General features: G+C 75.7%; 49 protein-coding genes (1 of these 49 only partly in view). 25 read left to right on the forward strand and 24 right to left on the reverse strand.

The features are described from left to right. The 6 genes from ACWDRR_RS05615 to ACWDRR_RS05640 form a co-directional block, all read left to right on the forward strand. Positions 1-59, forward strand: partial view of an acyl-CoA carboxylase subunit beta gene (locus ACWDRR_RS05615; protein WP_449770891.1) — the 3' end only. 1,540 nt of this gene lie to the left of the window's left edge; only the last 59 of its 1,599 coding nucleotides appear in the window; its start codon lies beyond the left edge, outside the window; its stop codon occupies positions 57-59. A gap of 22 nt (positions 60-81) precedes the next feature. Continuing rightward, positions 82-2,019, forward strand: a complete 1,938-nt coding sequence (locus tag ACWDRR_RS05620; RefSeq protein ID WP_449770892.1) for an acetyl/propionyl/methylcrotonyl-CoA carboxylase subunit alpha — start codon at positions 82-84, stop codon at positions 2,017-2,019. 143 nt (positions 2,020-2,162) lie between these two features. Then, positions 2,163-3,350, forward strand: coding sequence for an acyl-CoA dehydrogenase family protein (locus tag ACWDRR_RS05625; protein ID WP_449770893.1), 1,188 nt, complete (start codon positions 2,163-2,165; stop codon positions 3,348-3,350). 355 nt (positions 3,351-3,705) lie between these two features. After that, positions 3,706-5,292: a 4-coumarate--CoA ligase family protein gene (locus ACWDRR_RS05630; protein ID WP_449770894.1), complete on the forward strand. Its 1,587-nt coding sequence runs from the start codon at positions 3,706-3,708 to the stop codon at positions 5,290-5,292. Between the two features lie 67 nt (positions 5,293-5,359). After that, positions 5,360-5,980, forward strand: a complete 621-nt coding sequence (locus ACWDRR_RS05635; RefSeq protein WP_449770895.1) for a TetR/AcrR family transcriptional regulator — start codon at positions 5,360-5,362, stop codon at positions 5,978-5,980. Between the two features lie 150 nt (positions 5,981-6,130). Continuing rightward, entirely contained in the window at positions 6,131-8,596 is a 2,466-nt protein-coding gene (locus ACWDRR_RS05640; protein WP_449770896.1) for a SpoIIE family protein phosphatase, read from the forward strand. A gap of 119 nt (positions 8,597-8,715) precedes the next feature. Here ACWDRR_RS05640 and ACWDRR_RS05645 read toward each other — a convergent pair whose 3' ends face one another. The 10 genes from ACWDRR_RS05645 to ACWDRR_RS05690 all read right to left on the reverse strand — a co-directional run bounded on the left by ACWDRR_RS05645 (position 8,716) and on the right by ACWDRR_RS05690 (position 17,380). Continuing rightward, positions 8,716-10,290, reverse strand: a complete 1,575-nt coding sequence (locus ACWDRR_RS05645; protein ID WP_449770897.1) for an MFS transporter — start codon at positions 10,288-10,290, stop codon at positions 8,716-8,718. Between the two features lie 62 nt (positions 10,291-10,352). Continuing rightward, positions 10,353-10,907: a TetR/AcrR family transcriptional regulator gene (locus tag ACWDRR_RS05650; protein WP_449770898.1), complete on the reverse strand. Its 555-nt coding sequence runs from the start codon at positions 10,905-10,907 to the stop codon at positions 10,353-10,355. 180 nt (positions 10,908-11,087) lie between these two features. Continuing rightward, on the reverse strand, positions 11,088-11,480 hold the full coding sequence (locus ACWDRR_RS05655; protein WP_329486140.1) for a cell division protein SepF: 393 nt from the start codon (positions 11,478-11,480) through the stop codon (positions 11,088-11,090). Positions 11,481-11,748: 268 nt separating this feature from the next. Next, on the reverse strand, positions 11,749-12,279 hold the full coding sequence (locus tag ACWDRR_RS05660) for a DinB family protein (RefSeq protein WP_449770899.1): 531 nt from the start codon (positions 12,277-12,279) through the stop codon (positions 11,749-11,751). A gap of 122 nt (positions 12,280-12,401) precedes the next feature. Beyond that, positions 12,402-13,175 carry a VTT domain-containing protein gene (locus tag ACWDRR_RS05665; RefSeq protein ID WP_449770900.1) on the reverse strand — a complete coding sequence of 258 codons (774 nt, stop codon included), beginning with the start codon at positions 13,173-13,175 and terminating at the stop codon, positions 12,402-12,404. Between the two features lie 125 nt (positions 13,176-13,300). Next, complete coding sequence (locus ACWDRR_RS05670) at positions 13,301-13,843, reverse strand: RICIN domain-containing protein (protein WP_449770901.1); 543 nt, start codon at positions 13,841-13,843, stop codon at positions 13,301-13,303. Between the two features lie 46 nt (positions 13,844-13,889). Further along, a complete protein-coding gene (locus ACWDRR_RS05675) occupies positions 13,890-14,432 on the reverse strand; it encodes an RICIN domain-containing protein (RefSeq protein ID WP_449770902.1) in 543 nt (180 codons plus the stop codon). 137 nt (positions 14,433-14,569) lie between these two features. Then, a complete protein-coding gene (locus ACWDRR_RS05680; protein ID WP_449770903.1) occupies positions 14,570-15,115 on the reverse strand; it encodes an RICIN domain-containing protein in 546 nt (181 codons plus the stop codon). A gap of 40 nt (positions 15,116-15,155) precedes the next feature. Further along, on the reverse strand, positions 15,156-15,941 hold the full coding sequence (locus tag ACWDRR_RS05685) for a dienelactone hydrolase family protein (protein WP_449770904.1): 786 nt from the start codon (positions 15,939-15,941) through the stop codon (positions 15,156-15,158). Positions 15,942-16,063: 122 nt separating this feature from the next. Beyond that, positions 16,064-17,380 carry an MFS transporter gene (locus tag ACWDRR_RS05690; RefSeq protein ID WP_449770905.1) on the reverse strand — a complete coding sequence of 439 codons (1,317 nt, stop codon included), beginning with the start codon at positions 17,378-17,380 and terminating at the stop codon, positions 16,064-16,066. Positions 17,381-17,537: 157 nt separating this feature from the next. On the opposite strand from ACWDRR_RS05690, the gene ACWDRR_RS05695 reads away from it, so the two are divergent. From ACWDRR_RS05695 to ACWDRR_RS05725, 7 genes are all read left to right on the forward strand, one after another. Further along, a complete protein-coding gene (locus tag ACWDRR_RS05695; protein ID WP_449770906.1) occupies positions 17,538-18,731 on the forward strand; it encodes an ROK family transcriptional regulator in 1,194 nt (397 codons plus the stop codon). A 171-nt stretch (positions 18,732-18,902) separates the two neighbouring features. Then, positions 18,903-19,319: a TOBE domain-containing protein gene (locus ACWDRR_RS05700; RefSeq protein ID WP_402388505.1), complete on the forward strand. Its 417-nt coding sequence runs from the start codon at positions 18,903-18,905 to the stop codon at positions 19,317-19,319. Between the two features lie 92 nt (positions 19,320-19,411). Then, positions 19,412-19,858, forward strand: coding sequence for a hypothetical protein (locus ACWDRR_RS05705; protein WP_449770907.1), 447 nt, complete (start codon positions 19,412-19,414; stop codon positions 19,856-19,858). An 8-nt stretch (positions 19,859-19,866) separates the two neighbouring features. Then, positions 19,867-20,592: a glycerophosphodiester phosphodiesterase gene (locus ACWDRR_RS05710; RefSeq protein WP_449770908.1), complete on the forward strand. Its 726-nt coding sequence runs from the start codon at positions 19,867-19,869 to the stop codon at positions 20,590-20,592. Further along, a complete protein-coding gene (locus ACWDRR_RS05715) occupies positions 20,589-21,695 on the forward strand; it encodes a winged helix DNA-binding domain-containing protein (protein WP_449770909.1) in 1,107 nt (368 codons plus the stop codon). Before ACWDRR_RS05710 ends, ACWDRR_RS05715 begins: the two co-directional genes overlap by 4 nt. 159 nt (positions 21,696-21,854) lie before the next feature. Next, on the forward strand, positions 21,855-22,286 hold the full coding sequence (locus tag ACWDRR_RS05720; protein ID WP_449770910.1) for a hypothetical protein: 432 nt from the start codon (positions 21,855-21,857) through the stop codon (positions 22,284-22,286). A gap of 149 nt (positions 22,287-22,435) precedes the next feature. Then, entirely contained in the window at positions 22,436-23,596 is a 1,161-nt protein-coding gene (locus ACWDRR_RS05725; protein ID WP_449770911.1) for an AI-2E family transporter, read from the forward strand. Here the strand turns inward: ACWDRR_RS05725 and ACWDRR_RS05730 are convergent. Further along, on the reverse strand, positions 23,587-24,159 hold the full coding sequence (locus ACWDRR_RS05730) for a hypothetical protein (protein WP_449770912.1): 573 nt from the start codon (positions 24,157-24,159) through the stop codon (positions 23,587-23,589). The two genes, ACWDRR_RS05725 and ACWDRR_RS05730, sit on opposite strands and share 10 nt — an antisense overlap. A gap of 100 nt (positions 24,160-24,259) precedes the next feature. Between ACWDRR_RS05730 and ACWDRR_RS05735 the strand changes: the two genes are divergently transcribed. Together ACWDRR_RS05735 and ACWDRR_RS05740 are read left to right on the forward strand one after the other, a co-directional pair. Beyond that, positions 24,260-25,144 (forward strand): Vgb family protein, encoded by an 885-nt coding sequence (locus tag ACWDRR_RS05735; RefSeq protein ID WP_449770913.1) that lies wholly within the window; start codon positions 24,260-24,262, stop codon positions 25,142-25,144. A gap of 138 nt (positions 25,145-25,282) precedes the next feature. Further along, positions 25,283-26,137 carry a siderophore-interacting protein gene (locus ACWDRR_RS05740; protein WP_449770914.1) on the forward strand — a complete coding sequence of 285 codons (855 nt, stop codon included), beginning with the start codon at positions 25,283-25,285 and terminating at the stop codon, positions 26,135-26,137. 48 nt (positions 26,138-26,185) lie between these two features. On the opposite strand, the gene ACWDRR_RS05745 is transcribed toward ACWDRR_RS05740, so the two are convergent. The 3 genes from ACWDRR_RS05745 to lanM form a co-directional block, all read right to left on the reverse strand. Further along, the gene (locus tag ACWDRR_RS05745) at positions 26,186-29,278 is read right to left on the reverse strand and encodes an AAA family ATPase (protein ID WP_449770915.1); all 3,093 of its coding nucleotides are present in this window, start codon (positions 29,276-29,278) and stop codon (positions 26,186-26,188) included. A 381-nt stretch (positions 29,279-29,659) separates the two neighbouring features. Beyond that, positions 29,660-29,848 carry a hypothetical protein gene (locus ACWDRR_RS05750; RefSeq protein WP_449770916.1) on the reverse strand — a complete coding sequence of 63 codons (189 nt, stop codon included), beginning with the start codon at positions 29,846-29,848 and terminating at the stop codon, positions 29,660-29,662. A gap of 117 nt (positions 29,849-29,965) precedes the next feature. Next, positions 29,966-33,112 carry a type 2 lanthipeptide synthetase LanM gene (gene lanM / locus ACWDRR_RS05755; protein ID WP_449770917.1) on the reverse strand — a complete coding sequence of 1,049 codons (3,147 nt, stop codon included), beginning with the start codon at positions 33,110-33,112 and terminating at the stop codon, positions 29,966-29,968. 426 nt (positions 33,113-33,538) lie between these two features. On the opposite strand from lanM, the gene ACWDRR_RS05760 reads away from it, so the two are divergent. The 6 genes from ACWDRR_RS05760 to ACWDRR_RS05785 all read left to right on the forward strand — a co-directional run bounded on the left by ACWDRR_RS05760 (position 33,539) and on the right by ACWDRR_RS05785 (position 39,175). Then, positions 33,539-34,390: a sigma 54 modulation/S30EA ribosomal C-terminal domain-containing protein gene (locus tag ACWDRR_RS05760; protein ID WP_449770918.1), complete on the forward strand. Its 852-nt coding sequence runs from the start codon at positions 33,539-33,541 to the stop codon at positions 34,388-34,390. A 32-nt stretch (positions 34,391-34,422) separates the two neighbouring features. Beyond that, positions 34,423-34,908 carry a pyridoxamine 5'-phosphate oxidase family protein gene (locus tag ACWDRR_RS05765; protein WP_449771039.1) on the forward strand — a complete coding sequence of 162 codons (486 nt, stop codon included), beginning with the start codon at positions 34,423-34,425 and terminating at the stop codon, positions 34,906-34,908. Positions 34,909-35,253: 345 nt separating this feature from the next. Then, positions 35,254-37,047 carry an aa3-type cytochrome oxidase subunit I gene (gene ctaD / locus ACWDRR_RS05770; RefSeq protein ID WP_449770919.1) on the forward strand — a complete coding sequence of 598 codons (1,794 nt, stop codon included), beginning with the start codon at positions 35,254-35,256 and terminating at the stop codon, positions 37,045-37,047. Positions 37,048-37,188: 141 nt separating this feature from the next. Then, positions 37,189-37,722: a hypothetical protein gene (locus ACWDRR_RS05775; RefSeq protein WP_449770920.1), complete on the forward strand. Its 534-nt coding sequence runs from the start codon at positions 37,189-37,191 to the stop codon at positions 37,720-37,722. Between the two features lie 170 nt (positions 37,723-37,892). Beyond that, complete coding sequence (locus ACWDRR_RS05780; RefSeq protein WP_449770921.1) at positions 37,893-38,621, forward strand: response regulator; 729 nt, start codon at positions 37,893-37,895, stop codon at positions 38,619-38,621. Positions 38,622-38,713: 92 nt separating this feature from the next. After that, on the forward strand, positions 38,714-39,175 hold the full coding sequence (locus ACWDRR_RS05785) for a pyridoxamine 5'-phosphate oxidase family protein (protein ID WP_449770922.1): 462 nt from the start codon (positions 38,714-38,716) through the stop codon (positions 39,173-39,175). 34 nt (positions 39,176-39,209) lie between these two features. On the opposite strand, the gene ACWDRR_RS05790 is transcribed toward ACWDRR_RS05785, so the two are convergent. Further along, on the reverse strand, positions 39,210-40,907 hold the full coding sequence (locus tag ACWDRR_RS05790; RefSeq protein WP_449771040.1) for a sensor histidine kinase: 1,698 nt from the start codon (positions 40,905-40,907) through the stop codon (positions 39,210-39,212). A 344-nt stretch (positions 40,908-41,251) separates the two neighbouring features. On the opposite strand from ACWDRR_RS05790, the gene ACWDRR_RS05795 reads away from it, so the two are divergent. Beyond that, entirely contained in the window at positions 41,252-42,127 is an 876-nt protein-coding gene (locus ACWDRR_RS05795) for a universal stress protein (RefSeq protein WP_449770923.1), read from the forward strand. Positions 42,128-42,205: 78 nt separating this feature from the next. On the opposite strand, the gene ACWDRR_RS05800 is transcribed toward ACWDRR_RS05795, so the two are convergent. From ACWDRR_RS05800 to ACWDRR_RS05815, 4 genes are all read right to left on the reverse strand, one after another. Continuing rightward, entirely contained in the window at positions 42,206-42,712 is a 507-nt protein-coding gene (locus ACWDRR_RS05800; protein ID WP_449770924.1) for a copper chaperone PCu(A)C, read from the reverse strand. Continuing rightward, positions 42,709-45,027 carry a heavy metal translocating P-type ATPase gene (locus ACWDRR_RS05805; protein WP_449771041.1) on the reverse strand — a complete coding sequence of 773 codons (2,319 nt, stop codon included), beginning with the start codon at positions 45,025-45,027 and terminating at the stop codon, positions 42,709-42,711. The genes ACWDRR_RS05800 and ACWDRR_RS05805 overlap by 4 nt, the downstream gene beginning before the upstream one ends. Positions 45,028-45,032: 5 nt before the next feature. Then, a complete protein-coding gene (locus ACWDRR_RS05810; RefSeq protein ID WP_449770925.1) occupies positions 45,033-45,185 on the reverse strand; it encodes a hypothetical protein in 153 nt (50 codons plus the stop codon). Between the two features lie 146 nt (positions 45,186-45,331). Beyond that, positions 45,332-47,320 (reverse strand): protein kinase domain-containing protein, encoded by a 1,989-nt coding sequence (locus ACWDRR_RS05815; RefSeq protein WP_449770926.1) that lies wholly within the window; start codon positions 47,318-47,320, stop codon positions 45,332-45,334. A gap of 320 nt (positions 47,321-47,640) precedes the next feature. On the opposite strand from ACWDRR_RS05815, the gene ACWDRR_RS05820 reads away from it, so the two are divergent. Further along, entirely contained in the window at positions 47,641-48,207 is a 567-nt protein-coding gene (locus ACWDRR_RS05820; protein ID WP_449770927.1) for a hypothetical protein, read from the forward strand. Between the two features lie 107 nt (positions 48,208-48,314). Then, on the forward strand, positions 48,315-49,193 hold the full coding sequence (locus tag ACWDRR_RS05825) for an alpha/beta fold hydrolase (RefSeq protein ID WP_449770928.1): 879 nt from the start codon (positions 48,315-48,317) through the stop codon (positions 49,191-49,193). On the opposite strand, the gene ACWDRR_RS05830 is transcribed toward ACWDRR_RS05825, so the two are convergent. The 4 genes from ACWDRR_RS05830 to ACWDRR_RS05845 form a co-directional block, all read right to left on the reverse strand. After that, positions 49,177-49,596 (reverse strand): PPOX class F420-dependent oxidoreductase, encoded by a 420-nt coding sequence (locus tag ACWDRR_RS05830; protein WP_449770929.1) that lies wholly within the window; start codon positions 49,594-49,596, stop codon positions 49,177-49,179. The two genes, ACWDRR_RS05825 and ACWDRR_RS05830, sit on opposite strands and share 17 nt — an antisense overlap. Positions 49,597-49,605: 9 nt before the next feature. Continuing rightward, on the reverse strand, positions 49,606-51,429 hold the full coding sequence (locus ACWDRR_RS05835; protein WP_449770930.1) for a SulP family inorganic anion transporter: 1,824 nt from the start codon (positions 51,427-51,429) through the stop codon (positions 49,606-49,608). A gap of 175 nt (positions 51,430-51,604) precedes the next feature. Further along, the gene (locus ACWDRR_RS05840) at positions 51,605-53,428 is read right to left on the reverse strand and encodes an alkyl/aryl-sulfatase (RefSeq protein WP_449770931.1); all 1,824 of its coding nucleotides are present in this window, start codon (positions 53,426-53,428) and stop codon (positions 51,605-51,607) included. 108 nt (positions 53,429-53,536) lie between these two features. Continuing rightward, a complete protein-coding gene (locus ACWDRR_RS05845; protein ID WP_449770932.1) occupies positions 53,537-54,847 on the reverse strand; it encodes a D-alanyl-D-alanine carboxypeptidase family protein in 1,311 nt (436 codons plus the stop codon). A gap of 173 nt (positions 54,848-55,020) precedes the next feature. On the opposite strand from ACWDRR_RS05845, the gene ACWDRR_RS05850 reads away from it, so the two are divergent. Next, complete coding sequence (locus ACWDRR_RS05850) at positions 55,021-55,230, forward strand: hypothetical protein (RefSeq protein ID WP_449770933.1); 210 nt, start codon at positions 55,021-55,023, stop codon at positions 55,228-55,230. Positions 55,231-55,356: 126 nt separating this feature from the next. Here ACWDRR_RS05850 and ACWDRR_RS05855 read toward each other — a convergent pair. Beyond that, positions 55,357-56,011: MSCRAMM family protein (locus tag ACWDRR_RS05855; RefSeq protein WP_449770934.1), on the reverse strand; the 655-nt coding region annotated here is incomplete at its 5' end.

A 56,011-nucleotide genomic window follows, 5' to 3' on the forward strand; every position in this document is an offset into this window, starting at 1 on the left:
CCGCGATCCACAACGCGCCCGTCGAGGGCGCGCGCGGCTACGGCGTCTTCCGCATGTGATCCGACTCTGAGAGGGACCGACGTGATCACCAACCTGCTGGTCGCCAACCGGGGCGAGATCGCCCGCCGGGTCTTCCGCACCTGCCGGAGCCTCGGTATCGCCACCACCGCCGTGTACGCCGACCCGGACGCCGACGCCCCGCACACCCGGGAGGCCGACGCCGCCGTGCGCCTGCCCGGTGCGGCGCCCGCGGACACCTACCTGCGCGGCGATCTGATCGTCAAGGCCGCGCTGGCCGCCGGGGCCGACGCCGTCCACCCCGGTTACGGCTTCCTCTCCGAGAACGAGGAGTTCGCCCGGGCGGTGCTCGACGCCGGCCTCACCTGGATCGGCCCGCCCCCGGCCGCGATCGCCGCGATGGGCTCCAAGACCGCCGCCAAGCGCCTGATGGCCGCCGCCGGCGTCCCCGTCCTGGACGCCGTCACCGACCCCGTCGAGGCCGACCTGCCGCTGCTGGTGAAGGCCGCCGCGGGCGGCGGCGGGCGCGGCATGCGGGTGGTCCACCGGCTGGACGAACTCGCGCCCCGCCTCGCCGAGGCCCGCGCCGAGGCGGCGAAGAGCTTCGGCTCGGACGAGGTGTTCTGCGAGCGCTACCTGCCCACCGGCCGGCACGTCGAGGTCCAGCTGCTCGCCGACGTCCACGGCACGGTGTGGGCGGTCGGCGAGCGGGACTGCTCGCTGCAGCGCCGCCACCAGAAGGTCGTCGAGGAGGCCCCGGCCCCCGGCCTCGACGCGGAGCTGCGCACCGCCCTGCACGCGGCCGCCGTGGCCGCCGCCCGGGCGATCGGCTACACCGGCGCCGGCACCGCCGAGTTCCTGCTCGGCCCCGACGGCCGCTTCCACTTCCTGGAGATGAACACCCGCCTCCAGGTCGAGCACCCCGTCACCGAGTGCGTCACCGGGCTCGACCTGGTCGCCCTCCAACTGCGCGTCGCCGAGGGCGAACCGCTGCCCGGCCCGCAGCCGCCCGCCCCGCGCGGCCACGCCATCGAGGCGCGGCTCTACGCCGAGGACCCGGCCCGCGACTGGCAGCCGCAGACCGGCACCCTGCACCGCCTCGAAATCCCGGGCACCACGGCCGAGTTCACCACGGCCGACGGCGACACCGGGCTGCGCCTGGACTCCGGTGTCGAGGCCGGCAGCGCGATCGGCGTGCACTACGACCCGATGCTCGCCAAGGTCGTCGCCTGGGCGCCGACCCGGGCCGCCGCGGCCCGCCGGCTCGCCGACGCGCTCACCCGCGCCCGCATCCACGGGCCGGTCACCAACCGGGGGCTGCTGGTCGCGGCGCTGCGCCACCCCGCCTTCCTGGCGGGCCGGGTGCACACCGCCTTCCTGACCGAGCACGCCGCCGACCTCGCCCCCGCCCCCGGCGGGGACGCCCTGCCCGCCCTCGCCGCCGCGCTGGCCGACGCCGCCGAGCGCCGCCGCGGTGCGGCGCTGCCCTCCGGCTGGCGCAACCTGCCCTCGCAGCCGCAGACCAAGCGGTACGCCGCCGCCGACGCCACCGTGTACGAGGTCCGCTACCGGTTCGGCCGTGCCGGTCTCGCAGCCGAGGACCACCCGGGCACCACGCTCGTCTCCGCGACGCCCACCCGGGTGGTCCTCGACACCGACGGCGTCCGGAGCGCCTACGACATCGCGCGCTACGGGGACCAGGTCCACCTGGACACCCCGGCCGGTGCCACCGTGCTGACCGCGGTGGAGCGCTTCCCCGATCCGGCGGCCCACACCGACCCGGGGGCCCTGCTCGCGCCGATGCCCGGCACCGTCGTCCGCACCGCGGCCGTCGTCGGCGACACCGTCACCGCCGGCCAGCCGCTGCTCTGGCTGGAGGCGATGAAGATGGAGCACCGCGTCACCGCCCCCGCCGACGGCGTCCTCACCGAACTCCGCGCCGCCGCCGGCCAGCAGGTCGAACTCGGCGCCCTGCTCGCCGTCGTGCAGCCGGCCCCCTGAGGCCGCGCCGCCCCTCGAACGCCCGCCCGCCTGCTTCCTCACCGAACGCAGGCCGCTCGCTCGCCGAACCCCGCCCGCCGCTCGTACCCCGCCCGCCGCTCGTACCCCGCCCGTTCCCGTACCCGCCCGGAAGGACGAACCGCATGTCCGCACCGCGCACCACCACCCCCGGCAGCCCGCTGATCGAGACCCCCGAACGCCAGGACCTGCGCCGCGCCGTGGCCGACCTCGGCAACCGCTACGGCTCCGCGTACTACCTCGGCAAGGCCCGGGCCGGCCGGCCGGCCGACGAGCTCTGGGCCGAGGCCGGCAAGGCCGGCTACCTCGGGGTCAACCTGCCCGCCGAGTACGGCGGCGGGGGCGGCGGCATCACCGACCTCGCCATCGTCCTGGAGGAACTCGGCACCGCCGGCTGCCCGTTGCTGCTGCTGATCGTCTCCCCGGCGATCTGCGGCACGGTGATCGCTCGCTTCGGCACCGAGCAGCAGAAGCAGCAGTGGCTGCCCGGGCTCGCCGACGGCACCCGGCGGATGGCCTTCGGCATCACCGAACCGGACGCCGGCTCCAACTCCCACCGGATCTCCACCATCGCCCGGCGCGACGGCGAGGACTGGCTGCTCACCGGCCGCAAGGTGTTCGTCTCCGGCATCGACCACAGCGATGCCGTGCTGTTCGTCGCCCGCACCGAGGACGCCCGGACCGGCAAGCTCAAGCCCGCCCTCTTCATCGTCCCGCGCGACACCCCCGGCTTCGAGTACCACCCGATCCCGATGGAACTCGTCGCCCCCGAGAAGCAGTTCCAGGTCTTCCTGGACGACGTCCGACTGCCCGCCGAGGCCCTGGTCGGCGACGAGAACGCCGGACTGCTGCAGCTCTTCGCCGGCCTCAACCCCGAGCGGATCATGACCGCCGCGTTCTCGCTCGGCCTCGCCCGGCAGGCCCTCGGCCGGGCCGTCGAGTACGCCAAGTCCCGGACGGTCTGGTCGACCCCGATCGGGGCCCACCAGGGTCTGGCCCACCCGCTCGCCCAGTGCGCGGTGGAGATCGAGCTCGCCCGGCTGATGACCCAGAAGGCCGGCCTGCTCTACGACGGCGGCGACGACCTCGCCGCGGGCGAGGCCGCCAACATGGCCAAGTACGCGGCCGGCGAGGCCGCCGCCCGCACCGTCGACCAGGCCGTCCAGACCCTGGGCGGCAACGGCCTCACCCAGGAGTACGGTCTCGGCGCCCTGCTCGCCGCCACCCGGGTCGGCCGGGTCGCGCCGGTCAGCCGGGAGATGGTGCTCAACTTCGTGGCCCAGCACACCCTCGGGCTGCCCAAGTCGTACTGACGCACCGCGGCCGCGGGCAGGGCGCGCCGCGGGCGAACACCCGCGCGAGGCCGGTGGCGAAAGGCCACCGTCTGTGCGAGGCGCGGGCCCGCCCGGCCCGGGTGTCCGGGCGAGTCCCGCCGGGCCGTCCGGCGGGGTGCGCCCTGGTCGGAGGCGGGTGACCGGGGCACACCCCGCCGGTCCGCGCGCCGGGCGCGCCGAACGGGTCGCCCGGGATTCCACGATCCTTCGTCACAATGGAGCAACGCCCCGCCACTGTCCGTATGCTCCTTGTCCGCGAGCTCGGCCGAACGGCGGGCCAGGACCACTCGCCGGCCACCCGACCGGGCGTCAACTACCCATTTGGAGGCACGCCTTGGTGTTCCACAGCGAGTTCCCCGACGTCGGCGTCGTCGATCTGCCGATCCATGAGGCGGTGCTCGGCTCCGCCGCCCGGTACGGCGACCGGCCGGCCCTGATCGACGGGATCACCGGGGAGTCGGTCAGCCACGCGCGGCTCGCCACGGCCGTCCGCCGGGCAGCCGCCGGACTGGCCGAGGCAGGAGTGCGCCAGGGCGACGTGGTGGCGCTGTTCAGCCCCAACACGATCGCCTACCCGATGGCCTTCTACGGCGCCACCCGGGCCGGTGCCACCGTCACCACGGTCTCCTCCATGGCCACCCCCGGCGAGCTGGCCGGCCAGCTCGCCGACAGCGGCGCCCGCTGGCTGATCACCGTCTCGCCGTTCCTGGCCACCGCCCGGCAGGCCGCCGACAAGCTCGCCGCCGAGGGCCGGGCGCTCGCCGAGATCATCGTGCTGGACGGCGCCGAGGGCCACCGCTCGCTGGCGGACCTGCTCGCCTCCGGCGGCGCCGATCCCGAGCCCGTGATCGACCCCGGTACCGACATCGCCGTGCTCGCCTACTCCAGCGGGACCACCGGCCTGCCCAAGGGCGTGATGCTCACCCACCGCTCGATCGCCACCAACCTCGCCCAGGCCGACGCCCTCTACCGGCCCGAGGTGGGCGAGCGGATCCTCGCCGTCCTCCCCTTCTTCCACATCTACGGCCTCACCGCCCTGCTCAACCAGCCGCTGCGCTGCGGCGCCACCGTCGTCGTCCTGCCGCGCTTCGACCTGGAGCAGTTCTGCCGCACCATCGAGGAGCAGCGCGTCCAGGCCCTGTTCGTGGCCCCGCCGATCGCCCTCGCCCTGGCCAGGCACCCGGTGGTCGACCGCTTCGACCTCTCCTCGGTGGAGTACCTGCTCTGCGCGGCCGCCCCGCTGGACACCGAACTGGCCGACGCCTGCGCCCGGCGGCTCGGCCTGCCGCACATCCTCCAGGGCTACGGCATGACCGAGCTGTCGCCGGTCTCGCACGTCGTCTCCCCGACCGAGACCGACCCCCCGCCGGGCTCGGTCGGCCGGATGGTGCCCTCGACCGAGCTGCGGGTCGCCGCCCTGGACGGCAGCGGCGCCGATCTCGGCCCGGGCGAGCCGGGTGAGCTGCTGGTCCGCGGCCCGCAGGTGATGAAGGGCTACCTCGGCCGCCCCTCCGAGACCGCCGCCACCGTCGACGCCGACGGCTGGCTGCACACCGGCGACGTCGGCTACGTCGACGAGCGCGGCTACCTCTACGTCGTCGACCGGGTCAAGGAGCTGATCAAGTACAAGGGCTACCAGGTCGCCCCCGCCGAGCTGGAGGCCCTGCTGCTCACCCACCCGCAGATCGCCGACGCCGCGGTGATCGGCGTCCGGGACGCGGAGGGCACCGAGTACCCCAAGGCCTTCGTGGTCCGCACCCCCGGCAGCGCGCTCACCGAGCAGGACGTCACCTCCTTCGTGGCGGCCGGGGTCGCCCCGTACAAGAAGGTCCGCGCGGTGGAGTTCCTGGACGCCGTCCCCAAGTCGGCCGCCGGCAAGATCCTGCGCCGGGAGCTGCGCGCCCGTGAGGCCGCCCGCTGAGCCGGGCCGCGGATCTGCGAGGATCGACCCCGCCCGGACACCGCACGGACAGGACCAGTCGCCGCCGATGACCGCCCACCCCGCCGCCCGCACCCCCCAGCAGGACCGCAGCCGCGCCACCCGGCAGCGGCTGCTGGCGGCGGCCGTCGACTGCCTGGCCGAGGTCGGCTGGAACGGTTCCACCGTCACCGTGGTCGCCGAACGCGCCGGCGTCTCCCGGGGCGCCGCCCAGCACCACTTCCCCACCCGCGAGGACCTCTTCACCGCGGCCGTCGAACACGTCACCGCCGAGCGGCTGGCAGCCGTCCGCGCCCACGCGGACGAGCTGCCGGCCGCCGGACCGGACCGCACCGTGGCCGTCGTCGACATGATCGTCCGGCTCTACACCGGCCCGCTGTTCCGCGCCGCCCTCCACCTGTGGGTCGCCGCCGCCACCGAGGAACCGCTGCGTGCGCGGATCGTCGCACTCGAGGGCCGGGTCGGCCGCGAGGCCCACCGGGCCGCCGTCGAGTTCCTGGACGCCGACGAAAGCCGCCCCGGAGTCCGCGAGACGGTGCAGGCGACCCTCGACATGGCACGCGGTCTCGGACTGGCCAACCTGCTCTCCGACGACAGCGCCAGACGATCCGGAGTGATCCGGCAGTGGGCGAGCCTTCTGGAGGGTACGCTGCGGCCGGTACGCCCATGACGCCCGTACACCAGGCCCGTCCGAGGAACCTCTGACCAAGGGGTCGCCGGGCGGCCGATGTCCGTGCAGTCTGGAGAAGAACCCCGGCCGGCACGGACCGCGAGGCCCCGCCCGGCCGGGCACGAGCCGAACGCGGGGTGCTGCCTGATCATGCACGGACACGAATGGGACGCGACCGACGCCGCCGGCCCCGCACCGGGTGGAGCCTCCGTACGCCTGGACGGCCATCGCCTTGTCCCGCTCGCCACCGCGCTGCTCCAGGAGGACGGCCTCATCCTGCACTGGAGCGAGGACGCCGAGGCGCTGCTCGGCTACCCCGCCGACGAGGCCGTCGGCCGGTACGCCGCCCAGCTGCTCACCGCCCGGACCGACCGCCCCGAGGTGTTCGCCCTGTTCGAGCGCATCATGAGCGGCAAGGGCTGGTCCGGCGTCTTCCCGGTCCGCCACCGCGACGGCCACGTCGTCGAGCTGGAGTTCCGCACCTACCCGATCGCCGGCCCCGGCGGCACCCTGCTGCTGCTCGCCACCGCCTCCGACACCCAGGCCCTGCACCGGGTCGAGGCGGACCTCGCCGTCCTCGACGGCATCTTCGGCCAGTCCCCGATCGGCATGGCCGTCTACGACACCGACCTGCGCTACGTCCGGCTCAACGGGGCGCTGGCCCGGATGAACGGCGTCCCCGTCGAGGAGCACCTCGGGCGCCGGATCAGCGTCGTCCTGCCCGGCATCAACAGCTCCGAGATAGAACAGACCATGAGACAGGTGCTCACCACCGGCAGACCCGTGGTCGACGCCCGCTCGCACGGCCGCGTCCCCGGCGATCCGCGCCGCGACCGCGCCTGGTCCGCCTCCTACTTCCGGCTGGAGGACTCCACCGGCCGGGTCTTCGGCGTCTGTTCCTCCATCATCGACGTCACCGAGCGGTTCCAGGCCGAGGCCCGCGCCGCCCGCGCGCAGGAACGTCTCACCACCATCGCCGAGGCCACCGCCCGGATCGGCACCACCCTCGACCTCCAGCGCACCGCCGAGGAGCTGATCGAGGCCGTCGTCCCCCGGTTCGCCGACTTCGCCACCGTCGACCTGCTGGAGCCGGTGCTGCGCGGCGCCGAGCCCACCGCGATCCCCGAGGACCGCTCCGTCCAGCTGCGCGCCGTCGCCGTCGGCGAGTCCTACGAGTCCGGCCTGGCACTCGCCGTCGACACCGTCGGCGAGGTCTCCGAGTACGCCCCCGACCGCAGCTACACCCAGTGCCTGCGCAGCGGCCGCCCGCTGCTGCGCGCCCGCGTCGACGAGGACGTCCTGCGCGGCCTGGTCGCCACCGAGGAGCGGGTCGCGCCCGGCATGGAGGCCGGCATCCACTCGTACCTGATGGTGCCGCTGACCGCCCGGGGCATGGTGCTCGGCGGCTCCGAGTTCATCCGGATGCGCAACTCCGAACCGTTCACCGACGCCGATGTCGCGCTCGCCGAGGAACTGGTCGCCCGCACCGCCATCGCGATCGACAACGCCCGGCTCTACCGGCGCGAGCGCGAGACCGCGCTCACCCTGCAGCGCAGCCTGCTGCCGCAGGAGATCCACCGCACGCTCGGCCTGGAGATCGCCTACCGCTACCTGCCCAGCAGCATGACCAGCGAGGTCGGCGGGGACTGGTTCGACGTCGTCCCGCTGTCCTGCGGCCGGGTCGCGCTGGTCGTCGGCGACGTGATGGGCCACGGCATCCGCGCCGCCGCCACCATGGGCCAGCTGCGCACCGTCGCCCGGACGCTCGCCACCCTGGACATGCCGCCCGAGCAGGTGCTCACCCGGTTGGACGAGACCGCCTCGGGGATCGGCGAGGGCCAGTTCGCCACCTGCATCTGCGCCGTCTACGACCCGCTGGAGCGGACGGTGCAGGTCGCCTCGGCCGGCCACCTGCCACCGGTCTCGGTCGCCCCCGACGGCACCGCCCGCAGGATCGACGTCCCGCCCGGCGTCCCGCTCGGGGTGGGCGGCGTGGCCTTCGAGTCCATCGGCTTCACCCTCCCCGAGGGCGGCATGCTCGCCCTCTACACCGACGGCCTGGTCGAACGGCGCGGCCACGACCTCGACGACGGCATCGACCTGCTCGCCCGTACGCTCTCCGGCCCCGGCCGCACCCTGGAGGAGAACTGCGACGCCGTCCTCGGCGCCCTGGTCACCGACGGCACCGACGACGACATCGCGATGATCATGGCCCGGGTGCTGCCGCTGCCCGCCGACCGGATCGCCACCCTCCCGCTCACCGGCGGCGGCCGGCTGCCCGGCACGGCCCGCCGCTTCACCCGCGCGACCCTGGACGGCTGGGGTCTCTCGGCGCTCTCCGACTACGCCGAACTGCTGGTCAGCGAGCTGGTCACGAACGCCCTGCTGCACGCCGACGCCCCGCGCCGGCTGCGGCTCTTCCGCGACCGGGTGCTCACCGTGGAGGTCGCCGACACCGGCGGCCAGACGCCGCAGCTGCGCCCGTTCGCCGAGCAGGACGAGGGCGGGCGCGGGATGTTCCTGGTCAACGAGCTGGCCCAGCGCTGGGGCAGCCGGCTGACCAGGGACGGCAAGGTGGTCTGGGCGGAGCTGGAGCTGCCGTTCGGCATCGTCTGAGCGCACACGCGCGCGGGACCTCGCACCCCGGGAAGGGGCGCGAGGTCCCGCGCGCGTGTGCCGGGCCGGGTGGGCCGGGCCGTGTTTGCAAAGTCCCGACGCGACTTTGCAAACACGGCCTAGACGGCCGCCTTCTCGCGGTCCGGCTGCTCGGCGTGCGGCGACTGCTCCGCCTGCTCCCCGGCGGCCTTCGGCAGGCCCCGCAGCAGGCGCCAGGCGAGCGCGGACGCGGCCAGCAGCAGCGCGCCGGCCAGGATCGCGGCGACGTTCATGCCGTGCACGAAGGAGTCGCGGGCGCTCTCCAGCAGCGGCCCCGCCAGCGTCTGCGGCAGGCCGTGCGCGGCCTCGACCGCGCCGCCGAGCGACTCGCCCGCCTGGGCGGCGGTGGCCTGGTCCGCGCCGGCCGGCACGGCCAGCCCGCCCGCGTAGAGCGAGCCGACCACCGAGCCGACCAGGGCGATGCCGAGTGCCGTCCCCAGCTCGTAGGCGGTCTCGGAGACCGCCGAGGCGGCGCCGGCCTTGTCGGCGGGCGCGGCGCTCAGCACCAGGTCGGCGCCGAGCGTGTAGACCACGCCCTCGGCGGTGCCGACGATCAGGAAGGCGGCGGCGAGCACCAGGTAGGTGGAGTCCTGCTGCACCCAGCCGAGCAGCCCGATGCCGGTGCCCATGGCCAGCAGACCCAGCGTCAGGGTGGCCCGGGCGCCCGCCCGCCGCGCCAGCCGGGCGGTCAGCAGACCGCCGACCACGGCTCCGGCGAAGGCCGGCAGCTCGGCCAGGCCGGCCTTCAGCGGCTCGTAGCCGCGCACCAGCTGCAGGTACTGGGAGGTCACGAAGACCACGCCGGAGAGCCCGATCAGCGCGGTGAGCGAGGCCAGCACCGCCGCGGTGAAGCGCCGGTCGGAGAAGAGCCGGACGTCCAGCAGCGGGGTGGGCAGCCGCAGCTGGCGGCGGACGAAGACGGTCAGGGCGGCGGCGCCCAGCACGGCCGCGACCGGGACGTCCCAGCGCGCCACGCCGTGGGCGGCGGCCTCCTTGATCGCGTAGACCACGCCGATCACACCGGTCAGCGAGAGCACCACGCTCAGCACGTCCCAGCGCCCCGGCTTCGGGTCCCTGGACTCGGGCAGCAGCCAGGCGCCGAGGACCAGCAGCAGGATCAGGACCGGGATGTTCAGCAGGAACACCGAGCCCCACCAGAAGTGCTCCAGCAGCACCCCGCCGACCACCGGGCCGAGCGCGGCGCCGGCGGTGGCGGCCGCGCCCCAGATGCCGATCGCGGTGGCCCGCTCGCGGTCGTCCGGGAAGAGGCTGCGGATCAGCGACAGGGTGGACGGCATGATGGTCGCCCCGGCCACGCCGAGCAGCGCGCGGGCCAGGATCAGCCAGCCGGCGCTGGGCGCGTAGGCGGCCAGCAGCGAGGCGGCGCCGAACGCGGTGGAGCCGGCCAGCAGCAGCTTCTTGCGGCCGATCCGGTCGCTCAGCGAACCCATGCTGACCAGCAGGCCGGCCAGCACGAAGGAGTAGGCGTCGCCGATCCAGAGCAGCTGCGTGCCGCTGGGGCGCAGCGTCTCGCTGATCGACGGTATGGCGAGGGACAGGACGGTCGCGTCGACGGCGACCAGGGTGACGGCCAGGACGAGGACGGCGAGGCCGGTCCAGCGCTGGCGGGGGCGGACGAGGACGGTGCTGCTCATGGGTATCGGTTTCCGGCCGCTGTTCCGAGGGCCTGTGGTCCGAGGTGCTGTGGGTGGGGGGCTCAGTGCGGCTGCGGCGGTCGCAGCGCGCCGCCGAGGAAGAGCTCGGCGAGTGAGAAGGCGGCGTCCCGGGGAGCGAGCCGGCCGTCCTGGAGGGCCCAGCCGACGCCGGCCACCAGGTCGAAGAAGGCCTCGCTGAGCCAGCCGGCGGAGAGCTCGATGCGGAACACGCCCTGCTGCTGGCCACGCAGGAAGAGTGCCTGCAGCCGGGCGATCTGGGAGTCCCAGAGCTCGTTGATGTCCTCGTCGTCGTACAGCTGGTTCTCGCCGGCCAGGAAGGCGCAGAGCGCGGCGTCCGGGACGATCAGGTCGACCAGGCGGCGCAGCGCGGCGTGCGCGTCGCCGTCCTCGATGGCGGCGGCGTCCAGGGCGGTGCCGAAGGTGCGCAGTCCGAGCAGGCCGACCTCGCGGATCAGCGCCTCGCGGCCCGGGAAGAGCCGGTGCAGGGTGGCGCGGCTGATGCCCGCGGCGCGGGCGATCTCGTCCAGATGGGCGGTCGGGCGGCGGGAGAGCACGCCCACGGCGGCTTCGAGGACGGAGTCGCGGTCGGTGGCCATGCGGCAAGTGTACGTCAAATGAGACATGGATGTCTCAGAGTTTCCTCGGACGGTTCAGTTGAGCCACCGGCGCCCTGCTGTGGCCGGTGGGGCGGGCCCGCCGGTTCGGGGGTCCGCCCGCAGCGGCGGGGCAGCAAAAAACCGGGGACGGCGGTGCCGTCCCCGGTCGCGTGCTGCCGGTCAGCTCTGGTTGTAGAACCCGGTCTCGTCCAGCGGTCGGTCGATCACCATCACCTCGACGTCCGCCGGCGTGAGCAGGAACACCCGGCGGGCGATCCGCTCGATCCCGCCGCAGGTGCCGAAGATCAGCCCGGAGGCGAAGTCGACCATGCGCTTGGCCTCGGCCTCGTCCATCTCGGTGAGATCCATGACCACCGGGATGCTCGCCCGGATGTGCTCGCCGACCGTTCGCGCGGCCTCGAAGCCCGTCGGCCGCAGGGAGACGATCTTCGTGGGAGCGGGGGAGGACGGTACCGTCTCCTGCTCGATCCACTCGTCGTCGTACACCGCGGCCGGGTAGTTCCCGGAGGGCATCAGCCACCCGTTGTGGTGCTCGTCGCGAAGTGCTCCCATGCCGCGCCTCCCTGCCTCGTTCCGTACAGGTCCCCCGGTGCGCGTGTCCTTTTGACACGTCATCCACTCGTCGGAACTGTCCGAGTATCGCACTGATCACCGGTCCCGTGCCCGCTCGCGACCCCCGTCCGAGTCGTGCCGCGCCGGAAACCCGGGCGAACCCGGGCAACAGTTGCGACGCAGTGGAACGGCGGTTGGTTGCGCGCGTAGACCATATCGGTCGTGGTCACCGCCCAATTGACCTTCTGTCAACGATGTGGGAACGATTTCACTCGCCGGTGACGCCGTCGACCAGTTCGCGCAGAAGATCGGCGTGACCGTTGTGCCGGGCGTACTCCTCGATCATGTGGACCAGGATCCAGCGGAGCGTCACCTCCCGGCCCTCGCGCGGGCGCTTGCCGACCGTGTCGAGCGACAGGCCCTCGCAGGCCGCCCGGGCGGCCGCGATCTGCGTCTGCCAGGTGGCGAAGTCCGCCTCGGCGTCGGCGGCGTCGAGCAGGTCGAAGTCGCCGTCCGGGTGCTCCGCGGACCAGTAGAGGCCGGCGGGCCCCGGCTCCTCGCCGAGCAGGACGATCCGGAACCAGTAGCGCTCCACCTCCGCCAGGTGCCGGACCAGGCCGAGCAGCGAGAGCGAGGACGGCGGGACGGAGCGCAGCCGCAACTGGTCGGCGGTCAGCCCCTCGCACTTGCGGGCGAGGGTGGCGCGGTGGAAGTCCAGCCATGCGGTGAGCATCACCGTCTCGCTCGCGGCCATCGGGGGCTCGGGTCGGTCGACGGCGGGCGTCAGGTCGTTGGTCATGGCGGCCATCCTGGCGCAGACGGTGGGGCGAGGGCGACCGAATAGTCGGTTGGCGCGTCGCGGGCTCAGGCCCGCGCCGCGCGCTCAGGCCTGCGCCGTGCGTAGCGGTCCGCGCCGTGCGCTCAGGCCTGCGGGGCGCGGCGGCGGCGGGCGGCGGCCCGCCAGAGGGAGACCAGGCTGCCCGCGCCCAGGGCGGCGATCGCGCCGGCCGACACCAGGAACGCCGCCGAGCCCGGCTCCCCGGCGCTGGCCGCCGCCGTGACGTAGATCGCCGTGGTCGGTACCACCCCGATCGCGGTGGCGGTCAGGAACGGCAGGAACCGCACGCCGGAGAACGCGGCGCCGTAGTTGCCGGCCTGGAACGGCAGCCCGGGCAGCAGGCGCAGCAGCAGCACGCTGCGGAACCCCTGCTCGGTGAACCGCTTGTCGAGCGCGGTCAGCAGGCGCCCGCGCAGATAGGGGCGGAGCGCGTCGCGGCCGAGCAGCCGGCCCAGCGCGAAGGCGGCCGCCGCGCCCAGGGTGGTGCCGAGCACGGCCAGCAGGACGCCCTGCTGGATGCCGAGCAGCAGCCCCGCCGCCGCGTTCAGCGCCGGGCGGGGCACGAAGGCGAGCGTGCCCAGGGCGTAGACCGCGGTGAACGCGGGTGCCAGCCAGTACCCCGGCACCCCGGCCGGGAGCCCGCCGGTGAGCAGCGCCGACGGGCTCCAGAGCAGCAGCGAGCCGGCCGCCGCGGCGAGGATCACCACCAGCAGGGCGAACCGGGGCCACGGCGAGCGCGGCCAGGGCGTGCGCGGGCCGTCGGCGGCGGGCCCGGGTGTGGGCCCGGTCGCGGTCGGCCCGGGCTGCGGCGGGGCTGCGGGCGGTGCGGTCGGCTCGGTGGGTGCGGGTGCGGGCACCGCCCGAGCCTAACCGTGCGGCCCGGTGGCCGGGGCGGCGGGTTCACCTCGGGGCCCGGCGGCGGACGGACCGCCGGACCGCCGGACCGCCGGGGCGCTGCCGGGCCGGCGGTGGCGGTTCGGGCTCAGCCGTGCGGGCCGGGCGGCCAGGGGGAGTAGAGCCAGGCCTGGTTCAGGCCGCTGTTGCGCCCCCACTGGGTGACCGGGGTGCCGTCGGCGCTGCTGGAGCCGGTGAGGTCCAGGACGAGGTCGCTGTTGCGGTTGTTCACCGTGCGGATCCCGCTGTGGTGGACGACGGTCTCCGACCAGGCCTGGTTGAGGCCGCCGTTGCAGGTCCACTGGCCCGCCTGGGTGCCCCAGGTGGTGCTGTAGCCGGGGATCTCCAGGCACTTGCCGCTGTGGACGTTGACCAGCTGGTCGGGGTCGGTCCAGACCCATTTCTGGTTGTCGCCGCCGGTGCAGGTCCACTGGCGGACCGGGGCGCCGTTGTCGGTGCGCCAGTCGGCGACCTCCAGGCACTTGTTGGTGAGGGCGCTGCGGATCTCGAACGGGATGGTCGTCGCGGCCTGCGCCGAGGTCGGCGCCACCACGGCGAGCACGCCGGTGACGGCGAGCGCGGCGGCGACGGAGCCCAGGCGTCCGGCCGGCGAGGTGCGGTGTGCGGTCATGCGGGTCCCCTTGGAGTCGGGTGGCCGAGCGGGTGCGGAGGGGCGGTCAGTTGTGCGGTCCGGGCGGGAACGGCGAGTAGTACCAGACCTGGTTGTACCCCCCGTTGAGGTCCCACTGGATCACCGGCGCGCCGTCGGCGGTACTGGCGCCGGCCACGTCGAGGTAGCCGCCGCTGTGGAGGTTGACGAGGTGGCGGAGCCCGCTGTGCAGGCGGCTCGCGTCGCTCCACGCCTGGTTGAGGCCGCCGTTGCAGGTCCACTGGCCCGCCCGGGTGCCCGGGGTGGTGCTGTAGCCGGGGATCTCCAGGCACTTGCCGCTGTGGACGTTGACCAGCTGGTCGGCGTCGGTCCAGACCCACTTCTGGTTGTCGCCGCCGGTGCAGGTCCACTGGCGGACCGGGGCGCCGTCGTCGGTGCGCCAGTCGGCGACCTCCAGGCAGGTGTAGCCGGCGAGGTTCCCGATCGCGAACGGGGCGGAGGTCGCGGCCCGGGCCGGTGCGGCGGGCGCGGCGAGCGCCGTCCCGGTGGCGAGGGCGAGGACGGCGGCGGCGGAGGCGAGGCGTCGTGCCACGGCGGAGCGGTCGGTCATGAGGTCCCCCTCGGTTCGGGTGGGCCGGGGCCGCCGCGGCGGCCTGCCGGCGAGCCCCGGCGGGGGAGGCGGGCCTCCCCCGCCGGGGCGGGAGCGGTGGCCGGGCGGCGGTCCGGAGCCCGGCCGGGGAGTCGGCCCTACAGGACCACGTTCGGGCGGAAGGACCAGCGCTGGTTGTACACGCCGGTCGGGTACCACTGGATCGCCGGGGTGCCGTTGTCGAAGCCCCCGCCGCTGATGTCGAGCACGAGGTCGCTGTCGAAGTTGACGATGGCCAGGGTGCCCTGGCCGGCGTTGACCACCCCCCAGCGCTGGTTGGTGCCCTTGTTGCAGGTCCACTGGCCGACCGGGGTGCCCGGGGCGGTGCTGTAGCCGGGGATCTCCAGGCACTTGCCGCTGTGGACGTTGACGGCGTAGCCGTCGGTGAACCGCCACTTCTGGTTGTCGCCGCCGGTGCAGGTCCACTGGCGGACCGGGGCGCCGTCGTCGGTGCGCCAGTCGGCGACCTCCAGGCACTTGTCGCTGGACTGCACCCGGACCTCGACGTTCTGGGCGATGTCGATCGGCTTGTAGACGAAGGCCGCCGACGCGGGAGCGGCGGCCAGCAGGGCGCTGCCGAGGGCGAGGGCGGCGACGGCGGCGGTGGAGGCGACGCGTCGCCCGGCGGTGGTTCGGGTGGTCATTGGTCCCCCTGAGTGCGCTGAATGACGGTGGTCGCCGGGGTCAGGCCGGTCGGGGCAGGTCCGGGTCGGCCAGGAAGCCCAGCAGCCGCTGCCAGGACGCCCTGGCCGCGACGGAGTGTTCGACAGCGCTCTCTTCGAAAAAGTTGTGCGGAGCCTGAGGAAAAGTCGTGAACTCGTGTGGGCAGCCGGCTTCGGTCAGCGCCGCGTCGAAGGCCGCGACCGTCGCCGCCGGGATGTGCTCGTCGGCGCCGCCCCAGAAGGCGAGCACGGGGGCGGTCAGGCCGGGGGCGAGCTGGGTGGGGCCGGGGGCGCCGTTCAGGACGTCGGGGTAGCCGTAGTAGCCGACCGCGCCGGCCAGGCCGAACCGCGGCGCGGCGGCGCGGAACGCCTGCCGGCCGCCGAAGCAGAACCCGAGGGCGACGACCTCGGCGGCGCCGCTCGCGCGCAGCCGGCCGATGGCGGCGGTGAGGTCGGCGTCGAGGCCCTCCGGGGTGAGGGCGAGCAGGTGCGGCAGCAGATTCGGCAGCTCGCCGAATTCCGGCCCGCGCTCCCGCGGGGCGGCGCCGGCGGTACGCCCGAAATAGTCGAGGGCGAGCGCCGGGTGACCCTGCTCGGCGAGCCGGACGGCGGTCTCGCGGTAGAAAGCGGAAAGTCCCCGGTTGTCCGGCAGGACGAGCACGCCCCGTCCGGTCGGACGGGCGGGCCGGGCCAGGAAGGCGGTGAACTCCGTCCCGTCGCCCGAGGCGACGGTGAGGTCGGCGGACTCGGCCACGGTGCTGCCGGCGGGGGTGAAGGCGGGGGGTGCGGAGTCGGCGTCGTAGCACACGGGGGAATTCCTCCACTGGTCACGGAACTGCCGGGTGCTCGGCGCACCCGGCAGTCGGTGATATTAGCGGGGAATTCAATTCCAAGCTGGAATCATATCGCACGGGAATTTCTTTGGAAAGGCTATTTCGATGACGGTGCGATCACATTCCCGGTGCCGTGCTTGTCGATGCCCGGTTGGTGTGTGCCCGGTTTGTCGGCGTGCTGTTCCCCGCCGGCCGGCCGGCCGTTGTCCGCCGGGCGGTCGGCGTCCGGCTCGGCCCGGCGCAGGGCGCCCGCGCTCAGCAGCAGGGCGAAGGTGAGCGCGGCGACCACGCCGAACGAGACGGTGAGCGAGGTGGCCTGGGCGAGGGCCCCGATGATGGCCGGCGCCACCAGACCCGAGGTGTAGGTGACGGTCGCGACGCCCGCGATCGCCTGGCTCGGGTTGGTGCCGATCCGGCCGGCGGCCGCGAAGGCGAGCGGGACGACGACGGCGATCCCGATGCCGATCAGCGCGAACCCCGCGATGGCCAGGGCCGGGCGGTCGGCGAGGACGACCAGCAGGCCGCCCGCGGTGGCGATCGCACCGCTGGCCCTGGTCGCCCGCACGGCGCCGAGCCGGCGGATCGCGGCGTCGCCCGCCAGCCGGCTGACCGCCATGGTGAGGGCGAACGCGGTGTACGAGGCGGCCGCCACGGTGGCCGACGCGCCGGTGACGTCCTTGAGGTAGACGCCGCTCCAGTCCATCGAGGCGCCCTCGGCGAACACCGCGCAGAAGCCGACCAGTCCGATCACGAGCGAACTGCGCGGCGGCAGGGCGAAGCGCGGCGGGGCCTCGTCCTCCTCGGCCGCCCGCAGGTCGGGCAGGCCCCGGCAGACCGGCTGCGCCAGGCCGAGCAGCACCAGGGCGGTGACGGCGAGCTGGAGCCGGGCGTCCAGGTCCTGGTGGGCGGCGAGGATGCCGAAGGCGGAGGCCAGCAGGCCGCCCGCGCTCCACATCCCGTGCAGTCCGGACATGATCGAGCGGCCCATGCGCTGCTCGATCTCCACCCCCTGGGCGTTCATCGCCACGTCCGCCATGCCGGCCGTCGCGCCGTAGCCGAGCAGGACCAGGCAGAGCAGCGGCAGCGAGGGGGCGAGGGCGGGCAGGGTCAGGGCCAGGCACCAGAGCGAGAGCAGTCCGCGCACCGCGGCCCGCCCGCCGTAGCGGTGGACGAACCGGCCGGCGAGCGGCATCGCGAGGGACGAGCCGATCGCGGGCATCACCAGGGCCAGGCCGAGCTGGCCGGGGGAGAGGTCCAGGCGGTCCTGGATCCAGGGGATGCGGGTGACGAAGCTGCCGCTGACGGCGCCGTGCACGGCGAACACCAGGCTGATGCTCGCCCTGGCCCGGCGCGGCCGCTCCAGGGTGTCGGCGCCCCGCCGGTCGGGTGGTCCTGTGGTCAGGCTGTCGGTCATCCGGTGTTCCCTCCCGGCCGCGCCGCGGCGCGACGGTGCCCTGTGGGTGGTTCCTGTCGATACATGCCCGCACGGCCGTGGTTCGTGCGCTCTCGGCATCCTTCGATAAATTATCAGGAAGGGACCCTGATAGAAACACTCTGGAAAGATGACGCCCATGACCACCGTGCGTACGGCCACGCCGAGCACCGCCCGGGCGATCAACGACCGGCTGGCGCTCAACCTGCTGCTCGAACAGGGGCCACTGACCGCGACCGAGCTCCGCGACCTCACCGGACTCTCCCGGCCCACCGTCGCCGACCTGCTGGAACGCCTGCAGCGGAGCGGCCTGGTGGCCATGGTCGGCGAACGCGGCGAACAGCGCCGCGGCCCCAACGCCAGGCTGTACGCCCTGGTCGCCTCGCGCGCCCACCTCGCCGCCGTCGACGTCCGCTCGGGCGGCGTCAGCCTGGTCGTCGCCGACCTCGCCGGGCACACCCTGGCCACCGCGGAGCTGGCGGTCGAGGGCCGGGGCGACGCCGACACGGCGCACCGGATCGTCCGCACCCTGCGCGACACCGCGAACCGGGCCGGCGTCGAGCGGCTGCACACCGTCGCCGTCGGCGCCCCCGGACTGGTCGCCCCCGCCACCGGCCGCCTCTACAGCACCGGCGCACTGCCCGGCTGGCACGCCGAACTCCTCGCCGCCCTCGAAGCGATGCCCGGCACCGACGTGATCCTGGAGAACGAGGTCAACCTGGCCGGCCGCGCCGAGTACCGGATCGGCGCGGCCCGGGGCCGGCACACCTTCGTGCTGATCTGGCTCGGCCACAGCGTCGGCGCCGCCGTGATCCTCGACGGCCGGCTGCGCCGCGGCGCCTCCGGCGGCACCGGCGAGATCTGCTTCCTGCCCGTCCCCGGCACCGCCGGCCTGCCCAGCGCCACCGAGAGCGAGGGCGGCTTCCACGGACTGGTCGGCAGCGCCGCCGTCTGCGACCTCGCCCGCGCCCACGGCCTGCCCGCCGACCCGGCCGACGACGCCGCGGCCGCCGAGGCCGTCGTCCGGACCGCACTCGGCGCCTGCGCCGAGGGGCAGGCGGGCGGGCCGTTCCTGGACGAGCTGGCCGAGCGGATCGCGGTCGGCGCCTCGGCCGTCTGCGTGGTGCTCGACCCGGGCTGCGTCGTCCTCGGCGGCGAGATCGGCCGGGCCGGCGGCGCCGAACTGGCCGGCCGGGTCGAACGCCGCCTCGCCGGACTCTCCCCGCTGCGCACCGAAGTCCGGGCCGGCACGGCGGGTGGCGGCGCGGTGCTCGCCGGCGCCGTCCTCACCGCCGGCGACGCCGTCCGGCGGGACCTCTTCGGCGAACCGTAGGCGCACGGCAACGCCCCCGCGCCTTCCCGGGGCTCCGCTTCGCCCGGCGGGCGGCCGGTACGGCAGGATGGCGGGGACGGCCGGACCAGCGCCGCCGTCACCCTCCGGGAGACCGGACGTCATGCCGAACGTGATACCGAACGTGAACCGAACCACCGTCAGGAGTCGCACATGGGCCAGTCCGACGCGCCGGTCAACCCGTACCGGATCGGCGAGGCCGCGGCGATGCTCGGCGTGAGCGCCGACACCATGCGGCGCTGGGTGGACGCCGGCCGGGTCGCCGCCGAGCGGGACGAGCACGGCCACCGGATCATCCCCGGCGCCCAACTGGCCGCCTTCGCCCGGGAGCTCGCCCGCCCCGAGAACGCCGAGGCCGAGGGGCGGCCGTCCTCGGCCCGCAACCGGTTCCCCGGCATCGTCACCGATGTGGTGCTCGGTGACGTGGCGGCGCAGGTGGAGATCCAGGCCGGGCCGTTCCGGGTGGTCTCGCTGATCAGCCGGGAGTCGGCGGAGGAGCTCAAGCTGGTGGCCGGCGCGCCCGCGACGGCCGTCATCAAGTCGACCAATGTGATGGTCGAACTGCGTTGACCGGCTGAGCCGCGCTCCGGCGCCCTCCGGGGCCCGGGCCGCACCGCCACGCACAGACCTCCAGAACCCGCCGACGAGAGGACCGCCACCCGATGCCCCACCCGCCGCTGCCGTCCACCCAGAGCGCCGTGTTCGCCGTCGAGGCGATGGCCGCCCGGCACGGCCGCGAGGTGCGCGCCACCCACGACATCGGCCGCGACCAGACCTTCGCCGGGACGGTCGGCGGCCACGACACGGGCGACGGGCTCGACGCGATACCCCACGAGGCGCTGCTGGAGATCGGCAGCCGCCCCGAGATCACCGTCCGCCTCTTCGTCCACGACGAGGCGGTGGTCGCCGTCGACGGCATCGCCTTCGACGTGCCGCGCGACAGCGTGCCCGCCTTCCTCGACGCGGTCTGGAGCGGGCTCGTCCACGTGCGGCAGCGGACCTTCCCGCCGTCCTGCACGCTGATCGTCACCGTGCCCGGCGAGGCGAGCTACCGCGAGGCCGTCACCTACTACCAGCTGTCCCCGTGGCTCGCGGGGCTGATCCGATGAGTGCCCCGATGAATGCCACTGCCGGCTCGAACGCCGCCCGCCGTCCGGTGCTCGCCGTCGCCCACCGCGGCGACCCCTACCGGTACCGCGAGAACACCCTGCCCTCGGTCGAGTCCGCGCTGGCCGCCGGCGCCGACGCGGTGGAGGTCGACGTCCGGCTCACCCGCGACGGCGTGCCCGTCCTGCTGCACGACGAGACCCTCGAACGCCTCTGGGGCGACCCGCGCCCGCTGCGCCGGGTGACCCTCGACCAGCTCGACGAGGTGCGCGACGGAGCCCTCGCCGTGCCCACGCTCGCCGAGGCGGCCAAGGCCGCGGCCGCCACCCCCACCGCCCGGCTGCTGATCGACCTGGACGACCCGCACCCCGCCGCCGCCACCTGGGCGGCCGTCACCGGTCTCGGCGTCGAGCACCGCGTCGCCTTCTGCGGGCCCGCCACCGCGATGCTCGCCGTCCGCGCCCTCGCCCCGGACGCCGAGATCGCGCTGACCTGGAAGCAGCCGCGGCTGCCCGCCCGCGCCCTGCTGGACGACCTGCGCCCGCGCTTCCTCAACCCGCCGTTCGGCCTGGCCACCCCCGAGTTCACCGCCGCCGCCCACGACGCGGGCCTCGCCGTCTCCACCTGGACCGCCGACCTGCGCCGCACCATGCGCCGGCTGCGCGCCGCCGGGGTGGACTCGATCACCACCAACCGGATCGGCGTGCTGCGCTCGGTGCTGGACGGCCGTCGATGACCGAACCGCCCGTCCTGGGCACCCGCGCGCTCGGCCGCGCCCTGCTGGCCCGTCAGCACCTGCTCGCCCGCAGCGCCATGACCCCGGCCGCGATGGTCCGCCACCTCGGCGGGCTCCAGGCCCAGGCGGTGCCGCAGCCGCCCTACCTCGGGCTGCTCAGCCGGCTGGAGGGGTTCACCCCGGACCGGCTCAGCGCGCTGATCGAGCAGCGCGAGGCGGTGCGGATCGCCCTGCACCGCGGCACCATCCACCTGGTGACGGCGGACGACTGCCTGACGCTGCGCCCGCTCGTCCAGCCGGTGCTCGACCAGGGCCTGCGCGCCGCCTACGGCAAGCGACTGGCCGGGGTGGACCTCCCCGCGCTCGCCGACGAGGCCCGGGCCCTGCTGGAGGAGCGGCCGCTCACCTTCCAGCGACTCGGCGCGCTGCTCGCCGGGACCCGCCCCGACCGCGACCCGGCCGCCCTGGCCCAGGCCGCGCGCTGCCTGCTGCCGCTCGTCCAGGTGCCGCCGCGCGGTGTCTGGGGCCGGAGCGGGGCCGCGGCGCACACCACCGCCGAGTCCTGGCTGGGCCGCCCGCTGGACGGGGCGCCCTCGCTCGACGGGCTGGCCCTGCGCTACCTCGCCGCCTTCGGCCCGGCGACCGTCGCCGACCTGCAGAAGTGGTGCGGCCTCAGCCGGCTCGGCGCCGTGCTGGAGCGGCTCGCGCCGGAGCTGGTCACCTTCCGCGACGAGCACGGCCGGCTGCTGTACGACCTGCCGCAGGCGCCCCGGCCCGACCCGGCCGTCCCCGCGCCCGTCCGGCTGCTGGCCCCCTTCGACAACCTGCTGCTCTCGCACGCCGACCGCACCCGGGTGCTCCCCGAGGAGTACCGGCCGCGGGTGATGACGCAGAACGGGCTCGTGCTCGGCGCCCTGCTGGTCGACGGCCTGGTCGCCGGGAGCTGGCAGCTGACCGAGGAGCGGACCGGCGGGCGTGCGGTGCTGCTGCGCCCGTTCGCGGCGCTGGGCCGGGGCGACCGGCGGGCGGCGGAGTCGGAGGCCGAGCGGGTGCTGGCCTTCGCCGGCGGGGGCGGGGCGGTCCGCTTCGAGGAGGCCGGGTAGCTCCGGCGTTCGACCGGGGAACGGACGTGCGGGGTGCCGTTCCCGATGGGGTGAGGCTCCGCGATTCCTCCGTGTACGGCCGGGTGGTGACGGGTTGAATCGGCTCACCCAGAGACCGGCGGCGCCCGTGCGGCGCCGCGTTGCAGAGCGGAGTCGACCGTGGCACCCGTACCCGACGGCGTCTATGCCCTCACCAGGCCGTACGAGCAGCTGATCACGCTGCTGCAGCCGAAGGACCTCGCGGTCCTGCTCGCGCCGACCGGGCAGCCGGGTGAGCAGGAGTGGCAGGTGGAGGGGCTCGACGACGACACCGTCAAGATCCGCAACCTGCGGCACGAGACGTTCCTGACCTACGACGACGAGCCGGACCTCAACGAGCTGATCATGGGGAGCACCGAGCCCCGCGCATGGGCGCTCCGCCGGGCGGCCGAGCCGTTCGGCTTCCACGTGGTCGTCCCGGGCGGCCCGGTCAAGGGGGTCGAGCTGGCGCTGGACCTCAGCCCGCTGAGGATCTTCCCACCGCGGCTCGCGCTGCGCTCGCTGGACGTCAACGACCAGCGGCAGGCGTGGACGTTCGAGTTCCACGAGTAGCCGCGCGCGGCCGGGGGTGCCCGGGCCGGCGGCGGTCGGCCCGGGCGCGCCAGGGGTCCGGGCGCGCCAGGGTCCGGCAAAACGGGCAATCGATCAGATCATCTGCTGAGATGGGGCAATGGGGGCGATCGAGCCAGGCGGAGGTGGACATGCCGGGGGAGCTTCCGTCCGGCCGGGATCCCGGTGAGCGGCGGCCGGACCACCGCAGGCCGTACCTGATGCTGCCGCCCCCGGTCCGTGCGGCGGCCGCGTGGTCGGTCGCGGTCATCCTCCTCATCACCGTCGCCTCGCTGGTCGTCTTCGCCCTGGTCGAGCTGCGCGCGGCGACCGTTCCGGTCATCCTGGCGCTGCTCGGCACCTCACTGCTCTACCCCGTGATGCCGTGGATGGTCGGCCGCGGGCTCGGCCGAGGTCTGGCCGCCGGGCTGACCTGCGCCCTCCTGGTCGCCGCCGTCGGCGGGGTGATCGCCCTGCTGGTCAACTCGCTGGTGCACAGCGCCCCGCAGATCGCCGAGTCGCTCCAGCAGGCCGGTGACCGGCTCGCCGCCTGGCTCGGGCCGGTCGGCGAGAAGATCCGCCACGCGCTGGACAACGCCTCCGGCGAGACCAGCTCGCTGATCTCCACGGTGACCAACGGCGTGCTCTCCGGGCTCGGCCTGGCCACCCAGATCCTCACCGGCGCCGTGCTGGCGCTCGCCCTGGTCTTCTTCTTCCTCCGGGACGGTCACCGCACCCCGGAGGCCCTGCGGACGCACCTGCCGGACGGCAGCGCCGAGACGGTCATCGCCTGCGCCGACCGGGCGTTCGAGGCGATGGCCGGGTTCATGCGCGGCACCACCCTGATCGCCCTGATCGACGCCTTCTTCATCACCGTCGGCCTGCTCCTGCTCGACATCCCCGGTGCGCCCGGGCTCGGCGCGCTGGTCTTCATGGGGGCCTACATCCCGTTCGTCGGGGCCTTCCTCTCCGGGACGGTCGCCGTCCTGGTCGCGCTGGCGGACGGGGGCCTGGGGACGGCGCTCTGGGCGCTGGGCATCGTCCTCGCCGTCCAGGCGATCGAGGGGAACATCCTCCAGCCCGTGATCCAGAGCCGCACCGTCGAGCTGCACCCGGCCACCATCATGGTCGCCGTGGTGGCGGGCGCCGGGATCGCCGGGATCCTGGGCGCCCTGCTGGCTGTTCCGATCTGCGCGGCCGGTGTGGGGGTGATCTCGGTCCTGCGCGGCACCGCCGATCCGTCCCGCCGTGGCGGGCGGGACGGGGAGCGGGTGGACGGGGACGGGGACGGGGTGACCTCGGGTCAGGAGTAGGTGATCGGGCACCCGCGCCGGAGCGCGTGCTCGGCCGCGCGCAGGTAGACCGCCGTGTAGTAGGCGGCGTCCAGGTCCTCGCTCCAGGGCCCCGGGGCGGCGGCGGCCTCGGCGGCCGCCGGGCCGTCGAACCAGGTGCCCACCTCCAGGTTGTCGCAGTGCCGGGGTATCGAGGCGGGCAGGGCGAGCCGCTCGGCGAGGCGCCGGGCCGCGGCCAGGGTGCGGCGGGCGCCGCCGACCGTGGTGGGGTCGTTGTACGCCGACCCCACCGGCAGGACCACGGAGTCGTCGAGGGCGACCGGCAGCAGCACGTCCCAGCCGAGCAGCGCCTCGTGGGTGTCGTCGGGCAGGGCCCGGCAGAGCCGGTCGAAGCTCCGGATCGGGCGGTGGAGCTTCTCCTCGAACCGCGTGCCGGAGTGCGGCCGGAACTCCGCGGGCTCCGGGCAGACGAACGGCGGCAGGCCGCGCCGGCCCAGCTCCGGGCCGAGCGCCCCGGCCACCGGGCCGTGGACCTCCGCGTCGAGCCAGTCGTCGGCGGCCACGCTCACCAGATAGATCCCCATGGCAGGACGGTAGCCGGGGCCACCGACAGCGCTGGCGGTCGGGCGGGGGAGTGTGCGAGAGTACTAACGCGATTCCAGTCGCGATAGTGAAGGAGCGGGGATGCGCGGGACGATCGAGCGGTTCCAGGTGTCGGACGGCCGGAGCGGGCCGTACGGCCTCACGGTGGGGCCGGACGGCGGGGTCTGGTTCACGCTGGTGCACGCCGGGGAGGTCGGGCGGCTGGCGGCGGACGGGTCGGTGCGGCGCTTCGGTCCGGGGGCGGCCGAGTCGGGGCCGTCGGTGATCACGGTGGGGCCGGACGGCGCGCTCTGGTACACCCGGATGCGGGACCACCGGATCGGGCGGATCGACACCGACGGGCGGGAACGGTCGTTCGGGCTGCCGACGGAGGCCGCCGGGCCGTTCGGGATCACCGCCGGGCCGGACGGCGCGCTCTGGTTCACCGAGCTGAACGCGGACCGGATCGGGCGGATCACCGTCGACGGCCGGGTGACGGAGTATCCGCTGCCGACGGCCGGCGCCTTCCCGTCGATGATCACGGCAGGGGCGGACGGCGCCCTCTGGTTCACCCTCAATCAGGCCGGCGCCGTCGGCCGGATCACCGTCGACGGGGAGATCGCGCTCCACCCGCTGCCGACCGAGGGGGCCGCGCCCGTCGGCATCGCCGCCGGTGGCGACGGCGCGCTCTGGTTCGTCGAGATCGGTGCCGGCCAGGTCGGCCGGATCACGGTGGACGGCCGGGTGACGGAGTATCCGCTGCCCGACCGGGCCGCCCGCCCGCACGCCGTCGCGGCCGCCCCCGACGGCCGGCTCTGGTTCACCGAGTGGGGCGGCAACCGGATCGGCTCCCTCACGGCCGACGGTCGCTACGAGGGGTACGAGCTGCCCACCCCGTCCGCCGAACCGCACGGCATCGCCGTCGGTCCGGACGGCGCCGTGTACGCGGCCCTGGAGATCGGGGAGATCGTCCGGCTGACTCCGTGAGCCCATGGGTCGTCAGGCGCTCGCGCGCGGGTGGGGCGGATGACGGATAGATAGGTTAGCCTTGCCTTAGTAAAAGTGGGGCTGGCGACCGGGCTCCCGACCCGCCGGCGGCCGGCCCACCGAGAAGGAGAGACGGCCTTGACCGGTACCGCCGCCCCCGCGCGCTTCCAGCTCTTCCCGCTCCAGGTCGTCCGGGCCGCCCGGATCACCCCGCACATGGCCCGGATCACCCTCGGCGGGGGCGGCCTCACCGGCTTCGTCAACGGCGGGCTCGACCAGCGGATCAAACTGCTGCTCCCGCAGCCGGGCCAGAGCGAGCCGCTCACCCCGCCCGGGGACGGGGAGTTCGGCTGGTACCGGACCTGGCGCGGCATGGACCCGGCGGTCCGGCCCGTCCTGCGCACCTACACCGTCCGCGAACAGCGCCACGACCCCGACGAGATCGACCTCGACATCGTCGTCCACGGCGAGGCCGGCGGCCCCGGCTCGCGCTGGGCGCTCACCGCCGCCCCCGGGGACCGGGTGATCGTCTGCGGGCCGGCGGTCGAGGAGGCCGGCGGCGTCGAGTTCCGGCTGCCGGCGGGCGCGGACTGGGTGCTGCTGGCGGCGGACGAGGCCGCGCTGCCGGCCGTCGCGGCGATCCTGGCGGAACTGCCGGCGGGCTTGCCGGTGCGGGTCTTCGCGGAGGTCGAGGAGCCGGGGGAGGAGGCCTACCTGGCGGGCCCGGCCGACCGGCCCGGCCTCGGGGTGACCTGGCTCTACCGGAGCAAGGGCGCCCCGACCCTGCCGGAGGCCGTCCGGGCCGCCGAACTCCCGGCCGGCGAGCCGTACGCGTGGATCGCCGGCGAGGCGGCGAGCGTCCGAGAGCTGCGCCGCCACCTGGTGGGAGAGCGCGGGACCGACCGGCGGGCCGTCTGCTTCATGGGCTACTGGCGCGCCGGCCGGACGGAGGACCAGCGGGCCGACGACGGGCCCCAGGACGAGGAGGACTGACCCGCCGGCCCCGGAGCGCGGCCCGACCGGGTGCGGCGCGGGTGCGGCTCAGCCGACCGGCTTCGGGGACGGGCCCCGGCTCTCGCCGTGGGGTTCGGCGCAGAGCTCGGCGGCGAGGTCGCAGAGGGCCGCGCGGTCCGGGCGGCCGGTCTTGGCGAGCAGGTTGGCCACGTGCTTCTCCACCGTGCGCGGGGAGATGGAGAGCTGCCGGGCCAGCTGCTGATTGCCCGGGCGGTCGGTGAGCAGGGCGAAGACCTCGTACTCGCGCAGCGTCACGCCGCAGGTGCGCAGCCCGGCCGGGATGGCGTCGCGGCCGCCGCGGTGCTGGGCGACGCTGGCGCCCGCCCGGCGCAGCAGGCCCCGGCAGGCGGCGGCGACCGGCTGGATCCCGGCCTCGTGGAAGTACTCCTCGGCGGTGCGCAGCCAGCCCACCGGATCGCCCCAGCCGTCGGCCAGGGCGGCTTCGGCGGTGATCCGCAGGGCCAGGTGGTGGGCGAGCGGGAACGGCGCCGCCGCCGTGCGGGCCCGGTCGACGGCGCGGGCGGCGTCCTGCGGACGGCCTTCGCGGCCGAGCAGTACGGCCTCGGCGAAGCCCAGGAACTGGCGGTTCCAGGCGAGTTCGGTGGCCGGTGCGGCCATCGCCCGGGTGAGGTCGGGGCGCTGCCAGGTGCCCTGCGCCACCTCCAGCAGCGGGTGCAGCCCGTGCCGGCCGGCCAGGTAGAAGACGTTGGGGTGCTCCTGCTCCCAGGCGAGGCCGGCGGCCAGCTCGGCGCGGGCCCCCGCGCGGTCCTCGGCGAGCAGCGCGCCGATGGCGCGGCAGAGGCCGTGCCGCAGGGGCATCAGGAAGGACTCCTCGCCGCCGGCCTGGCGGAACCGGACCAGTTCGCGCTCCATCTCGCGGCCACGGCCGCGATGGGCGGCGAGGGTCGCGGAGCCGAGCAGCAGGTAGCGGTGGGCGGGGACGTTGTTCAGCCGGGCGGTGGCGTCCAGGCAGCGGTCGACGATCTCGCGGGCGGTCCGCCACTCGCCGCGCAGCACGGCGTTCATGGCGAGCAGGCCGTCCAGGGTCTGGGTGAGCACGATCGCGCCGAGGCCGGCGGCGGCCTCCCGGGCGCGTTCCAGGCGGGCGCCGTCGCCGGTGCGCATGAAGGCGTTGGCGCCCAGCCGGAGCAGCGCCTCCACCCGCCAGACGGGCAGCGCGTGGGCCTCGGCCACCGCGAGCATGCGTTCCAGGCAGGCGTCGGCGTCGTCGAAGCCGCGTTCGCGGGCCAGCAGGGCGAGCAACTGCCAGGCCTGGCAGGCGACCACCGGCAGCCCGGAGCGCTCGGCCACCTCGGCGGCCCGGCGGGCGAGGCTTTCGGTCCGGGCGAGGCGGGCCCGCCCGGGGTGCTCGTCGCCGGTACAGGGGGTGCCGGGCCCCTCGTCGCGTTCGTGGGCGTGGGCCTCGTCGGGATCGGGGGCGGTGGCGGGGGCCGGTACGTGGTCGGGCAGGAGTGTCAGATGGCCCTCGACGACGACCAGCGCGGCGTCCTGCTCGGGGCGCGGGTGCGCGCCGGAGAGGGTGCGGGCGGCGGCGACCTGGGCGGCGGCGTCGGTGGTGCGCTCGGCCATCACGGCCGCCCAGGCGAGCCGGGTGTGCAGGTCGACGCGGCGGTCGACGGCGGGGGTGCGGGCGGTCGGGCTGCGCGCGGTGGTCGGCTCCGGCCGGACCGGGGGCAGGGTGCGGACCAGCTCGAACGCCCGGTCCAGCTGGCCGGCCTCGGCCAGGGCCGGTAGCAACTGTTCGGTGACGGCGGCCCGTTCGGCGTCCCCGGCGAGCTCGTGGGCGCGCTCCAGCAGCACCACCGCCGACCCGGCGGCGCCGGCCTCCAGGACGCGTCGCCCGGCCTCGGCGAAGTGCACCGCGGCGCCCGTCCGGTCCCCGCCGGCCAGCAGCAGGGAGGCGACCAACTGGCGGCGCTCGTCCGCGAGTTCCGGATCGGCCCGGAGGATCGCCCGGGCCGCCCGGCGGGCCACCGCGGCACGCTCGGCGGGTGCCAGGGCGGCGGTGACGGCGTCGGCGGTGAGGGTGTGGCGAAAGGCGTAGCGGTCCGGGGCGGCGCCGTCGGGCACGATGACATTGGCCTCGGAGGCCGACCGCAGATGGCTGAAGAGCGTCCGGTCGTCGTACCCGGTGATCAGCTGGACGGTGGCGACCGAGAACCGGCTGCCCAGGGTGGCGGCGGTGAGCAGGAGGTCGCGCACGGGCGGGTCCAGCTCGTCGATCCGCCGGCCCCAGCTGCGGACGATGGTGCTGGGCACGCCGGTACGGAGGCCCCCGGCCACCTCCCAGCGGCCGGCGGCGCGCTGCAGCGCGCCGCCGGCCAGCATGTCCGCGAGCAGTTCCTCGATCAGGTAGGGGCAGCCGTCGCCGCGTTCGGCCAGCGTCTCCAGGACGGCCGTCGGCACGTCGGCGGCCTCGCTCTCCAGGACGGCGGCGGCCATCGCCCGGACGTCGGCCGGCGGCAGCGGGCGCAGTTCGGTGACGCCGGCGGCGCGCCGGCGCTCGGCGGCCCGGACCAGGTCCAGCGCCGGGCCCGGCTCCGCCCGCAGCGTGCCGACCAGCAGGACGGGCAGCCCGGCCAGGTTGTCGACCAGGTACTCCAGGACGGCGACCGTCTCCGCGTCGGTGTCGTGCAGGTCCTCCAGCAGCAGGACGCAGCCCTGGTCCCGGCCGAGGACGGCGAGCAGCCGCAGCAGCGCCTCGGCGAGCTCGACCACCGTCTCGGGGTAGGCGCCGGCCCCGGCCGCCGAGGCCGCCGCCCCGCGCCACTCGGGCACCAGCCGGGCGAGGGCGGGGCGGTACGGGTCGAGTTCGGCGTCGGTGGGCGGGCCGGCGGCCCGGAAGCGGGAGGAGAGCGCCTCGATCAGCGGGCGGAACGGGGTGACCGTGCCGGTGGAGCTGCCGCGTCCGCGCAGCACCGGGAGCCCCAGCCCGTACGCCTGGTAGGCGCAGTCGCCGGCCAGCCGGGACTTGCCGATCCCGGCCTCGCCGAGCAGGAAGACCGCCTGTCCGGACCGCTGCCGGGCGGCGGCGAGCGCGCTGCCGAGCAGGCCGAGCTCGGCTGCCCGGCCGACGGTGATCGACGAAGTGGTCCGCATGGCCGCAGGCTACTTGACGACCTGTCCGATCTGTAGAGTGGTGAATCGGCCACGAAGTGAACACGGCTCCGGCGCGGGGTGGTTACCGTACGACCACATCGGCGAGGCACCCGTCCGGTCCGCCACCGGGGCGCTGCCCGGTCCCCGGTGGCGGCCGCCGGGCCGGCCGCGGCCTCGCGGGCGCGTCGTCCGGCGTCGGTGGGGTGGTGCCCGACGCCCCGGCGCGGTCGGGCCGATGGTCGGGCGTGCTGATCGGGGTGCCCTGATCGGGAGCGTGCTGATCGGGGCGGGACGATCACGGTCGGGACGTGGGGGGCGCGGCGGCCGCCGTCGGAGCGGTCACGGCCGGCAGCCCGGACGGTGCCCGGTGCCCCGGCGCGGTCAGATCGGGACGGTCATGGTGGGGAACTCGAAGCCGGGCGCCGTGGTGCCGGCGGCGGAGAGCAACTGCGAGCGCAGGCCCAGCCCGCCGCCGGCCCGCAGCCGGATGTCCCCGGCGGGGTGGTCCACCGCCTCGTCGGGCCGCGCGTCCGGCTGCTTCCAGTTCGGAGTCGGATCGGTGTGGTTCATGAGGTGCGGTACTCCCGTTCGTCGGTGAGAGCGAGTCATGGCGTGGATGGAGTCCGGGCGAGCGGTGCTCGACCGCCGCGCCGCTGCGGTCGTCGTGGACGGTGGACTGCGGTGCGGTCAGGGGGCCGGCCGGGCGGCCGGGGTGCGGGGGCGGAGCAGCAGGGCGGGCGGCACCCGCTCGGGGAAGCCGAGCCGGAGCAGCCCGTGGCCGATCCCGGCCAGGCCGGTGAGCAGTCCCGGGTGCGGTACGGACCCGGGGGTGCCGCAGCGCGGGCCGTCCTGGTCGACGCCGGCCAGCAGCGCGCCCGCGCGGCGCACCCAGGGGGTCCGCCCGGCCGCCGGGCCGCTGCGGCCGAGCAGCTCCAGCACGCCCGACTCGCCGTGGCACAGGCTCTGGTCGGCCGGCGGGGCGGCGCGCGCGGTGTTGCGGACGGCGCGCTGGGCCCACTCGGTGAGCCGGCGGTCCGCGCGGGTGAGCGGGCTGTCGGCCACCGCGAGGGCGATGCCGGGCCGCCCCCGGCACCAGGAGGACTCCCGGGCGCGGCCGGCCGTGGCGGCGTGCAGGGCGGCGAGGCCGGCCCGGTGGTGCGGGCCGTCGGCGGGCTCCCCGACGGCCTGCGCGTACCGCAGCAGCGCCCAGCCGGTGCCCGCCGCGCCGTGGGCGAAGCCGGTGCCGGCGGGCACCGGTTCGGCGGCGAGCCGGTCGGCGCACTCCGCCGCGGCGGACAGCGCCTCGGGCCGGCCGGTGGCGGTGTGCACGGCGAGCAGCGCCGCCAGCCCGCCGGCGGTGCCGCTGTGCACACCGGTGTCGGCCTCGCGGGCGGCGGCCGCCGCGGTGAGCGCGACGGCCGGGCCGGTCCACTGCCGGATCAGCGGGTCGTCCAGGGTGCGGCCGATCTCGGTGAGCGCGTAGGCGATCCCGCCGAGGCCGGCGAAGGCGCCCGAGCCGACGGCGGCCGGCCGGTCGGGGTGCGCGCCGAGGGTGTCGAGCAGGCCGGGAACGGGCGCGAGGGCCCGGCGGGCCACCTCGGCGTAGCGGTCGGAGCCGGTGAGGGCGGCCAGTTGGGCGAGGAACAGCGCGGTGCCGGTGTACCCGCCGGCCAGGTCGGCGCCGAGCGGCCGGACCCGCCAGTAGCGGTCGGCGAGCAGTTCCAGGCCGAGCCAGTTGGTGTGCGCGCGCCCCTGGTAGGCGGCCGCGACCAGCTGGTCGCCCACCCCCCGGGCGGCGGCCAGGAGTTGCTCGGGCTCGGGCGCGGTGGCCCAGACGTTCTCCGGCGCCGGCTGGCCGGGGCGGTGCGCGGGAGCCGCGGCGGCGCCCGCCATCGCCGCCCGGACGATCCACTCCTGGTCCTTGCGGTCGACCTCGCCGAGGGCCCGCAGCTTGGCCTCGACGCGGGCCAGGCCGGTCTCGGCGAGCTCGCCGGGGAGCCGGCGGCCGGCGGAGGTCCACAGGTCGCGGCTGCCGGGGCGGGTGGTGAAGAGCGGGACGTCGCCGCCGTGCAGGTCGGCGAGCTCGTGGTCGGCGAGCTCCGGGCGCCCCGGGTCGGCGACGGCGTCGGTGCGCAGCAGCTCCAGGACGGCGCCCCGGGCGGCGGCGTCGCGCAGCACGTCCGGGTGGGTCGACTCGTCCAGCAGCCGCGCGTACACCCGGGTGGCGCGCGGCACCACCCGGACCTCGGCCTCGGCGAAGGACCGCAACAGGCCCCGGGGGCCGATGAGCCGGTCGCGCCCGGCGGCGATGGCGGTGTAGCCGGCGCGGAAGCCGGCCACCAGCGCCTCGGTGTGGTCGGCCGGGTCGGCGGGCGCGCCGTTCAGCCAGGGCCGGTTGCGGGCCTCGGCGAGCGGGCGGGCGCGCCGCACCAGGCGCATCTCGTCGGTGCCGGCACCTCCCCAGTCCACGCCCTCGACCGGGGAGGTGGTGCGCCGGCCGCCGCCGATGCCGGAGACGTCCACGGCGCCGTCGTCGCCGATCAGCAACTGCGGCAGCAGGCCGACCCGGTGGACCGACTCCTCCAGCGCCCGGGCCGCCGGGTCCTGCGCCGGGCAGGCCCGGGCCGGCGGGTGGAACAGCGTCTCGACGTCCACCAGCACGGGCTGGTCCCCGGCGGCGACGAGGTTCTCGTAGTGCAGGTCGGTGCCGTCCAGGGCGTGCAGCAGTGCCAGCAGCGCGCCCTGGCGCCGGTAGAACCGCTCGACCTCGTAGCCGGTGAGACAGGGGCGGGCCTCGGCGAACTCCGTCCAGCCGTAGCCGCCCCGGTCCAGCACGCCGAGCGCGCGCAGCCGGGGCACGCCGGGTTGCGCGTCGAACCAGCCGAGCAGGGTGTTGAAGTGCTGGTGGGCGGCGGGCGGCCGGGGGCGGTGGACGACGGCGGCGCCGTTCGCGAAGTGCAGCACCGCGACGGCACGGCCGCGCCGGTGCCGGTCGCCGGCCTCGGACTCGACGGCCACCAGCGTACCCGGGTCGGCGCCGCGCAGCAGGCCGGTGACCAGCAGCGGCCGGTCGGCGGCGAAGCGGGTGAGGAGTTCGGTGTGCGCGGCGGCGGCGTCCAGACAGGCCTGGGCGAGCAGCCGGGCCAGCACGGGGTACTCGCGCAGCAGCGCCGCGAGGCCCTCGCGGCGGGCGGTGAGGGCGAGGAAGGAGCGGAACCGCTCCTTCGGGGTGCCGCCGGCGAGCCGCCCGGCGGCCCGCGCGGTGTGCAGCTCCAGCACCAGGGTGCGGGCGGCGATCCGGGCGAGGCGCTCGGCGAGGCGGGCGGTGAAGCCGGCCCGCAGGGCGGGCACGTCCAGGTGCCCGGGCCGGCCGGGCCGATGGCCGGTCGGGTCGAGCGCGGTCGGGTCGAGAGCGGCCGGGTCGAGCGCGGTCGGCAGCCGCAGCAGGGCGCGCTCGGCGAACGGCGCGAGGACCAGGGCGAAACCGGTCAGACCCGGGTAGGCGGCGCGCGGCACGATCGGCCGGACGGGTGCGGCGGCGACGGCGGCCTCGGTGAAGGCGGCCCAGTCGGGGCGGCCGGCCGGCCGGGGCAGGCCGGGGGTCAGCGCCCGCTCCCACCAGGCGGGCCGGTCCGCCCGGGCACGCCGGACCAGGGGCGGCCGGGTACCGGGAGCCGGTGCCGGCATGGTCGCGCGGAGCCGGACCGGGGCCTCGCCGGGCATCGGAGGGTGCGGCGTCGTGGCGGCCTTGGCGGACGCCGGTGCGACCGGGCCCTGAACCGGTGCGCCGCCCCCGTCGGGGTGCGCTCTGCGCACGGCGTCCACCTCTGCCACCACCGCACCTCCGATGCCGCGAGAGGGCCGCGTCGCCGTCGAAGCCGCCGCCCTCGGTCCTGATCCTTGCCCTGCCGTGGCCACCGGGGCATGGGGGGCGGGCCCCCATCTTTGTGGCGCTCCACCCGCATGATCCGGCGGCCGGGCGGGCGCGCCCGCCGGGTGGGGCGGGACGGGTGCGGGGCCGTTCCGCGCGCCGGGCGGGCCCGGGGCAGCTTCCGCGCGCCGGGCGGCTGCGGGGCCGTTCCGTGCGCCGGGCCGGTGGCGGTCGCGGTCCGGGCCGGCCGGCGGGCGCCGATGGGTCGTTCGGCCCTTGCCGGTGCCGCGCGGCAACGGGATCGTGAGCGCCGCACGGGTGTGCGGGGCGCACCGGTGGGCAGACGTGACGGGACGGCGAACGGCGTGACGGGACAGGAGAGGCCTGAGGTGGGCGAGTTGGTCGCGATACAGGTGGACGAGGGGCTGTCGCGGGGCGTCGCGATCGACGCCAGGGCCCGGATCGCCGCGGTGGTGAGCGGGGCGGACGCCCTGGTCGAGGCCGTCCGGGTGCGGATCCGGCCGGTCGGCGCGGTGACCGTGCTGGCGCAGGTCAACGCCGAGGTGGACGGCCGGCGGATCCGCGTCCAGGAGGCCGCCACCGATCGTGCCACGGCCCTGGACCGGCTGGCCGACGGGCTGCGCGCCCGGATCGCGGCCGCCACCACCGGCTGGACGCCGCTGCCGTGGCCGCGCCGGGCGGGCGGGCGGGGCCTGCTCTCCGCCGTCCCGGTGCAGGGCGGGGCGTCGCGCGCCCTGCGGCCGCCGGTGTCCGCCGGGGCGGCTCCGTTCGGGGCGCACCCGTGCACCGGCCTCCCGCGCGCCGGAGTCCTGCGCGCCGGGCTCCCTTCCCCGGCCGGTCCGCGCCAGATCGTCCGGCGCAAGGAGGCCCACCTGGTCTGGTGCTCGCCCGACGCGGCGGCCCGGACCATGGACGCGATGGACTTCGACATCCACCTGTTCACCGACCCGGCCACCGAGACCGACGCCGTCGTCTACCGGATCGGCCCCACCGGCTACCGGCTCGCGCGCACCGCGGCGGCCGGACCGCCCACCCGCCCGGTCGTCCCGTTCACCCTCAGCCCCCTCGGCGCGCCCGAACTGACGGAGGCCCGGGCCGTCGACCGGCTCTGCGCCGCCGACCTGCCGTTCCTGTTCTTCGTCCAGCCCGGGACGCGGCGCGGCCGGGTGCTCTACCGCCGCTTCGACGGCCTGCTCGGCCTGATCGTGCCCACCCCGTGAGCGACCAGGCCGTCCGCCACCGGCTGCGGACGCTGCGCCGCCTCGCCGGGCAGCCGCCCGGCCGCCGCCGGCCGCCTGCCGCCGGGGCGCCGCCGCGCCGGCTGGTGCCGATCGAACGGGCCGAGGCGCTGCGGCTGTTGGGCAGCGCGCCGTTCGGGCGGATCGTGTTCACCGTGCGGGCGCTGCCGGCCGTCCGCCCGGTCAACCACCTGCTCGTCGACGACACCGTGGTGATCCGCACCCACGACGCGGCAGCGCTGGGAGCGGCCACCCTCGGGGCCGACGGGGCGGGCGTCGTGGTCGCGTACGAGGCCGACGCCATCGACCCGCGGACCCGGCTCGGCTGGAGCGTGGTCGTCACCGGCTACGCCCGGCCGGTCACCGACCCGGCCCGACTGGCCCGCTACCGGGCGCTGTTGACGCCCTGGGTGGACGCCGCCACGGACCACACCGTGGCCATCCAGCCGGACCTGGTGACGGGCTACCGGCTGACCGCGGGCCGGGCCGCCGGCGCGTAGCGCCGCTCTGCCGCCGGTGCGGCTGTCGTGGCGGGCCTCCGGGCCCCCGGGCCCCCGGGCCCCGGCCCCTGGGACCCGACCCCCGACCCGCACCGGCGCTCCGTCGTGTCCGGACACCCCCGCAGCCGTCTGCGGACGCCGTGCCCGCAGCCGTGCCCGGACACCCCCGCAGCCGCGCCGGAGACCGTCGGGGCGGGCCGGGACGCCGGCGGAGGTCCCGGGCCGCGACCCGGAACGCGGGCCCACCGGCCCCGGGCCGTGGGGCCCAACGGCCCTGGGGCGCAAGGCCGTCGAGTTCTGATCATGGATCGCCACCCATCCGCAGAACTTCGAAGGAGTGCGTCCTTGAGCGCCATCGAGGCACAGGGCGACAGCGCGCCGCCGCCGTCGGCCGCCCGACCGGCAGGAGTGCGGGCCGCCCGGCCCGGCTCGGCCCTGGTCAGGCTGCTGACGACCACCGACCACAAGACGATCGGCTCCATGTACCTGGTGTCGGCCTTCGGGTTCTTCCTGATCGGTGGCGTCCTGGCGCTGGTCATGCGCGCCGAACTCGCCCGGCCGGGGACGCAGATCCTCTCCAACGAACAGTTCAACCAGGCCTTCACCATGCACGGTTCGGTGATGCTGCTGCTGTTCGCGATGCCGCTGTTCACCGGTTTCGCCAACTGGATCATGCCGCTGCAGATCGGTGCGCCGGACGTCGCCTTCCCCCGGCTGAACATGCTGTCCTACTGGCTGTTCATGTTCGGCTCGCTGATCGCCGCCGCCGGCTTCGCGACCCCGCAGGGCGCGGCCGACTTCGGCTGGTTCCTCTACGCGCCGCTCTCGGACGCGATCCACTCGCCGGGCGTCGGCGCCGACATGTGGATCATGGGCGTCACGCTCTCCGGCTTCGGCAGCATCCTCGGCGCGGTCAATTTCATCACCACCATCATCTGCATGCGCGCCCCGGGTCTGACCATGTTCCGGATGTCCATCTTCTGCTGGAACGTGCTGCTGACCTCCGTCCTGGTGCTGATGGTCTTCCCGGTGCTGGCCGCCGCGCTGCTGGCGCTGGAGTGCGACCGCAAGTTCGGCTCGCACGTCTTCGACCCGGCCAACGGCGGGGCGATGCTCTGGCAGCACCTGTTCTGGTTCTTCGGCCATCCGGAGGTCTACATCCTGGCGCTGCCGTTCTTCGGGATCGTCTCCGAGGTCATCCCGGTGTTCTCCCGCAAGCCGATGTTCGGCTACGCGGGCCTGATCGCGGCCACGGTGGCGATCGCGGGCCTCTCGCTGACGGTCTGGGCGCACCACATGTACGTCACCGGGCAGGTGCTGCTCCCGTTCTTCTCCTTCATGACCTTCCTGATCGCCGTCCCGACGGGGGTGAAGTTCTTCAACTGGGTCGGGACGATGTGGAAGGGCTCGCTGAGCTTCGAGACCCCGATGCTCTGGACGGTCGGCTTCCTGGTCACCTTCCTCTTCGGCGGTCTGACGGGCGTGCTGCTGGCGGCGCCGCCGCTCGACTTCCACGTCTCGGACTCGTACTTCGTCGTCGCCCACTTCCACTACACGCTGTTCGGCACGGTGGTCTACGCGATGATGGCCGGCTTCCACTTCTGGTGGCCGAAGATGACCGGCAGGATGCTGGACGAGCGGCTCGGGCGGATCAGCTTCTGGACCCTCACCATCGGCTTCCACAGCACCTTCCTGGTCCAGCACTGGCTGGGCGCCGAGGGCATGCCGCGCCGGTACGCCGACTACCTCGCCTCGGACGGCTTCACCACGCTGAACACCGTCTCGACCCTCGGCTCGTTCCTGCTGGGCCTGTCGATCCTGCCGTTCCTCTACAACGTCTGGAAGACCGCCAAGTACGGCGAGCGGGTCACCACGGACGACCCCTGGGGCTACGGGCGCTCGCTGGAGTGGGCGACCTCCTGCCCGCCGCCGCGCCACAACTTCGTCACCCTGCCCCGGATCCGCTCCGAATCCCCCGCCTTCGACCTGCACCACCCCGAGATCGCGGCGCTGGACTTCCTGGAGAACAACGGCGAACCGGCCAAGCACCTGGCCGGTGTCACCCCGGCCCGGTACGACACCCCGGCCCCGCCGGCCCGCCGGGCGGTACGGCACGGCGGCCGGTCGCCGGACCACTGACGGACCGCGGCCCGCGGCGCCCGCCGCCGGCCGCCCCGCCCCGAACGCCGGCCCCGCCCGTTCCGCTGCCCCCGGGCGGGCGGGGCCGGTCCCACGCCCCCGGCCGGTCCGGGGGACCCACCCGGTTGAGGAGCACCCGGCATGTCCCACACCGTCCTGGCCATCGGTACCGCCGCGCTGACCGCGTCCGGCTGCGTCTGGTACCTGCCCGCCGTCGCCGACCTCCAGGCGGGGGAGGACCGCCCCCGGTCGGCCCGCACCGCCGCCGCGGCCTGCGTGGTCTGGTGGGCGGGGCTCGCGCTCGCCGGCGGGCTGCTGCTGGTCGTCCCCGACTGGCAGCCCGCCGCGCAGGTCGCCCTGGCGGGCCTGGTCGCCGGCGTGGTCCTGCGGGTCCGGGCGTACCGCGACCGCCGCAGCGAGGAGCGCGAGGCCGGCCTGCGCTGGGCGGTGCTCGACGCCGGTCCCGTGCCGTCGGCGCCGCGCCCGGTCGCCCGGATCCTGGCGGGCTGGCTGCTCGTCGGACTGGCCGTCGCCTCGCTCGGCGCGCTCTCCCTGCTGTTCACCGGCGGCGGCCCGCTCGCCCCCCGGCTCGTCGCCGCGGCCGGCGGCGCGCTGGCGGTCTCGACGGCCTTCCTGCTGATCGGGCTCCGCAACGCCCGCCAGCACCGGCCCTGACCGGCCCGTCACCGGCCCTGATCGGCGGGTCCGACGCCCTAGGCGGGCCGGTCGGACCCCCGTCGCCCGGCGCAATGGGGTCGTTGGGCCCTGGGCCGGCGCCCGCCGGTCGGCGATGATGCGGGAGGCCCGCAGCAGTGTGCCGGGCGCGAGGAAGGTGGAGCCGCGAGATGGCGAGCGAGAGGGCCGGTACCGACACCCCGGCACCGGTCAGGGTGTTCCTGCTGGACGACCACGAGGTGGTGCGCCGGGGCGTCCACGACCTGCTGGACGGCGAGCCCGACCTGGAGGTGGTCGGCGAGGCCGCCACCGCCGAGCAGGCGCTCGTCCGCGTCCCCGCCCTGCGCCCCGACGTCGCCGTCCTGGACGTCCGCCTCGGTGACGGCGACGGGGTGTCCGTCTGCCGCGAACTGCGCTCCCGGATGCCCGACCTGGCCTGTCTGATGCTCACCTCCTTCGACGACGAGGAGGCGCTGCTCGACGCCGTGATGGCGGGCGCGGCCGGCTACGTCCTGAAGCAGATCAGCGGCACCGACCTGGTCGCCGCCGTCCGTACGGTCGCCACCGGCCGCTCGATGCTCGACCCGGGCGCCGCCACCCGCCTGCTCAACCGGCTGCGCAGCGACGCGGCCCCGCCGCAGCCCACCGCGACGGGGCCGGAGCTGACCGTGCGGGAGCAGGAGGTGCTGGCGCTGATCGGCGAGGGACTGACCAACCGGCAGATCGGCGAGCGCCTCTACCTCGCCGAGAAGACCGTGAAGAACCACGTCTCCCGCCTGCTGGCCAAGCTCGGCGTGGAGCGGCGCGTCCAGGCCGCGCTGCTCGCGACCGAGCTGCGCCAGTCCGCCGCCGCCCAGCCGGCGTACCCGCGCACCCTCGGCGGCGGCCCGCGGGGCTGAACCCCCGGGAGCCGGACGGGCGGACGAACAGGACCCTGGACGGGACCATCGGCCCTCGCCCCGCCCCCGCCCGGCGAGTGACCATCGCCGGTATGAACCCCGATCGTGAAGCGCCGTCCGTGCAGCCGGAACCGGACGGGCGGCGGCCGCCCGGCGTGCCGGACCTCGACCGGGCCCGGGCGCTGGAGCTGCTGGCCGGGACGGAGGTCGGCCGGGTGGTCTACACCGTCGGCGCGCTGCCCGCCGTGCTGCCGGTGCGCTTCCGGCTGGACGCGGCCGGGGGTGTGCTGCTGTCGGCCAGGGCCGGCTCCGAGCTGGCCAGGGCGGTGGACGGCGCGGTGATCGCGTTCGAGGCCGACGAACTCGACGGCGCCGACGGCAGCGGCTGGTGCGTCACCGTCCTGGGCCGCGCGGAGCTGCGGCCGGTGGACGCGGCCGCGGGGGACGGAGTCCCGGGGGCGGCCACGGCGGTGCCGCGGACGGATCCGGGGCGGGTCCTGATCCGGATCGGACCGGAACTGGTGGTCGGCCGGTGCCTGACCTCCGACGGCTGACCGGGCACACCCCGCGCCGGGGGTGCCCGCGCCGTCACACCCCCAGCGGGGCCTCCCACTCCACCCGGGTGCCGCCGCCCTCCACCTGCTGCACCGCGAAGGTCCCGCCCGCCCGCTCCGCCCGCTCCGCGAGGTTGCGCAGGCCGCTGCGCCGCCCGCCGGCCGGCACGCCGATCCCGTCGTCCGTGACGGTGAGCGCCACCCGGCCGCCGAGCGCCCGCAGCGCGACCTCCACCCGGCTCGCCCGTGCGTGCCGCGCGGCATTGCTGAGCGCCTCGCCGAGGACGGCCATCACGTGCTCGGCGAGTTCCTGCGGCACGTCGGTGTCCAGCAGCCCCTCCATGCTGAGCCGCGGTGCGAAGCCGAGCGTCGACTGCGCATCGGCGACGGCCCGGGTGGCGCGGGCCCGCAGGCCGCGGTCGGGCTCGTTGTGGGCGCGCAGTCCGAAGATCGTCGAGCGGATGATCTTGATCGTCTCGTCCAGGTCCGCGACCGCCCGGCCGACCCGGTCGGCCGCACCCGGGCTCTCGATCAGCCGGCCCGCGCTCTGCAGGGTCATCCCGGTGGCGAAGAGCCGCTGGATGGCGAGGTCGTGCAAGTCCCGGGCGATCCGGTCGCGGTCCTCCAGCAGCGTCAACTGCTCGGCGTCCCGGCGGCGTTCGGCCAGCTCCAGGGCGAGCGCCGCCTGGTCGGCGAAGCCCAGCAGCGGGCCGGTCTCCTCGGCGGTGAACGGCGGCCGCCCGCACTCCCGGGCCAGCAGCAGCACGCCCCGGCCGTAGCCGGCCCCGGTGCCCAGCGGCACCGCCACCGCCGGGCCGAGGCCGTCGAACCGCCCGGGCGGCCCGGCCGCGAACCGGGCGTCGACCGCCAGCCCTTCGCTGGTCACCGGCGACCCGGAGGCGTACGCGGCGCCGGAGAGCGTGCCGTCGACCGGCACCGTCACCCCGAGCCGGGCGCCCTGCTCGCCGCCCAGCGCGACCTCGACCGTCAGCTCGGCGGCCCGCTCGCCGGGCCCGGCCAGCGCCACCGAGACGTCCGCCAGCGCCGCGCCCGCGATCTCCCGGGCCCGGCGCGCGATCAGCTCCACCACCTCCAGCCTCGGCGCGCCCGACAGCAGGCTGCGGGTGATCTCGGCGCTCGCCCGCAGCCAGCGCTGCTGGCGCTGCGCCTCCTCGTACAGGCGGGCGTTGTCGATCGCCACCCCGGCCGCCACCGCCAGGGTGGAGATGACCGCCTCGTCGTCGGCGTCGAAGTCCACGCCACCGCGCTTGTCGGTGAGGTACAGGTTGCCGAACACCTCGCCCCGCACCCGCACCGGCACCCCGAGGAAGGTGTGCATCGGCGGGTGGTGGGCGGGGAAGCCGACCGAGGCCGGGTGCTCGGAGAGCACCGGGCAGCGCAGCGGCGCCGGGTGGCGGATCAGCTCGCCGAGGATCCCGTGACCGGCCGGCAGCGGACCGATCGCGTCGATCTCCTCCGCCGTCAGACCGACCGTCAGGAACTGCGAGAGCGTGTGCCCGTCGGCGCCGATCACACCGAGGGCCGCGTACCGGGCGTCGACCAGGTCGGCGGCGGCCTCGACGATCCGGTGCAGCGCCTGGGAGAGGTCGAGTTCGCGGCCGACCGCCAGCACCGCCTCCAGCAGGCTGTGCACCCGGTCCCGGGTGCCGCGCGCCGCGTCGATCCGCCACTGGAGCTCCTCCAGCAGCTCGTCCAGGCGCAGTTGCGGCATCCGCGTGCCGGCCCCGTCGCCGGGCGCTCCGCCCGCCGGACCGCCGGTGCCCGCCCGCGTACCGTCCGCGCCGCCCACCGGCGTCCTCCTCAAGGTCCCGTCCCGTTCCGTTCCCTCCCCGCCGCCCGGCCGGGAGGATTGTCGGATTCACGGTAGTGCCCGTGCACACCGGCCCCGGACGCCGGGGTCCGTCGTGTACGCACCCGGCGGGACTTCCGACCCTGACGGCAGGGCCCGGCGGCCCTGGCGCCGCGTCCGCCGCGGTACCAGGGTCGGTGGTGCGGACGGTGCGTCAGGACGCACCGTCCGGCCGTGGTCCGTGATCCGCAGCGGAAGGAAGACCGATGACACCACCCGTTCTGGCCGGAGTCGACGGCTCGCCCGCGAGCACCGCCGCCGCCCAGTGGGCGGCCGAGGAGGCGCTGCGCCGGGACGCCCCGCTGCGCCTGGTGCACGCCTGGCCCTGGCTGACCGACGGCCGGGCCGCGTTCGCGGACGCCGAGGCGCTGCCCGCCGCCGCCCAGCAGGTGGTGCTCGACGCCGCCGACGCGCTCCGCCGCCGTCACCCCGGCCTGGCCGTGCACGCCGACGTGGTGCTCGACGCGGCCGTGGACGGCCTGGTCGCCGCCGCGGCGGACGCCGGTCTGCTGGTGCTCGGCTCGCGCGGCCTGGGCGGCTTCGCCGGGCTGCTGCTCGGCTCGGTGAGCCTGGCGACCGTCGCCCGCAGCGCCGTGCCCGTGGTCGTGGTCCGGCCGACCGGCGTCCGCGGCGGGAAGGCCGCGGACCGGGCGGTACCGCCCGAGGTGGTGGTCGGCGTCGACCCCCGGACGGTGAACGAGGCCGTGCTCGCCTTCGCCTTCCACGCGGCCGGGCTGCGCGGCGCCCGGCTCCGGGCCGTCCACGGCTGGGAGCTGCCACCGGCGTTCGCGACCGTGGGCTTCCTCCCTTCGCAGCCCGAAGTGGCGGAGCTCGAAGGGCTGGAGACCGAGGCGCTCTCCCGCGCGCTCGCCGGCTGGCGCGAGCGGTACCCGGGGACGGAGCTCGTCGAACAGGTCGGGCTCGGCGCCGCCCGCACGCTGGTGGCGGCCTCCGGGGCGGCGGACCTGGTGGTCGTCGGCCGGCGCCACCGCCCGCACGACCTCGGCCGCCGGCTCGGCCGGGTCGCCCACGCCGTCCTCCACCACGCGGACGCCCCGGTCGCCGTGGTGCCGCACGGCTGAGGGGCGGGGTCGTCCCCGGCCGCCCGGGGGCCGCACCCGCGAGGGGCGGGGTCGTCCCCGGCCGCCGGGCGTCCGGTCTCAGCCGGTGCGCCGTCCGCCGGGCGGCACGACCTCGGCCCTCACCCGCAGGTCCGGGCTGTTGCGGAAGCTCAGGGTGAACTCCACCCACTGCCCGGCCCGCAGGCCCGGCGGGTCGACGATCATCAGATCGGCGTCCTCCGGTGACATCACCAGCTCGCCGCGCTCCGGCACGGGCAGCGTCGCCGCCGGCTCCCACCGGCCCGCCGCGCCCTGGTGCCGGTGCCGCTTCAGCGTGACCCGGCCACCGAACTCCCAGCTCGCACCGGTGAGTTCGTCCGGGATGTCGCCCGGGTTGCGGACGGTGAAGAACGCGGCCGTGGCCGTCGCCCCGCCGGTCGTCGGCAGCAGCACCCAGCCCGGCCCGGCCTCCACCGGGCGCTGCCGCCCGGCCCCGCCGACCGCCGTCCACCCGGAGAGCAGGGCCAGCGCCACCGCGGCCGCCGCCACCGGCGGTCCGACCACCCGCAGCCGTTCGGCCGCGCGGCCGCCGAACAGGGCGCTCACCCGGTCACCCCCGGGGCGGTCCGCCGCCCGCGCGCCGCCGGACCGCCGCCCGGACGGGTCGTCCCACCGAGCGGGCGGGCGCTCCCGCCGCCGCGCCCCGGCCGCCACGTCCGCAGCCGCAGGCTGTTGCCCACCACCAGCAGCGAACTCAGCGACATCGCCACCGCCGCCAGCATCGGGTTCAGCAGCCCGACCGCGGCCAGCGGAATCAGCACCACGTTGTAGCCGAACGCCCAGAGCAGATTGACCCGGATGGTCGCCAGCGTCCGCCGGGCCAGCCGGACGGCGTCCACCACCGCCTCGATGTCGCCCCGCACCAGGGTGAGCCCGGCCGCCCCGATCGCGGCGTCACTGCCCGAGGCGAGGGCCACCCCGAGGTCCGCCGAGGCCAGCGCGACGGCGTCGTTGACGCCGTCGCCGACCACCGCCGTGGTCCGCCCGGCCGCCCGCAGTTCGGCGACCACCTCCGCCTTGCGCGCCGGCGAGGCCGAGTGGTGGACCTGCTCGATGCCCAGCTCGCCGGCCACCGCACGGGCCGCGCCGGGGCCGTCCCCGGTCAGCAGGACGGTCTCCAACCCCAGGGCGCGCAGCCGGTGCAGCGCCCGCCAGCTGCCGGAACGCAGGGTGTCCCCGACCGCGAGCAGGGCCACCGCCCGCCCGTCCAGCTCCACCAGCACCGGCGTGCGGCCGGCCGCCCCGGCCCGGGTCAGCGCCCCGGCCAGCGCGGCGGGCAGCGGACCGGCCGCGTCCTGCGGCCGGACGACCCGGACCGGCCGACCCTCGACGGTGCCCGCGACGCCGACCCCGGTGGTGGCCGAGAAGCCGGCCACGGCCGGGAGCGGCCCGCACCGGGCCCGGGCCGCCGCCACCACGGCCCGCCCGACGGGGTGCTCGGAGTGGTGCTCGACCGCCCCCGCGAGCCGCAGCACCTCGTCCGCGTCCGCACCGGGCGCGACGGTGAGGTCGGTGAGCTCCGTCCGCCCGGTCGTCAGCGTCCCGGTCTTGTCCAGCACGACGGTGTCGATCCGGCGCAGGCTCTCCAGCACCTCCGGCCCGCGCACCAGGACACCCAGCTCCGCGCCCCGGCCGGTCGCGGCCAGCAGCGCGGTCGGCGTGGCCAGGCCCAGCGCGCACGGGCAGGCCACCACCAGCACCGCGACCGCGGCCGTCACCGCCGCCTGCGGGTCGGCGCCCGCGCCCAGCCAGAAGCCGAGCACGGCGACCGCCACCGCCAGCACGCAGGGCACGAACACCCCGGCCACCGCGTCCGCGAGCCGTTGCGCCCGCGCCTTGCCGGCCTGCGCGTCCGCCACCAGCGCGGTGATCCGGGCCAGTTGGGTGTCCGCGCCGACGGCGGTGGCCCGGACCACCAGCGCGCCGCCGACGTTCACCGTGGCGCCCGCCACGGCGTCCCCGGGGCCGACCTCCACCGGCGCGCTCTCCCCGGTCAGCAGGCTGAGGTCCAGCGCCGAGCCGCCCTCCACCACCACCCCGTCGGTGGCCACCCGCTCGCCCGGCCGGACCACGAACTCCCCTCCGGGCAGCAGCTGTTCGATCGGGATCAGCCGCTCCTGCCCGGACTGCGGATCGCGGACGCACACCTCCTTGGCGCCCAGCTCGGCCAGCGCCCGCAGCGCCGAACCGCTGCGCCGCCGCACCCGCCCCTCCAGCAGCCGCCCGGCCAGCACGAACAGCGGCACCCCGACGGCCGCCTCCAGGTAGACGTGCGCGCCGCCCCCGCCGTCGGCGGTGAGCGAGAACGGCATCCGCATGCCGATCGCGCCCGCCCCGCCGAACAGCAGCGCGTACGCGGACCAGCCGAAGGAGGCCAGCACGCCGAGGCTGACCAGGGTGTCCATGGTCGCCGTGCCGTGCCGCAGGCCCTGCCGGGCCCGCCGGTGGAACCCGGCCGAACCCCACGTCACCACCGGGACGGCCAGCCCGAAGCAGACCCACTGCCAGGCCGGGAACTGCAGCGACGGCACCATCGACAGCACCACCACCGGCACGGCCGCCAGCGCCGTCACCAGCAGCCGCCACCGCTGCGCCGGCTCCTCCTCGGCTTCCACCGGCGGTTGCCCGGCCTCGACCGGCGCCGCCGTGTACCCGGCCCGCTCGACCGCGGCGACCAGCTCCTCGACGCCGACCCCGGCCGGGTGCAGCACCCGGGCCCGCCCGGTGGCGAGATTGACCCCGGCCGTGACCCCGTCGATCCGCGCCAGCCGCTTCTCGACCCGGCCGACGCAGGCCGCACAGGTCATCCCGCCCACCGCCAGGTCGGTACTGACCGGCGCCCCGGCCGGGGCGTCCGCCACGGCGCTCACCGGCCCGCCCCCATGTCGTGCCCGCTCATCCCCGGCGCGCCCCCGCCGCCGCTGCCGGGCGTCAGGCCGGGCGACACCGGCCCGGCCCCGCGCCCCAGCGCGAACGCCGCCACGAACACCACCACCAACAGCAGGGCGAACCCCGCCACCACACTCCACGGCCGGCCACCCGGCGACATCGCACTCACGCCCCACCAGTCGGCCCGCCACCCCCGCTGGTTCCCGTACGGTGCGAATCGTCCGGACGGAACCCGACCCGGGCCCCGCGCCTGTCAGCGGCTCCCGGTGGTGGACTTCACTGCTCGCCGGGGAGTCGTGAACCGTCGGCCGTCTGCTGCGTGCACATCACGTACAGGAACCCCAGATTCCAGTCGGACTCGCTACTCGTCCAGGCGGAGAGGGTGTGGCTGTCATTCGTGTAGGCCGAGTACTGCTGCGTGCAGAGTTTGAAGGCGTCCGTGTCGTTCGCCGCCTTGTAGGTCACGCCCGAGGGTGCCGCGACGAAGCCCAGGACCTTCTCCTGGTGCGGCACGGTGCAGTCCGCGAGGAGGGGCTGAGGGCCGTTGTCCTGTTGCGGCAGCGTGTCCAGGCAGTCGCCGGCCGACGTGTTGGGCAGATTGAGGATCTGGCCGGTCCGGCGGAACGTGCCCAACGGCCCCCCGATGCCGACGGACTTGCCGAAGACCAGGCAGGGCACGGAGTGCACGCCGCGGTCCCAGCCCTGTTTGCTCGGCGCGACGGCGTACGACCGGGCGTCCGCCAGCGACTGGACGGTGGTCCGCAGTCGCGCTTCGCAGAGCGAGTCGCCGCTTCGCGTCGCATCGTCAAGGGAGCTCACGGGGGCCAGGTCGACCACCTGGCCGTCCGGATTGTCCCCGATGCAGTCCACGAGACCGAGCCTGGGCAGCCCTTGGAACTTCGCCCCGTTCCACACACTGGAGACGCAGTCACCCCGCTTCAGTTCCTGTTGCAGGGCCACGGCGGCCCCGTAGGGCGGTACCGGGCCGACGGGAGTCGGGGGCGAGGACGTGGTCGCGGCGGACGTCGAGGACGAGGACGTGTCCGAGCCGCCGAGCAGGGCCACCCCGGCCCACACGGCACCGCCCAGGATCAGGACGGCGGCCGCGACGACGGCCGCGGTACGGCCGGCCGGGTGTTTGCGACGGGGCTCGGGCGGGCCGGGTGTGCCCGGTGTGCCCGGTGTGCCCGGCGTGCTTGGCGTGCTCGGCGTTCCCGGCGTGTTCGGCGGGCCGGGTGTACCGGGTGTGCTCGGTGTACCCGGCGTGTTCGGCGGGACCGGTGTGCCCGGCGTGCCCGGCGGGGGAGGCACCTGCTGGACCGTCGGGGAGGGAGTGATGGCCGTGGGGGTCGCGGGCGTGCCCGGAGGGGGCGCGACCGTCGGGCCGGGCTCGGGCGCGGCGGAGATCCCGGCGAGCCGCTCGGCCGCCTCCTCGCCGGTCATCCGCTCCGCCGGGTCCTTGGCCAACAGGCCCGTGAGGACGGGCACCAGCGGTCCCGTGACGTGGGCCGGCAGCGGGGGCTCCTCGAACAGCAGCGCGGTCAGGGCCGCCGCGTCGCTCTCCCCGTCGAACGGGCCCCTGCCCACGACCGCGAAGTACAGCGTGGCGCCGAGGGAGAACAGGTCGGACTCCGGGCTCGGCTCCCGGCCGCGCGCGCGTTCCGGGGCCAGGTAGCCGGGGGTCCCCACGATCCCGGAGGCCGAGGTGAGCCGCGGCTCGCCCGAGGCCGGGTCGAGGGCGATGCCGTAGTCGGCCAGCAGCACGCCCCCCTCCGTGGGGTGCGACGTCCGCGGTGCGGGGCCCGTCAGCAGGATGTTGGCCGGCTTGACGTCCCGGTGCAGGATGCCGAGCCGGTGACCTTCCATCAGGGCGTCGAGGACGGCCAGGCCGATGCGCGCCACCTCCGCGGGCGGCAGGGGTCCGCGCTCGCGGACGAGGGCCTCCAGGTCCGTCGCACCGGGCAGGTACTCCATGACGATCCACGGCAGACCGTTCTCCTCCAGGATGTCGTGCACCGTGGCGACGTGCGGGTGGTTCCGCATCCTGGCGGCGTGCCGCGCCTCGCTGCGCGCCCTGGCGATGCGCGCGCTCATCTCCTGCTCCGGCAGGCCCGGCGGGACGTTGATCTCCTTGAGCGCGACGTCGCACGCCAGCACCTCGTCGTGGGCGAGCCAGACCCGCCCCATTCCCCCGGCTCCGAGCCGCCGCACCAGGGTGTAGCGCCCCGCGATCACCCGTCCGGCACCGTCCTCGGCCCCTGTCATGGTCAACAACGTAGGGCGCACACGGAACCGGGGCAAACGGTGCACATCGATCAGGTGGTGGCCCCGGCGTGGCTCGGGGCGACGGCGCCGTGGACGTCTCCGGAATCGCCACCGGCCGTGCCGGCGGGGGTGGGGCACCCGAACGGGGCAGCAGGTTTCGCGGCGGGGGCGGTCGTTGCGAAGCATGGGGGCGTAGGGGCCGTCGGCCGCTGGACACCGAATCAGAAGAGGGAACCCCGGTGCGTGAACTCCATAGCTTCCCGAATCGTCCCGCCGAGGGTGCTCGCCGGAGGTGGACGGGGCCCCGTGCCGTGGCGTTGGTGGCCGCGTTGACCGGGGCCGCCGTGCTCGCCGCGTGCAGCAGTTCGTCGACCAATCCGTCGGTCAGCCGCGCGGAGCCGTCGACGCTGAGTACGGCGCCCAACCCGTCGTCGTTCTCGGGGGAGCCGCCGTCCGGGCTGGCCTCGGCGGCGGAGTCGGCGCAGGCCTCGGTGTCGGCGGCGGCGGAGTCGGCCTCGGCCGCCGCCGCCTCGTTCGCGGCGTCGGTCTCGGCGCAGGGCGATCAGCTGAGGCAGAACGCGGCGGCCGCGCTCGGCACCCTGGAGAACGGGGGCAACGCGTTGGGCGACATCACCCTGACGGGGGTGCCGCGGGCGCAGACCGGGGGGCTGCACGCCGTGGTGGTCACCATCTTCAACTCCGGCCTGGACACCGCCTCGTATGCGGTGCAGGTCGACTTCACCGACACCAGCGGGAAGGCCGTGGACAGTGCGGTCGTCGGCGCCGAGCACCTGGCGGCCGGGGAGAAGGCCTCGCCGGTCGCGTTCAGCCGCCGGCCGGCGGACGAGACGCTGCTGCCGGTCGTGGTCAGGGCCCTGCGGTACTGAGCCCGGCCCGGTGCCGCGGCGGTCCGCGGTGGGCGCGGTGCGGCCTCTTGCCGAGTGGGCTACCCGTCGGTAATTCTTGCTGACATCGCGTCCAACAGAGGAGCCGTATGCCCGCCGACGTCACCTTCGCGCTGCCCGCCCCGCACGGACCGGGGGAGGTGACCGTGCGTTACCAGCGGCTGGGCTCCGGCAGCCCGCTCCTGCTGCTGCACGGCGTGGGCCACCACTGGCAGGCCTGGGAGCCGGTCCTGCCCGCGCTGGCCGAGCGGCACGAGGTGATCGCCGTCGACCTGCCGGGGTTCGGTGCGTCGCCCGCCCTGCCGCCGGGCGTGCCGTACGGGCTGGAGGCGGTGGTCCCGGTGCTCGGCGCGCTCTGCGCGGAGCTCGGCATCGAGCGGCCGCACGTCGCGGGGAACTCGCTCGGCGGGCTGCTGGCCCTCGGGCTCGGCCGCGCCGGGCTGGCCCGCTCGGTGACGGCGCTGGCGCCGGCCGGGTTCTGGACGGAGTCCGAGCGCCGTTACGCCTACGCGATGCTGGGCGGGATGCGGCTCGGTGCGCGGCTGCTGCCGCCGCCCGCCGTCGGGCGGCTCGCCCGCTCCACGGCCGGGCGCGCGCTGCTGGTCAGCACCATCTACGCCCGCCCGGGCCGGCGGCTGCCCGCCGCCGCGGTCGCCGAGACCGGCGCGCTGCGCGGGGCGACCGGCTTCGGCCCCACCCTCGCGGCCGGCCGCGGCCTGCGGTTCACGGGGGACGTCGGCGCCGTGCCGGTCACCGTCGCCTGGGGCAGCCGGGACCGCATCCTGCTGCGTCGTCAGGGCGTGCGCGCGCTGCGTGAACTCCCGGCGGCCCGGCTGGTCCGGCTGCCGGGTTGCGGGCACGTGCCGATGAACGACGACCCGGAGCTGGTGGCCCGGGTCGTCCTGGACACCTGCGCCCGGACGCAGGAGCGGACGGCCGAGGCGGAGCGGCTCAGTCCGTCAGCGTGATCCGGATGCCGACGGTGCCGCGCTCGCCGCGCCGCAGCCGGCTGCCGAGCAGGGTGACCACGCCCAGCAGGCCGTACTTCTGCCGCAGCAGCGTCCGGTAGGCGGCGGTCCGCTCGGGGCCGAGGATCTCGGCGGTGGCCGGGTACTGCTTGCCGGTCGGTCGGCCCTTGACGTCGCAGGGGCCGACCAGGACGTCGCCGCGGTTGCGGATCCGCTTGACCTTCCAGGAGTCGGTGACGGTCCAGACGCCCAGCGCGTCGCCGTCGCGGACCACCCAGACCGGGGTCGGCACGGCGGAGCCGTCCTTCTTGTAGGTGGTGACCAGGAGGTAGCTCCCGCTGGAGAGACGGACCAGGCGTTCGAGGCGGTCCTGCGGGGCGGGGTCGGGGGTCGGGGCGTTCATGGCCGCATTCTAGGGCGCAGCGTCGTCGCCGCCGCCCGCCCCGCTGGACCGCGCTCCGTCCGCCGGGCCGCCGTCCGCCGGGCCGCCGTCTGACGGGCTGTCGTCCGCCGTGCCGCCGGCCGCCCGGCGGTGGGCGATCCAGTGCAGGCCGTCGTCCCACGCCCGGTCGAGCGGCGCCAGCAGCGGGCCCTCGGCGGGGGTGACGGCGTCCGCGCCCAGGTGTTCACGCAGGCCGGTGCGGCGCAGCAGGTCGGCGAGCGCGGGCTGGACGCCGGCCAGGACCAGCCGGCCGCCCTCCCGGTGCAGGGTGTCGGTGTAGCGGCGCAGCGCCTTGAGGATCGCCGAGGACGGGATGTCCGGCGCGGTGCGCACGACCAGCACCAGGACGGCGTCGCGGGCGCCCGCCGGGTCGGGCAGCCGGCTGCGCAGGGTGGGCAGTTCGGCGAAGAGGCTGCTGCCCTCGTACTCCAGCACGGTGACCGCGCCGGCCGGGAGCCGCTCGGGGACGGCGGCGGCCGTCCAGCGGCCCTCGTCGTCGCGGACCAGTGCGGTGAAGTGGGCGCGGCGGGCCGCCTGGACGCAGTAGAGCAGCAGCGAGAGCACGGCGCCGATGACGATCGCCTGCTGGAGCGGGAGCTGGGTGGTGGCGAGGAAGGTCGCGGCCATCGCGGCGGCGGAGAGCTTCGAGGTGCGCAGGACGAGCAGGACGTCGGCCCGCTTGCCCCAGATGAGTTCGCCGCCGACGACCAGGATGAGCCCGCCGATGACCGGCATCGGGATGCGCTCGGCCAGCGAGCCGAACAGCAGCACCACCAGGGCGAGGAAGACGCCGGAGACGACGCCGGCCCAGCGGGTGCGGGCCCCGGCCGAGGCGGCGACGCCGGTGCGCGAGAGCGAGCCGCCGGAGGGCAGGGCCTGGAAGAGGCCGCCGCCGAGGTTGGCCACGCCCTGGGAGAGGAAGTCGCCGTTGACGTCGGAGCGGCTGCCGTCCGGGTTGGGCATCGAGGGCGCGATGCCGGCGGCCTGGGCGAGCGCCACCAGGGCGACGGAGACGGCGCCGCCCACCAGGTGCGGCACGGCGTCCAGCGAGGGTGCGGTGAACCCGGGCAGCGCGGCGGGGATGTCGGCGATGTCCCGGACCAGTTCGACGCCGGTGCCGAGCACCGCCACCGCCAGGCTGACCGTCACCATGGCCACCAGCAGTGCCACCGGCTCCAGCCGCCTGACCGCCCGGGCCAGCGCCCAGACCGCCACGGTGGCCGCGGCCACCAGCGCGGCGGACAGCTGCCAGTCGGGCAGGTGGACGATCCAGTCGACGAGTTGGGTGAGCTTGTTGTGGCCGTGCGGCCGGTAGCCGGTGGCGTCCTTCAGCACGCCGGTGATGATCTGCAGGGCGATGCCGGTGGAGAAGCCCACCATGACGGCGTTGGAGACGAAGCTGAGCACGACACCGAGCCGCAGCAGGCCCATGAGCAGCATGACCACGCCGACCAGTACGGTCAGCGCCGCGACGTTGCCCGCGTCGTGCGGGTCGAGCCCGGCGTCCGCGAGCACGCTCTGCCCGGTGAGCGCGATGGCGCTGGTGAGCGTGGTCACCATGAGGACGGTGGGCGCGGTGAGCGAGCCGAGGATCGGCGGGACGACGCCCGCGTAGAGGCCGGCGACCGGGTTGAATCCGGCGATGCTCGCGTACGCCATGCCTTCGGGGATCGAGAACAGGCCGGTGACCATGCCCGAGGTCAGATCGGCGGACGTGGGCCGGCCCGGCGTGCGGCCCGCTCCGCGGCGGTTCGGTCGGGTGCGCTTGCCGGCGCGGGCGGGGGCGGATGTCACGCCGTCACCTCCGGGGGAGTTCGGCCTGGGACCGGAACGGGCGCCGCCGCCCGGGCGCGGTCCGGGCGGCGGCGGGAGCCCAGCAACGTGGGCCTACCGACGAGGGCGTGCCGGCGAGGGCGTGCCGGCGAGGGCGTGCCGGCGAGGCTGTACGGATGTGGGCGCGCGCTCCGGGTCAGGGCGTGACGACGGGGAAGGACCGGTCCGGCGTGGTGACCAGCGCGAGGAGCCGCGCGAGCTGCCCCTGGTCGCCCTGGTGCCGGACGCCGTCGAGCCCCCGGCCGGCCAGCAGCCCGAGCAGCTGCGGCCTGGTGAGCGTCAGCGTCAGACCGGCCGCCGACCTGGGCTCGTCCCCGGCCGGGAAGGACCGGTGGGTCAGGGCGCCGTGCCGCAGCGTCAGCCGGTACCGGAGCTGCTCGTCGGTGAGCACCAGGTCGATGGTCAGCGCCTCGTCCCAGGCGCGCGGCCCGTCGATCCGGATCGCCAGCGAGTCGAGCAGCATGTCGGTGGTCAGTGCCACCGTCATCTCGGGGTTGGCGGCGTCGAGCAGGACCGTCCCGGGGCCTTCGAGCAGTTCGACGGCGGCCATCAGGTAGAAGTTGCGCCAGGTGCCGTTCTCCGCGCCGTGGCCGAGTCGCCGGTAGACGTCGGCCAGCGCCTCCTTGGCGGCGGTGTTCGACGGGTCGGCGAAGACCACGTGGTTGAGCAGGGTGGCCGCGAAGCGCAGGTCCCCCGCGTCGGCGTAGGCGCGGGCCTTGGCCAGCGCGGCCTCGCCGCCGCCGGCCACCTCGACGTACCGCTGCGCCTGGGCCACCGGCGGGTGTTCCCACAGGTGGGCGACGTTGCCGTCGAACCAGCCGAGGTAGCGCTGGTACACCGCCTTGACGTTGTGGCTCAGCGAACCGTAGTAGCCGTGGGTGTGCCAGCGCCGCTCCAGCGCGGGCGGCAGCTTCAGCTCCTCGGCGATCTCCGGGCCGGTGAGGCCGTCGTTGAGCCGGCGCAGGGTCTGGTCGTGCAGGTACGCGTAGAGGTCCCGCTGCTCGGAGAGGAAGGCGACCACGTTGTCGTGGCCCCAGGTCGGCCAGTGGTGCGAGGCGAAGGCCACGTCGTACCGGCCGTCGAAGTACTCGATCGCCTCGTCCAGGTAGCGGGCCCAGATCCGGGCGTCGCGGACGACCGCGCCGCGCAGGGTCAGGATGTTGTGCATGTTGTGGGTGGCGTTCTCGGCCAGGCAGAGCGCCCGCAGCTCAGGGAAGAGGAAGTTCATCTCGGCCGGCGCCTCGGTGCCGGGGGTGAGCTGGAAGACGATCCGCACGCCGTCGACGGTCTCCTCCTGACCGGTGCGGGTGATGTCCACCGTCGGCGGGATGAGCGTGATGGTGCCGGTGGAGGTGGTCATGCCGAGACCGGCGCCGATCTGCCCGTCGGGGGCCTTCGGCAGCCGGTCGCCGTACATGAAGATGGCCCGCCTGGTCATCGCGTTGCCCGCGTAGACGTTCTCGCTGACGGCGTGTTCCAGGAAGCCCGCCGGGGCGATGATCGGGATGCCCTCCTCGGTGCCGTGCGGCAGGACGCCGCGCGCGCCGCCGAAGTGGTCGCCGTGGGAGTGGGTGTAGATCAGACCGGTGACGGGCCGGTCGCCGCGGTGCTCCCGGTAGAGCGCGAGGGCGGCGGCGGCCGTCTCGGCGGAGATCAGCGGGTCGATCACGATCACCCCGCGCTCGCCCTCGATCAGCGTCATGTTGGAGAGGTCGAGCCCGCGCACCTGGTAGACCCGCTCGGCCACCTCGTAGAGCCCCTGCCGGGCGCAGAGCCGGGCCTGGCGCCAGAGGCTCGGATGGGCGGTGTCGGGGCACTCGGCCTTGAGGAAGCCGTACGCGTCGTTGTCCCAGACCACGCGCCCGTCGGCGGCCTTGACCACCGCGGGCACCAGCGTTCCCAGCAGGCCCCGGTCGGCGTTCTCGAAGTCCGTGGTGTCGTCGAAGGGCAGGTCGGTCATCCGTCGCTCCGTTCCATGGGTGATCGGGCGGGCGGCGCCGGGGCCGCACATTGCGCCATCAGAACATCACCCGACGGACACCGCATGTCGGACACCTGTGCCGATGGACTAGCGACTGCGCAGCCGCCGGCGCGCCGACACCACGGTGGCGCGGACGGCCCGGGCCGCCCTCCTGCGCCCGCGACCGCCCACCGCCGTCGAACCGCCCAGCGCGGTGGCACCCGTCCGGGTGAACGCGAGCGGCACGGGGTAGGCCTCGACGGCCGCCGGGCGCTGCCGCGGTCGCAGCCGCCTGGTCCGGGCCCGGCCCGCGGTCCACAGCGCCAGCGCCCCGCAGAGCGCGAGCGTCGTCCACCCGGCCGGGCCGAGCGCGTGGTCGGCCTGCCGGATCGCGTGCGGCACCACGCCCGTCGCCCCGGCCCCGGCCTCGGCGGAGGCCGAAGCGACCGGCTCCTCCACCAGGTGGCCGACCGGCTCCACCTTGCCCGCCGCGGCGAAGCCCCAGTCGAGCAGGCTCGCCGCCTCGTCGTACACCTTGCTCTGCGACTCCGGGTGCATCACCGTCACCAGCAGCGTGCGGCCGCCGCGTTCGGCGGCCCCGGTGAAGGTGGCCCCGGCGCCGGTGGTGTAGCCGTTCTTCACACCGATCAGGCCCGGGTACTTGCCGAGCAGCCGGTCGGTGTTGGCGATGTCGAACGCGGTGCGCTGCCCCGTCGTCTTGTCCACCCCGCCCGGGAAGCGCGCGGTCCGGGTGGAGCAGTACGCGCGGAAGTCCTTGTTGCGCAGCCCGGCCCGGGCGAACAGCGTCAGGTCGTACGCCGAGGAGACCTGCCCCTCCTGGTCGTAGCCCTCGGGGGAGACCACGTGGGTGTCCCGGGCCTGCAGGGCCACTGCGCGGTCCTGCATCTGGGCCACGGTCTGCGCGAGGCCGCCGTTCATATGGGCCAGGACGTGCACCGCGTCGTTGCCGGAGCTGAGGAAGACGCCCCGCCAGAGGTCCTCCACCCGGTACGGCAGGTTCTCCTTGATGCCGACCAGGCTGCTGCCCGCGCCCAGGTTCGCCAGCTCGGCCGGGGCGACCTTGTGCTCCAGGGAGCGGTCCAGCTTGGGCAGCACGGTGTCCGCGAACAGCATCTTCAGGGTGCTCGCGGGCGGCAGCGGCACATGCGCGTTGCGTGCGGCCAGCACGTCGCCGGTGGTCGCGTCGGCGACCAGCCAGGACCGCCCGGTGAGCTCGGCCGGCAGGGCGGGCGCCCCGGCCTGCGGCGCCACCTGGACGGCGGGCCGGCCCAGCCGCTCCCCGCCGACCACGGCGGCCGCGTCCTGCGCGACGGCGGCGGGCGTTGCGGCGGCGACGACCAGCGCGGCGACGGCACCGGCCGCGGCCGCTCCTCTGACGTGGTGTGACCTCTGCTGCACACCGCGAACGTACCCGCGCCGTGGCCGGGGCGCCGTGTGCGCTGCTCCGTCCGGGCCCCGCCCCGACCGCCGGGCCGGCCGGGGCCGGGCTGCGCCCGACCCACGACGTCGGTCGGGGCGGGTCGCACCGAAAGTCGGACTCCGGCGCCGGGTCGCGTCCCTATGGTCGGGGCATGAAGAACCTGCTCGGCTTCGTCAGCCTCGTCCTCGTCGTCGGCGGCATCAGCGGTCTGCTCTCCGAGCACCTCTGGGGCATCCGGCTCTTCGGCTTCGTGCGTCACCTCGTTCCGGACGGCCACGAGACGGCCGGGTACATCGTGATGATCGCGGTCGGTGTGGCCCTGGCGATCGGGACGGACCGGATCGGCCGCAGGGGCCGGTAGCCGGGGCGGGGCCTCCGGACCGCGGCGGATCGGCCGAACGCGCCGGACCGGCCGAACGCGCCGGACCCGCCGGAGCAGGGTGCTCCGGCGGGTCCGGCGTTCCGCGCGGCTGGTCCCGGCGGTCGTCTAACAGTCGTCGTAGTCCCGCTTGTTGGTCAGGGCCACGGTGACGCAGTCATCGGCGTCCAGCGTGTACGGGCCGGTCACCGGGTCGTGCGGGAGGTGGTAGCCCGCGGGAGCGACGGTCTCCCGCAGGTAGTACTGGCCGCCCGCCAGGTGGGTGAACGCACAACCGCCGTCGGCCGTGGTGGTGCAGTCCGCACCCGTGCGGGTGTCGGGGTCGGCGCCGCCGGTCTGCAGGCCGGGCACGCCGTTGGTCTCCCGCCAGAGCTGGAACGTCGCGCCGCCCAGCGGCTTGCCGCTCTTGGCGTCCCGCTTGGTCAGGTGGATCGAGCCCTCCGCCGGCGGCTGCGGCGACGGGCAGTCACCAGCCGTGGTCTGGATGCCGGTGGTGGCGTTTTGGGGGGTGAGGGTGAGGGGGCCGAAGACGGGGTTGGCGGGGAGGTCGTAGCCGGTGGGTGGGGTGGTTTCGCGCCAGTAGTAGGTGCCGGTTTCGACGGTGCGTCGGCAGATGCCGTCGGCGGGGGTGGTGCAGGTGGTGCCTACTTGGGTGTCGGGGTTGATGCCGGTGGTCTGGAGGCCGGGGACGTTGTTGGTTTCCTGCCAGAGTTGGAAGACGGCGCCGGCGAGTGGTGTGCCGGTGGTGGCGTCGGTTTTGAGG

Source organism: Kitasatospora sp. NPDC003701 (assembly GCF_053587085.1).

What these genes read in the sequence shown, in the direction of transcription:
- ACWDRR_RS05785 (WP_449770922.1), top strand. Translation starts at nt 38,714, where the DNA reads ATGAACCCCGATCGTGAAGCGCCGTCCGTGCAGCCGGAACCGGACGGG.
- ACWDRR_RS05690 (WP_449770905.1), bottom strand. Translation starts at nt 17,380, where the DNA reads ATGACCGACAGCCTGACCACAGGACCACCCGACCGGCGGGGCGCCGAC.
- ACWDRR_RS05705 (WP_449770907.1), top strand. Translation starts at nt 19,412, where the DNA reads ATGCCCCACCCGCCGCTGCCGTCCACCCAGAGCGCCGTGTTCGCCGTC.
- ACWDRR_RS05635 (WP_449770895.1), top strand. Translation starts at nt 5,360, where the DNA reads ATGACCGCCCACCCCGCCGCCCGCACCCCCCAGCAGGACCGCAGCCGC.
- ACWDRR_RS05645 (WP_449770897.1), bottom strand. Translation starts at nt 10,290, where the DNA reads ATGAGCAGCACCGTCCTCGTCCGCCCCCGCCAGCGCTGGACCGGCCTC.
- ACWDRR_RS05655 (WP_329486140.1), bottom strand. Translation starts at nt 11,480, where the DNA reads ATGGGAGCACTTCGCGACGAGCACCACAACGGGTGGCTGATGCCCTCC.
- ACWDRR_RS05750 (WP_449770916.1), bottom strand. Translation starts at nt 29,848, where the DNA reads ATGAACCACACCGATCCGACTCCGAACTGGAAGCAGCCGGACGCGCGG.
- ACWDRR_RS05790 (WP_449771040.1), bottom strand. Translation starts at nt 40,907, where the DNA reads ATGCCGCAACTGCGCCTGGACGAGCTGCTGGAGGAGCTCCAGTGGCGG.
- ACWDRR_RS05625 (WP_449770893.1), top strand. Translation starts at nt 2,163, where the DNA reads ATGTCCGCACCGCGCACCACCACCCCCGGCAGCCCGCTGATCGAGACC.
- ACWDRR_RS05700 (WP_402388505.1), top strand. Translation starts at nt 18,903, where the DNA reads ATGGGCCAGTCCGACGCGCCGGTCAACCCGTACCGGATCGGCGAGGCC.
- ACWDRR_RS05850 (WP_449770933.1), top strand. Translation starts at nt 55,021, where the DNA reads ATGAAGAACCTGCTCGGCTTCGTCAGCCTCGTCCTCGTCGTCGGCGGC.
- ACWDRR_RS05825 (WP_449770928.1), top strand. Translation starts at nt 48,315, where the DNA reads ATGCCCGCCGACGTCACCTTCGCGCTGCCCGCCCCGCACGGACCGGGG.
- ACWDRR_RS05695 (WP_449770906.1), top strand. Translation starts at nt 17,538, where the DNA reads ATGACCACCGTGCGTACGGCCACGCCGAGCACCGCCCGGGCGATCAAC.
- ACWDRR_RS05675 (WP_449770902.1), bottom strand. Translation starts at nt 14,432, where the DNA reads ATGACCGACCGCTCCGCCGTGGCACGACGCCTCGCCTCCGCCGCCGCC.
- ACWDRR_RS05830 (WP_449770929.1), bottom strand. Translation starts at nt 49,596, where the DNA reads ATGAACGCCCCGACCCCCGACCCCGCCCCGCAGGACCGCCTCGAACGC.
- ACWDRR_RS05640 (WP_449770896.1), top strand. Translation starts at nt 6,131, where the DNA reads ATGCACGGACACGAATGGGACGCGACCGACGCCGCCGGCCCCGCACCG.
- ACWDRR_RS05710 (WP_449770908.1), top strand. Translation starts at nt 19,867, where the DNA reads ATGAATGCCACTGCCGGCTCGAACGCCGCCCGCCGTCCGGTGCTCGCC.
- ACWDRR_RS05650 (WP_449770898.1), bottom strand. Translation starts at nt 10,907, where the DNA reads ATGGCCACCGACCGCGACTCCGTCCTCGAAGCCGCCGTGGGCGTGCTC.
- ACWDRR_RS05725 (WP_449770911.1), top strand. Translation starts at nt 22,436, where the DNA reads ATGCCGGGGGAGCTTCCGTCCGGCCGGGATCCCGGTGAGCGGCGGCCG.
- ACWDRR_RS05670 (WP_449770901.1), bottom strand. Translation starts at nt 13,843, where the DNA reads ATGACCGCACACCGCACCTCGCCGGCCGGACGCCTGGGCTCCGTCGCC.
- ACWDRR_RS05660 (WP_449770899.1), bottom strand. Translation starts at nt 12,279, where the DNA reads ATGACCAACGACCTGACGCCCGCCGTCGACCGACCCGAGCCCCCGATG.
- ACWDRR_RS05840 (WP_449770931.1), bottom strand. Translation starts at nt 53,428, where the DNA reads ATGACCGACCTGCCCTTCGACGACACCACGGACTTCGAGAACGCCGAC.
- ACWDRR_RS05680 (WP_449770903.1), bottom strand. Translation starts at nt 15,115, where the DNA reads ATGACCACCCGAACCACCGCCGGGCGACGCGTCGCCTCCACCGCCGCC.
- ACWDRR_RS05780 (WP_449770921.1), top strand. Translation starts at nt 37,893, where the DNA reads ATGGCGAGCGAGAGGGCCGGTACCGACACCCCGGCACCGGTCAGGGTG.
- ACWDRR_RS05795 (WP_449770923.1), top strand. Translation starts at nt 41,252, where the DNA reads ATGACACCACCCGTTCTGGCCGGAGTCGACGGCTCGCCCGCGAGCACC.
- ACWDRR_RS05745 (WP_449770915.1), bottom strand. Translation starts at nt 29,278, where the DNA reads ATGCGGACCACTTCGTCGATCACCGTCGGCCGGGCAGCCGAGCTCGGC.
- ACWDRR_RS05730 (WP_449770912.1), bottom strand. Translation starts at nt 24,159, where the DNA reads ATGGGGATCTATCTGGTGAGCGTGGCCGCCGACGACTGGCTCGACGCG.
- ACWDRR_RS05715 (WP_449770909.1), top strand. Translation starts at nt 20,589, where the DNA reads ATGACCGAACCGCCCGTCCTGGGCACCCGCGCGCTCGGCCGCGCCCTG.
- ACWDRR_RS05815 (WP_449770926.1), bottom strand. Translation starts at nt 47,320, where the DNA reads ATGACAGGGGCCGAGGACGGTGCCGGACGGGTGATCGCGGGGCGCTAC.
- ACWDRR_RS05775 (WP_449770920.1), top strand. Translation starts at nt 37,189, where the DNA reads ATGTCCCACACCGTCCTGGCCATCGGTACCGCCGCGCTGACCGCGTCC.
- ACWDRR_RS05735 (WP_449770913.1), top strand. Translation starts at nt 24,260, where the DNA reads ATGCGCGGGACGATCGAGCGGTTCCAGGTGTCGGACGGCCGGAGCGGG.